This window comes from Modestobacter sp. SSW1-42, from assembly GCF_046635825.1.
GTDB lineage: Bacteria > Actinomycetota > Actinomycetes > Mycobacteriales > Geodermatophilaceae > Modestobacter.
This window is the reverse complement of record NZ_JBISCA010000005.1, coordinates 340711-398381: the sequence shown is the minus strand read 5'-3', so window position 1 is coordinate 398381 and position 57671 is coordinate 340711. Positions and strand designations below refer to the sequence as shown.

Annotated in this window: 51 protein-coding genes (2 of these 51 only partly in view); 24 read left to right on the top strand and 27 right to left on the bottom strand. The window is 75.6% G+C overall.

Annotation, left to right across the window (positions count from 1 at the left end; translation table 11 throughout):
* From ACGBYP_RS19085 to ACGBYP_RS19060, 6 genes are all read right to left on the bottom strand, one after another.
* Positions 1-485, bottom strand: the 5' portion of a protein-coding gene (locus ACGBYP_RS19085; protein WP_411586691.1) for a class II fructose-bisphosphate aldolase. Its footprint begins 376 nt before the window's first position; only the first 485 of its 861 coding nucleotides appear in the window; it begins with the start codon at positions 483-485; the stop codon falls past the left edge of the window.
* 83 nt (positions 486-568) lie between these two features.
* Complete coding sequence (locus tag ACGBYP_RS19080) at positions 569-1303, bottom strand: LuxR C-terminal-related transcriptional regulator (RefSeq protein WP_411586690.1); 735 nt, start codon at positions 1301-1303, stop codon at positions 569-571.
* Positions 1304-1509: 206 nt separating this feature from the next.
* Positions 1510-2397 (bottom strand): amino acid ABC transporter permease, encoded by an 888-nt coding sequence (locus ACGBYP_RS19075; RefSeq protein WP_411586688.1) that lies wholly within the window; start codon positions 2395-2397, stop codon positions 1510-1512.
* Complete coding sequence (locus tag ACGBYP_RS19070; protein WP_411586687.1) at positions 2394-3041, bottom strand: amino acid ABC transporter permease; 648 nt, start codon at positions 3039-3041, stop codon at positions 2394-2396. The genes ACGBYP_RS19075 and ACGBYP_RS19070 overlap by 4 nt, the downstream gene beginning before the upstream one ends.
* 70 nt (positions 3042-3111) lie before the next feature.
* On the bottom strand, positions 3112-4002 hold the full coding sequence (locus ACGBYP_RS19065; protein WP_411586685.1) for a glutamate ABC transporter substrate-binding protein: 891 nt from the start codon (positions 4000-4002) through the stop codon (positions 3112-3114).
* Between the two features lie 29 nt (positions 4003-4031).
* Complete coding sequence (locus ACGBYP_RS19060) at positions 4032-4751, bottom strand: amino acid ABC transporter ATP-binding protein (RefSeq protein ID WP_411586760.1); 720 nt, start codon at positions 4749-4751, stop codon at positions 4032-4034.
* A gap of 222 nt (positions 4752-4973) precedes the next feature.
* Between ACGBYP_RS19060 and miaB the strand changes: the two genes are divergently transcribed.
* Complete coding sequence (gene miaB / locus ACGBYP_RS19055; RefSeq protein WP_411586683.1) at positions 4974-6434, top strand: tRNA (N6-isopentenyl adenosine(37)-C2)-methylthiotransferase MiaB; 1461 nt, start codon at positions 4974-4976, stop codon at positions 6432-6434.
* A 36-nt stretch (positions 6435-6470) separates the two neighbouring features.
* On the opposite strand, the gene ACGBYP_RS19050 is transcribed toward miaB, so the two are convergent.
* Complete coding sequence (locus tag ACGBYP_RS19050) at positions 6471-7613, bottom strand: glutathione-independent formaldehyde dehydrogenase (RefSeq protein ID WP_411586681.1); 1143 nt, start codon at positions 7611-7613, stop codon at positions 6471-6473.
* Between the two features lie 272 nt (positions 7614-7885).
* Positions 7886-9508, bottom strand: a complete 1623-nt coding sequence (locus tag ACGBYP_RS19045; protein ID WP_411586680.1) for a DUF349 domain-containing protein — start codon at positions 9506-9508, stop codon at positions 7886-7888.
* A gap of 41 nt (positions 9509-9549) precedes the next feature.
* Between ACGBYP_RS19045 and ACGBYP_RS19040 the strand changes: the two genes are divergently transcribed.
* The 3 genes from ACGBYP_RS19040 to dapF are packed head-to-tail and all read left to right on the top strand — an operon-like array spanning position 9550 to position 12052.
* A complete protein-coding gene (locus ACGBYP_RS19040; RefSeq protein WP_411586679.1) occupies positions 9550-10239 on the top strand; it encodes a hypothetical protein in 690 nt (229 codons plus the stop codon).
* Positions 10236-11159, top strand: a complete 924-nt coding sequence (gene miaA / locus ACGBYP_RS19035; RefSeq protein WP_411586678.1) for a tRNA (adenosine(37)-N6)-dimethylallyltransferase MiaA — start codon at positions 10236-10238, stop codon at positions 11157-11159. The genes ACGBYP_RS19040 and miaA overlap by 4 nt, the downstream gene beginning before the upstream one ends.
* On the top strand, positions 11156-12052 hold the full coding sequence (gene dapF, locus ACGBYP_RS19030; RefSeq protein ID WP_411586676.1) for a diaminopimelate epimerase: 897 nt from the start codon (positions 11156-11158) through the stop codon (positions 12050-12052). The genes miaA and dapF overlap by 4 nt, the downstream gene beginning before the upstream one ends.
* A gap of 63 nt (positions 12053-12115) precedes the next feature.
* Here the strand turns inward: dapF and ACGBYP_RS19025 are convergent, their stop codons facing one another.
* Both ACGBYP_RS19025 and ACGBYP_RS19020 read right to left on the bottom strand, forming a co-directional pair.
* Positions 12116-12304 (bottom strand): hypothetical protein, encoded by a 189-nt coding sequence (locus ACGBYP_RS19025; protein WP_411586674.1) that lies wholly within the window; start codon positions 12302-12304, stop codon positions 12116-12118.
* Between the two features lie 36 nt (positions 12305-12340).
* Positions 12341-13615 carry an MFS transporter gene (locus ACGBYP_RS19020; RefSeq protein WP_411586672.1) on the bottom strand — a complete coding sequence of 425 codons (1275 nt, stop codon included), beginning with the start codon at positions 13613-13615 and terminating at the stop codon, positions 12341-12343.
* 68 nt (positions 13616-13683) lie between these two features.
* Between ACGBYP_RS19020 and ACGBYP_RS19015 the strand changes: the two genes are divergently transcribed.
* The 4 genes from ACGBYP_RS19015 (at position 13684) to ACGBYP_RS19000 (ending at position 17637) form a co-directional block, all read left to right on the top strand.
* Entirely contained in the window at positions 13684-14199 is a 516-nt protein-coding gene (locus ACGBYP_RS19015; protein WP_411586669.1) for an ArsR/SmtB family transcription factor, read from the top strand.
* A 69-nt stretch (positions 14200-14268) separates the two neighbouring features.
* Positions 14269-15759, top strand: coding sequence for a GTPase HflX (gene hflX / locus ACGBYP_RS19010; RefSeq protein ID WP_411586666.1), 1491 nt, complete (start codon positions 14269-14271; stop codon positions 15757-15759).
* A 110-nt stretch (positions 15760-15869) separates the two neighbouring features.
* Positions 15870-16598: a phosphatase PAP2 family protein gene (locus tag ACGBYP_RS19005; protein WP_411586664.1), complete on the top strand. Its 729-nt coding sequence runs from the start codon at positions 15870-15872 to the stop codon at positions 16596-16598.
* Positions 16570-17637 carry a hypothetical protein gene (locus tag ACGBYP_RS19000; protein ID WP_411586661.1) on the top strand — a complete coding sequence of 356 codons (1068 nt, stop codon included), beginning with the start codon at positions 16570-16572 and terminating at the stop codon, positions 17635-17637. The genes ACGBYP_RS19005 and ACGBYP_RS19000 overlap by 29 nt, the downstream gene beginning before the upstream one ends.
* Positions 17638-17718: 81 nt before the next feature.
* Here ACGBYP_RS19000 and lexA read toward each other — a convergent pair whose 3' ends face one another.
* The gene (gene lexA / locus ACGBYP_RS18995) at positions 17719-18525 is read right to left on the bottom strand and encodes a transcriptional repressor LexA (protein WP_411586659.1); all 807 of its coding nucleotides are present in this window, start codon (positions 18523-18525) and stop codon (positions 17719-17721) included.
* Positions 18526-18823: 298 nt separating this feature from the next.
* On the opposite strand from lexA, the gene ACGBYP_RS18990 reads away from it, so the two are divergent.
* The 3 genes from ACGBYP_RS18990 (at position 18824) to ACGBYP_RS18980 (ending at position 23270) form a co-directional block, all read left to right on the top strand.
* A complete protein-coding gene (locus ACGBYP_RS18990; RefSeq protein ID WP_411586657.1) occupies positions 18824-19420 on the top strand; it encodes a LysM peptidoglycan-binding domain-containing protein in 597 nt (198 codons plus the stop codon).
* A gap of 288 nt (positions 19421-19708) precedes the next feature.
* The gene (gene nrdR / locus ACGBYP_RS18985) at positions 19709-20209 is read left to right on the top strand and encodes a transcriptional regulator NrdR (RefSeq protein WP_411586655.1); all 501 of its coding nucleotides are present in this window, start codon (positions 19709-19711) and stop codon (positions 20207-20209) included.
* A 157-nt stretch (positions 20210-20366) separates the two neighbouring features.
* Positions 20367-23270 (top strand): vitamin B12-dependent ribonucleotide reductase, encoded by a 2904-nt coding sequence (locus ACGBYP_RS18980; RefSeq protein ID WP_411586653.1) that lies wholly within the window; start codon positions 20367-20369, stop codon positions 23268-23270.
* Between the two features lie 187 nt (positions 23271-23457).
* Here ACGBYP_RS18980 and ACGBYP_RS18975 read toward each other — a convergent pair whose 3' ends face one another.
* The 4 genes from ACGBYP_RS18975 to ACGBYP_RS18960 all read right to left on the bottom strand — a co-directional run bounded on the left by ACGBYP_RS18975 (position 23458) and on the right by ACGBYP_RS18960 (position 27397).
* Complete coding sequence (locus ACGBYP_RS18975; protein WP_411586652.1) at positions 23458-24297, bottom strand: metallophosphoesterase; 840 nt, start codon at positions 24295-24297, stop codon at positions 23458-23460.
* Positions 24298-24442: 145 nt separating this feature from the next.
* A complete protein-coding gene (locus ACGBYP_RS18970; RefSeq protein WP_411586651.1) occupies positions 24443-25072 on the bottom strand; it encodes a LutC/YkgG family protein in 630 nt (209 codons plus the stop codon).
* 73 nt (positions 25073-25145) lie between these two features.
* Positions 25146-26627 (bottom strand): LutB/LldF family L-lactate oxidation iron-sulfur protein, encoded by a 1482-nt coding sequence (locus ACGBYP_RS18965; protein WP_411586650.1) that lies wholly within the window; start codon positions 26625-26627, stop codon positions 25146-25148.
* Positions 26624-27397 (bottom strand): (Fe-S)-binding protein, encoded by a 774-nt coding sequence (locus tag ACGBYP_RS18960; protein ID WP_411586648.1) that lies wholly within the window; start codon positions 27395-27397, stop codon positions 26624-26626. The genes ACGBYP_RS18965 and ACGBYP_RS18960 overlap by 4 nt, the downstream gene beginning before the upstream one ends.
* Before the next feature lie 156 nt (positions 27398-27553).
* On the opposite strand from ACGBYP_RS18960, the gene ACGBYP_RS18955 reads away from it, so the two are divergent.
* Both ACGBYP_RS18955 and ACGBYP_RS18950 read left to right on the top strand, forming a co-directional pair.
* Positions 27554-28366, top strand: coding sequence for an SDR family oxidoreductase (locus ACGBYP_RS18955; RefSeq protein ID WP_411586647.1), 813 nt, complete (start codon positions 27554-27556; stop codon positions 28364-28366).
* Between the two features lie 188 nt (positions 28367-28554).
* Positions 28555-29289: a hypothetical protein gene (locus tag ACGBYP_RS18950; protein WP_411586644.1), complete on the top strand. Its 735-nt coding sequence runs from the start codon at positions 28555-28557 to the stop codon at positions 29287-29289.
* 70 nt (positions 29290-29359) lie between these two features.
* Here the strand turns inward: ACGBYP_RS18950 and ACGBYP_RS18945 are convergent, their stop codons facing one another.
* Positions 29360-30763 (bottom strand): NAD(P)/FAD-dependent oxidoreductase, encoded by a 1404-nt coding sequence (locus ACGBYP_RS18945; RefSeq protein ID WP_411586642.1) that lies wholly within the window; start codon positions 30761-30763, stop codon positions 29360-29362.
* Positions 30764-30916: 153 nt separating this feature from the next.
* On the opposite strand from ACGBYP_RS18945, the gene ACGBYP_RS18940 reads away from it, so the two are divergent.
* Positions 30917-31534: an alpha/beta fold hydrolase gene (locus ACGBYP_RS18940; RefSeq protein WP_411586640.1), complete on the top strand. Its 618-nt coding sequence runs from the start codon at positions 30917-30919 to the stop codon at positions 31532-31534.
* Here the strand turns inward: ACGBYP_RS18940 and ACGBYP_RS18935 are convergent.
* On the bottom strand, positions 31531-32079 hold the full coding sequence (locus tag ACGBYP_RS18935) for a hypothetical protein (RefSeq protein ID WP_411586638.1): 549 nt from the start codon (positions 32077-32079) through the stop codon (positions 31531-31533). The two genes, ACGBYP_RS18940 and ACGBYP_RS18935, sit on opposite strands and share 4 nt — an antisense overlap.
* 227 nt (positions 32080-32306) lie before the next feature.
* A complete protein-coding gene (locus ACGBYP_RS18930; protein ID WP_411586635.1) occupies positions 32307-34013 on the bottom strand; it encodes a DEAD/DEAH box helicase in 1707 nt (568 codons plus the stop codon).
* Positions 34014-34402: 389 nt separating this feature from the next.
* On the opposite strand from ACGBYP_RS18930, the gene ACGBYP_RS18925 reads away from it, so the two are divergent.
* The gene (locus ACGBYP_RS18925) at positions 34403-37351 is read left to right on the top strand and encodes a sacsin N-terminal ATP-binding-like domain-containing protein (RefSeq protein ID WP_411586633.1); all 2949 of its coding nucleotides are present in this window, start codon (positions 34403-34405) and stop codon (positions 37349-37351) included.
* 90 nt (positions 37352-37441) lie between these two features.
* Here ACGBYP_RS18925 and ACGBYP_RS18920 read toward each other — a convergent pair whose 3' ends face one another.
* Together ACGBYP_RS18920 and ACGBYP_RS18915 are read right to left on the bottom strand one after the other, a co-directional pair.
* Positions 37442-37810, bottom strand: a complete 369-nt coding sequence (locus tag ACGBYP_RS18920) for a hypothetical protein (protein ID WP_411586630.1) — start codon at positions 37808-37810, stop codon at positions 37442-37444.
* Positions 37811-38006: 196 nt separating this feature from the next.
* Positions 38007-38321 carry a hypothetical protein gene (locus ACGBYP_RS18915; protein ID WP_411586628.1) on the bottom strand — a complete coding sequence of 105 codons (315 nt, stop codon included), beginning with the start codon at positions 38319-38321 and terminating at the stop codon, positions 38007-38009.
* Positions 38322-38587: 266 nt separating this feature from the next.
* On the opposite strand from ACGBYP_RS18915, the gene ACGBYP_RS18910 reads away from it, so the two are divergent.
* Positions 38588-38935 (top strand): STAS domain-containing protein, encoded by a 348-nt coding sequence (locus ACGBYP_RS18910; RefSeq protein WP_411586627.1) that lies wholly within the window; start codon positions 38588-38590, stop codon positions 38933-38935.
* A gap of 65 nt (positions 38936-39000) precedes the next feature.
* A complete protein-coding gene (locus tag ACGBYP_RS18905) occupies positions 39001-39396 on the top strand; it encodes a GNAT family N-acetyltransferase (RefSeq protein ID WP_411586625.1) in 396 nt (131 codons plus the stop codon).
* 311 nt (positions 39397-39707) lie between these two features.
* On the opposite strand, the gene ACGBYP_RS18900 is transcribed toward ACGBYP_RS18905, so the two are convergent.
* From ACGBYP_RS18900 to ACGBYP_RS18890, 3 genes are all read right to left on the bottom strand, one after another.
* Positions 39708-40571, bottom strand: a complete 864-nt coding sequence (locus tag ACGBYP_RS18900) for a DUF1206 domain-containing protein (RefSeq protein WP_411586623.1) — start codon at positions 40569-40571, stop codon at positions 39708-39710.
* A 6-nt stretch (positions 40572-40577) separates the two neighbouring features.
* On the bottom strand, positions 40578-41408 hold the full coding sequence (locus ACGBYP_RS18895; protein ID WP_411586620.1) for a DUF1206 domain-containing protein: 831 nt from the start codon (positions 41406-41408) through the stop codon (positions 40578-40580).
* A gap of 125 nt (positions 41409-41533) precedes the next feature.
* On the bottom strand, positions 41534-42382 hold the full coding sequence (locus tag ACGBYP_RS18890) for a DUF1206 domain-containing protein (protein ID WP_411586617.1): 849 nt from the start codon (positions 42380-42382) through the stop codon (positions 41534-41536).
* Between the two features lie 95 nt (positions 42383-42477).
* Between ACGBYP_RS18890 and ACGBYP_RS18885 the strand changes: the two genes are divergently transcribed.
* The 6 genes from ACGBYP_RS18885 to ACGBYP_RS18860 all read left to right on the top strand — a co-directional run bounded on the left by ACGBYP_RS18885 (position 42478) and on the right by ACGBYP_RS18860 (position 50078).
* The gene (locus tag ACGBYP_RS18885) at positions 42478-43116 is read left to right on the top strand and encodes a hypothetical protein (protein ID WP_411586614.1); all 639 of its coding nucleotides are present in this window, start codon (positions 42478-42480) and stop codon (positions 43114-43116) included.
* Between the two features lie 323 nt (positions 43117-43439).
* On the top strand, positions 43440-44096 hold the full coding sequence (locus tag ACGBYP_RS18880; RefSeq protein ID WP_411586611.1) for a phosphodiesterase: 657 nt from the start codon (positions 43440-43442) through the stop codon (positions 44094-44096).
* A complete protein-coding gene (locus ACGBYP_RS18875; protein WP_411586609.1) occupies positions 44093-45634 on the top strand; it encodes an SIR2 family protein in 1542 nt (513 codons plus the stop codon). Before ACGBYP_RS18880 ends, ACGBYP_RS18875 begins: the two co-directional genes overlap by 4 nt.
* A 51-nt stretch (positions 45635-45685) precedes the next feature.
* Positions 45686-46933 carry a cytochrome P450 gene (locus ACGBYP_RS18870; RefSeq protein WP_411586607.1) on the top strand — a complete coding sequence of 416 codons (1248 nt, stop codon included), beginning with the start codon at positions 45686-45688 and terminating at the stop codon, positions 46931-46933.
* A 68-nt stretch (positions 46934-47001) separates the two neighbouring features.
* Positions 47002-47793, top strand: coding sequence for an alpha/beta fold hydrolase (locus ACGBYP_RS18865; RefSeq protein WP_411586604.1), 792 nt, complete (start codon positions 47002-47004; stop codon positions 47791-47793).
* Positions 47790-50078 carry a SpoIIE family protein phosphatase gene (locus tag ACGBYP_RS18860; protein WP_411586602.1) on the top strand — a complete coding sequence of 763 codons (2289 nt, stop codon included), beginning with the start codon at positions 47790-47792 and terminating at the stop codon, positions 50076-50078. Before ACGBYP_RS18865 ends, ACGBYP_RS18860 begins: the two co-directional genes overlap by 4 nt.
* A 117-nt stretch (positions 50079-50195) precedes the next feature.
* Here the strand turns inward: ACGBYP_RS18860 and ACGBYP_RS18855 are convergent, their stop codons facing one another.
* Both ACGBYP_RS18855 and ACGBYP_RS18850 read right to left on the bottom strand, forming a co-directional pair.
* Positions 50196-52520: a HelD family protein gene (locus tag ACGBYP_RS18855; RefSeq protein ID WP_411586600.1), complete on the bottom strand. Its 2325-nt coding sequence runs from the start codon at positions 52518-52520 to the stop codon at positions 50196-50198.
* A gap of 249 nt (positions 52521-52769) precedes the next feature.
* Positions 52770-53195, bottom strand: a complete 426-nt coding sequence (locus tag ACGBYP_RS18850; protein ID WP_411586597.1) for a DUF1810 domain-containing protein — start codon at positions 53193-53195, stop codon at positions 52770-52772.
* A 230-nt stretch (positions 53196-53425) separates the two neighbouring features.
* Here ACGBYP_RS18850 and ACGBYP_RS18845 point away from each other — a divergent pair, with 230 nt between their 5' ends.
* Entirely contained in the window at positions 53426-56074 is a 2649-nt protein-coding gene (locus tag ACGBYP_RS18845) for an ExeM/NucH family extracellular endonuclease (protein ID WP_411586594.1), read from the top strand.
* 365 nt (positions 56075-56439) lie between these two features.
* Here ACGBYP_RS18845 and ACGBYP_RS18840 read toward each other — a convergent pair whose 3' ends face one another.
* Both ACGBYP_RS18840 and ACGBYP_RS18835 read right to left on the bottom strand, forming a co-directional pair.
* On the bottom strand, positions 56440-57234 hold the full coding sequence (locus ACGBYP_RS18840; RefSeq protein ID WP_411586591.1) for a DUF6308 family protein: 795 nt from the start codon (positions 57232-57234) through the stop codon (positions 56440-56442).
* Between the two features lie 51 nt (positions 57235-57285).
* Positions 57286-57671, bottom strand: the final stretch of a protein-coding gene (locus ACGBYP_RS18835; RefSeq protein WP_411586588.1) for a glutathione S-transferase family protein. It continues 655 nt past the right edge of the window; the window shows 386 of its 1041 coding nt (coding positions 656-1041); its start codon lies beyond the right edge, outside the window; the stop codon is at positions 57286-57288.

Here is a 57671-nt window from a genome sequence, read left to right as displayed (position 1 = left end):
AAGTCGACGGCCACCTCCAGCGACTGCACGACCGGGGCGGCGTCGGAGCCGATGCCGTCCTCCACGCCCTGGATGCCCTCGATCTCGCCCTCGACGTGCGCGCCGCGGGCGTGTGCCTCGGCGACCACCTCGGTGGTCTGCCGCAGGTTCTCCGCGACGTCGAGCTCGTGGGCGTCGAAGAGCACCGAGTTCCACCCGCCGGCCAGGCAGTCGCTGATCACCGCGCGGTCCGGGCAGTGGTCCAGGTGCAGGGTCACCGGCACGTCGACGTCGCGGGTGAGGGTGGCCACGATGTCGTACAGCTGACGGCGGCCGTACGTGCGCACGGTCTTGACCGAGGTCTGCAGGATCACCGGCGACCGCTCCTGGACCGCCGCCGCGAGCACCGCCTCGGTGCTCAGGTCGTTGACCACGTTGAACGCCGGCACGCCGTACCGCTCGGCCAGCGCCCGGTCGAGCAGCTCCTTCATCGGGACGACGGGCACCGGGGCTCCTGTTCTCGGGGCGGTGACTGCTGCGCCGAGTGAAGCGTGTCCCAGGTCACAGGTCCATGGGGTGGATCACCCAGTCACCGGTCCGGCAGCCAGCCCCGCTCCAGGGCGGTCATCACCGCGGCGGTGCGGCTGTGGGCGTCCGTCTTCTGCAGCACCGCCGCCACGTGCTTCTCGACCGTCTTCGGTGACAGCACCAGGGCGGCGGCCACCTCCCGGTTGCTCATCCCGCGGGCGAGCAGGGCGAGCGTCTCCCGCTCCCGCCGGGTCAGCGGCGACCCCGCGCCGGGCGGCGCGGTGCGGCCGTCGCCGTCCGGGTGGGCCAGCAGGTGCGTCAGCGAGGGGTCGTCGACCCCGGCGCGCACGAGGGCGGGGACCGCGGACTGGGTCAGCAGCTCGAGCTCGTCGACCTCGGCGACGGTGAACCGGCGCGGGCGGCAGGCGAAGACGACGTTCGCGCCCACCACGTCACCGCGCCACCACAGGGGCACGGCCACGACGGCGCCGGCGTGCGCGGCGCCGCCGGCGGCGAGGTGGCCGGCGCGCACCTGCCCGTAGCTGGGCAGGACGACCGGACGGCGTCGCGCGACCACCTGCCCGGTGACGCCCTCGTCGAGGGAGAAGCTGCTGCCGAGCCGGCAGGACGTGCCGCGCTCGGCCCGTTTCGCGTACCGGGCCCGGGAGCGGTCGACCAGCGAGACGCTGCCCGCCGCCGCCTGGACCAGGTCGGCGCTGGTGGCGATCAGCCGGTGCAGCAGCGCCGTGACCGGGGCGCACTCCAGAGACGTCGTCGCGCGCGGGCCCACTGCCATGCGACTCCTCGTCGAGTCCGCGGCCGACCGTGGCTCCGAGCGGGTCCACCCGTCCGCCGCGCGCGGACCGGGGCGGTCGTGCGCGGCGCCGCCGCCCGACAGTACGAGCGCGGGCCGTGCAGCGCAGCACCTCCGCGCGCGGCACCTGCGGACGCGGCAGCCCCCGCCGTCCGGGGGACGACGGGGGCTGCCGGGTGCTGGTGGCGTCAGATCGCGGGGCCGCCGGTGGCGCCGTCCTCGAGCACGGCGGGTGCCGCGGCCGCGGCCGTCCTGGCGTTGCGCCGGGTGCGCCGCTCGACGTACTTCGCCAGCTGCGACAGCAGCACGTTGATGACGATGTAGATCAGCGCGGCGGCGACGTAGAGCTGGAACGTGTAGTCGTTGCCGAAGCGCGGGGTGAAGTACTCGACCAGGCTGCGGGCCTGCCGCAGCAGCTCGAAGTACCCGATGATGAAGCCCAGCGAGCTGTCCTTGAGCAGCACCACCAGCTGCGCGATGAGGATCGGCAGCATCCGGCGCACCGCCTGCGGCAGCAGGACCAGCGTCATCACCTGCGACTTGCGCATCCCGACGGCCAGGGCCGCGTCGCGCTGCCCGCGGTCGACCGACAGGATCCCCGCCCGGACGATCTCGGCGATGACCGCCATGTTGTAGAGCACCAGCCCGGCGGTGAGCGCCACGTAGGTGCTCAGCCGGATGCCGAAGCCCGGCAGGACGAAGTACAGCGCGAAGATCACCACGAGCAGCGGGATCGCCCGGAAGAACTCGATGACCGCCGAGACCGGCAGCCGCACCCAACGGTGGTCCGACAGCCGGGCCACGGCCAGCAGCAGCCCGAGCGCGGTGGCCACCACCGCCGCGACGGCGGCCGCCTGCAGCGTGCGCAGCAGCGCCTCGAACAACCGCTGCGGGACGTTGGTGCTGGGGTCGAACAGGATCGCCCAGCGCTGGCCCTCGAGCTGGCCGTTGCCGCCCAGCCGCACGAGCACGAAGGCGACGATCGCCAGCACGAGCACCGCGCCGACGACGGTGCCGATCCGGATGCGGGCCCGGGCCCGCGGGCCGGGGACGTCGAAGAGGACGGGCGTGGTCATCGGAGGATCGCCACCCGGCGCTCGATGCGGTGGATCCCGTAGGCCGACGGCACGGTGATCAGCATGTAGCCGACCACGACCGCCAGCAGGATCAGCAGGATGTCCCCGGCGTTGGCGTTGGCCAGCCGGGGGAGGGTCGCGGCCAGCTCCGTGGTGGCGAAGCCGGCGGCGATGGAGGTGTTCTTGACCATGGCGATCCAGACGTTGCCGAGCGGGGGCACCACGGTCCGGAAGGCCTGGGGGAGCACGATCTCGCGCAGCGACTGGCCGAACGTCAGGCCGATCGCGCGGGCGGCCTCCGCCTGGCCGGGTCCGACGGCGTTGATGCCCGAGCGCAGGGCCTCCGCGACGAAGGCCGCGGTGTACATGCCGACCGACAGCACGGCGCCGACGTAGAAGCTGACCACGAAGTCGATCTGCGGCAGCCCGAAGATGATGAAGAAGAAGACGACCGTCAGCGGGGTGTTGCGGAAGGTCTCGACGTAGAAGGTCGCCAGCCCGCGCAGCGGCGGGATCGGGCTGACCCGCATGGCCGCGAGCAGCGTGCCCAGGACCAGCGCGAGCAGGCCCGCCAGCAGGGACAGGCTCAGCGTCGTGAGGAAGGCGTCCCGCAGCAGCGGGAAGTTGTCGATGAAGAACTGCACTGCGCCTCCTCTCGAGGCCGTGGCGCGGCACCGCCGGGCGGGTCACCCCACCCGGCGGTGCTGCGGGAGGTCAGTAGCGGTCGACGGTCGGCGGCTCGGGCGCCTCGGTGCCGGAGATGGCACCGGCGGTGGCGTCCCACGCGGCGGCCCAGGAGCCGTCCTCGAACGACTCCTCGAGGGTGTCGTTGATGAAGTCGCGGAACTCGTCGTCGCCCTTGGCGATGCCGATGCCGTAGGGCTCCTCGGTGAAGGGGTTGCCCACGAGCTCGAAGCCGTCGGGGTTGCCCGCGACCAGGCCGGTGAGGATGACGTTGTCGGTGGTGACCGCGTCGACCTGGCCGTTGGTGAGGGCGTCGGCGCACTTGGAGTAGACGTCGAAGAGCGTCAGCTGGGCCTCGGGGTACTTGGTGCGGATGTTCTCCGCGGGCGTCGAGCCCTCGACCGAGCAGACGTTCTTGCCGGCGAGCGCCTCGGGGCCGTCGATGCCCTCGGGGTTGCCCTTGGCGACCATGATGTCCTGGCCGGCCTCGTAGTACGGGCCGGCGAAGTCGATCAGTTCCTTGCGCTTGTCGTTGATCGTGTAGGTCGCGACGACCATGTCGACGCGGTCCTCGGTGATGGCCGACTCGCGGTTGGCCGACACGGTCTCGACCCAGGTGATGCCGGAGGGCTCGATGCCCAGCTTGCCGGCGATCAGCGCGGCGACCGAGGCGTCGAAGCCCTCGGGCACGCCCTCGGGGTTGAGCAGACCGAAGCCGGGCTGGTCGAACTTGGTGCCGATCCGGATCGTCCCGGCCTCGGAGAGCTCGGCCATCGTCGTGCCGGCGGCGAACTCGGCGTCGGTCGCGACGGTGGGGGCGGCGCTGGCGGCCTGCTCGGCCTGGTTGCCGGCCTCGCTGGAGCAGCCGGTCAGCACGACGCCGGCGGCCGCGACGGCGGCTGCGACTCGGGTGATGCGCATGGAGGGTCCTCTCGTGGGGGTGCGGGTGGTCAGTGGTTCAGGATCTTGGAGAGGAAGTCCTTCGCCCGGTCCGAGGACGGCGCGGTGAAGAAGGTCTCCGGGACGGCGGACTCGACGATCCGGCCGGCGTCCATGAACACGACCCGGTTGGCCGCGCGGCGGGCGAAGCCCATCTCGTGGGTGACCACGACCATCGTCATGCCGTCCCGGGCCAGCGACGTCATCACGTCGAGGACCTCGTTGATCATCTCCGGGTCCAGCGCGGAGGTGGGCTCGTCGAAGAGCATCACCTTCGGGTCCATGGCCAGCGCGCGGGCGATCGCCACGCGCTGCTGCTGACCACCCGACAGCTGGGCGGGCACCTTGTCGGCCTGGTGCCCGACGCCGACCCGGTCCAGCAGCTCGCGGGCGCGCTTCTCGGCGTCGGCCTTCGACTGCTTGCGGACCTTGATCGGCCCGAGCGTCACGTTCTCCAGGATCGTCTTGTGCGCGAAGAGGTTGAAGCTCTGGAACACCATGCCGACGTCGGCGCGCAGCCGGGCGAGCTCCTTGCCCTCCTCGGGCAGGCGCTTGCCGTCGATGGTGATCTCACCGCTCTCGATCGACTCGAGGCGGTTGATCGTGCGGCACAGCGTCGACTTGCCCGACCCCGAGGGGCCGATGACGACGACCACCTCGCCACGGTCGATCGACAGGTCGATGTCCTGCAGGACGTGGAGTTCGCCGTACCACTTGTTGACGCCGGACAGGCGGACGAGAGGCTCTCCGGTCTGACGTTCGGTCACAGCGGGTGACCCTAAGCGGCTGGCAGGGGCCGGGACGATGCCAGGCCATCACGAAGCTGTAACGAACCTGCCGGTTCCCGGACAGTTCCCGGCCAGCCGAGTTCTCCGTCACGTTCCGTGCCCGGCTGCGGGCCCGGACGGGCCGCGCCCGCCGGTGCCCGCGCCGCACCTCCGTACGATGCGGTGGTGGACGGCAAGACCTACCTCGTGCGCACGTACGGCTGCCAGATGAACGTGCACGACTCCGAGCGCCTCTCCGGCCTGCTCGAGTCGGCCGGTTACACGGCGGCCCCCGAGGGCACCGACGCCGACGTCGTCGTGCTCAACACCTGCGCCGTCCGGGAGAACGCCGACAACCGGCTCTACGGCAACCTCGGCCACCTGCGCCCGGTCAAGGACGCCCACCCCGGCATGCAGATCGCCGTCGGCGGCTGCCTGGCGCAGAAGGACCGCGGGGAGATCGTCCGCCGCGCGCCCTGGGTCGACGTCGTGTTCGGCACGCACAACGTGGGGTCGCTGCCGGCGCTGCTGGAGCGCGCCCGGCACAACGAGGAGGCGCAGGTCGAGATCAAGGAGGCCCTGGAGGTCTTCCCCTCGACGCTGCCGGCCAAGCGGGACTCCGCGCACTCGGGCTGGGTGTCGATCAGCGTGGGGTGCAACAACACCTGCACGTTCTGCATCGTCCCGGCGCTGCGCGGCAAGGAGAAGGACCGCCGTCCCGGCGAGATCCTGGCCGAGGTGCAGGCGCTGGTCGACCAGGGCGTGCTCGAGGTGACCCTGCTGGGCCAGAACGTCAACGCCTACGGCGTCGAGTTCCGCGCGCGGGGCGCCTTCGCCGACCTGCTGCGGGCCACCGGCCGGATCGAGGGCCTGGAGCGGATCCGCTTCACCAGCCCGCACCCGCGCGAGTTCACCGACGACGTCATCGAGGCGATGGCCGAGACGCCGTCGGTGTGCCACCAGCTGCACATGCCGCTGCAGTCCGGCTCGGACGACGTGCTGCGCCGGATGCGCCGCGGCTACCGCCGCGACCGCTACCTGGGGATCATCGACCGGGTGCGGGCGGCGATGCCCGACGCGGCGATCACCACCGACATCATCGTGGGCTTCCCCGGCGAGACCGACGCCGACTTCGAGGACACCCTCGACGTCGTCCGGCAGGCCCGCTTCTCCAGCGCCTTCACCTTCCAGTACTCCAAGCGCCCCGGCACGCCGGCGGCAGAGATGGAGGGGCAGCTGCCCAAGGAGGTCGTGCAGGAGCGCTACCTGCGGCTGACCGCGCTGCAGGACGAGATCAGCTGGGCGGAGAACCAGGCGCTGGTCGGCCGGCGGGTCGAGCTGCTGGTCGCCGCGGGCGAGGGCAGCAAGGACGCCGCCCGCGGCCGGCTCTCCGGCCGGGCCCGGGACGGCCGGCTCGTGCACTTCACCACCGCAGACGGCGTCCGGCCCGGTGACGTGGTCGAGACGGTCGTGACCGCGGCCAAGCCGCACTTCCTCGTGGCCGACGGGGCACTGCTGTCCCACCGCCGCACCCGGGCCGGCGACGCCACCGAGGCCGGCACCCGTCCGACCACGCCGGGTGTCTCGCTCGGCATGCCCTCGATCGGCGTCCCGGCCCCGCTGCCCGCCGCGGTCGCCTGCAGCTGAGGGCCCGTCACCCCGAGGAGGTGACGGGCCCGTCGCTCACCGGCCGGGGTGCAGCAGGACCTTGGTCCAGCCGTCCTCCCGCTTGTCGAAGCTGTCGTAGCCCTCGACGGCCTGGTCCAGGCCCAGCTCGTGGGAGACGATCCAGCCCGGGGTGGCCCGGCCGGTGACGATCAGGTCGCGCAGCTGCCGGTTGTACCGCTTGACCGGTGCCTGGCCGGTGCCCATCGACTGGCCCTTGGTGAAGAACTGGCCGTACTGGAAGGGGATGCGCCCCTCCTTGGCCAGGTCGCTGGAGGCGCCCGGGTCCGAGGGCATGTAGACGCCGACGACGCCAATCCCGCCGCGCGCCTTCACGACCTGCACCAGGTTGTCCAGCACCAGCTCGGGGTGCTCCTCGCCGGTCGCGTCGTGGGCCTGGTAGCCCACGGCCTCCACGCCGCGGTCGACGCCGACGCCGGAGGTGGCGTCCATGATCTGCTCGACCGGGTCGCCGGCGCTGAAGTCGATCGGCGTGGCACCGACCTGCGCGGCCAGCGCGAGCCGGTCGGCGGCCTTGTCGACGACGAACACCTGCGAGGCGCCGCGCAGCATCGCGCTGTGGGCGGCCATCAGGCCGACGGGCCCGGCGCCGAAGACGGCGACGCGGTCACCGGGGACCTGGCCGGAGAGCTCCACGCCGTGCCAGCCCGTGGGGAAGACGTCCGACAGCATCGTGAAGTCGTTCTCGTGCTCGGTGCCCTCGGGGAGCTCCAGCAGGTTGAAGTCCGCCCACGGCACACGCAGGAACTGGGCCTGGCCACCGTCGTAGGGGCCCATGTTGGCGTAGCCGTAGGCCGCGCCGTCCATGCCCTCGGTGGGGTTGGCGCGCAGGCAGAACGACGACCAGCCCTCGAGGCAGTTGCGGCAGGTGCCGCAGCCGATGTTGAACGGCACCGACACGCGGTCGCCGACCTTGATCCGGCCGACGCCGGAGCCGACCTCCTCGACGACGCCCATGTTCTCGTGGCCGAGGACCTTGCCCTCCTCGACGTTCGTGCGGCCCTCGTACATGTGCAGGTCGGACCCGCAGATGTTGGTGGTGGTGATCCGGACGACGACGTCGGTGGGGGCCTGGATCGTCGGGTCCGGGACCTCCTCGACGGCGACGTCCTTCGGGCCTCGGTAGACGACTGCCTTCATTGGTGGGGCTCCTCGTGCTCGTCGGATGGGGACCGAACCGCGGCGGGGCGCGGGGTGGAGCCGGGCGGGACGCCCGGTGGCGCACCCGGCGGAACCGGTCCACCAGCTGCTACCCGACTGGTTGCACCCCACACCGACGTGGGCGATCGGATGCGCCCACCCGCATGTCCCGCCACGCGGTGTGGCCCGGCCATGACCGCCCGCTCACGCAGCAGGGCCCGTCACCGGGGACGGTGACGGGCCCTGCGGTGCTCCTGGCGGAGCAGGTGGTCCTAGCGCCGGGACGAGGCCTTCTCCGCCTCGGCGAGCCACTCGCGGCGGGTGGCCAGGTTGGCCTCGGCCTCGCTGATCCGCTTGGCGTTGCCGGAGGCCTGGGCCTTGGCGAGCTGGTCCTCGGCCTTGGTGACCGCGGCCCGCATCGACGTCAGCAGCGGGTTCTCCGGCTCGACCCGCGGCCGGCTGGACTCGGCGGCGCCGCGGACCTTCTCCTCGACCGCGCGCATCCGGTCCTCCAGCTGGCGCATGACGCCGCGGGGCACGTGGCCGATCGCGTCGTAGCGCTCCTGGATCTTGCGCAGCGCGTCCTGCGCGGGCCGGGGGTTCTTGCCCACCTCGATCTTCTCGGCCTCGGCGAGCAGCTCCTCCTTGGCCTTCTGGTTGGCCGTCTCGTCGCTGCTGCGCGCCTGGTCGTTGGCGGTGCGGGCGGCGAAGAAGACGTCCTGCGCCCCGCGGAACTTCTTCCACAGGTCGTCGTCGGTGTCCCGGCCGACCCGCGGCACGGCCTTCCAGCGGTCCATCAGCGCGCGCATCGCGGCGCTGGTGGGGCCCCACTCCGTGGACGTCGACAGCCGCTCGGCCTCGGCGATGAGCTCGCTCTTGGCCGCGCGCGCCTCGGCGCGCTGGGTGTCCAGCTGGGCGAAGTGCGCCCCGCGGCGGCGGCCGAAGGCGTCCCGCGCGGCGGCGAAGCGCTGCCAGAGCGCCTCGTCGGTCTTGCGGTCGATGCCCTTGATCGTCTTCCACTCCTCGACGATCGCCTTGAGGCGGTCGCCGGCGGCCTTCCACTGCGAGGAGTTCTCCGCGATGTCCTCGGCCTCGGCGGCCAGGGCCTCCTTGCGCTGCACCTGGACGGCGCGCTGGGCGGCCTTCTCGGCGCGGTTCGCCGCGACCGCGGTGTCGGCCATGCTGACCATGGCGCGGGCGCGGGCCGAGAGGCTGTCGAGGTCGCCGACGGCCTGGGCCAGCGGGATGGTGTCGGCCAGCTCCTGGGCCTTGGTGCGGATCTCGCCGGGGTTGCCGGTGTGCGCGGCGAGCCGCGCCTCGAGCAGGGTGACCTCGGTGGCCAGGTCGTCGAAGCGGCGGCCGTAGTGGGCCAGGCCCTCGGCGGGGGCGCCGGCCTGCCACGAGCCCACGGAGCGCTCGCCGCCGGCGGTCTTGACGTAGACGGTGCCGTCCTCGTCGACCCGGCCCCAGGCGGAGGGGTCGGAGGCGGGCATGGCCGGGACGACGCTCGGGACGTCGCTGGGGGCGCGGCCGCCACCGGCGGGGGCGGGGGCCGGGCTGGTGGGGGCGTCCTGGGGCTCGGCGGCGTCAGGGGTGGCGCCCAGCGGGCCCTCGTCGACCGGGGCGACCTCGGTGACCGCGACGTCCTCGGCCGCCGGGGCCGGGGCGTCGGTGTCCACCGGCGGCACGGCGTCGGCCTCGGAGGTCACCTCCGCGGGCGGGGCCTGCTCGGCGACCGGTCCCGGGTCGTCGGCGTCCGGGACGGCGGCGTCGGGGGTGGCACCCAGCGGCCCCTCGTCGACCGGGGCGACCTCGAGCACTGCCGTCTCGGGCTGCTCCTCGGGTGCGGTGGCGGGCTGCTGCGTCCGGTCTCCGGTGTTCTCCGTGCTCGACACGGTGAGGAGTCTCCCACGACTCGTCCGCGACACTCCCTGGCGTGAGTCCTCCTCCGGTCACGGTCGCCTTCTGCCCGCAGACGCCGCTCCTGCTCCCGGCCGTCTCCGGCGCACCGGACGCCGCGCTGACCGCGCTCCGTGCGGCGACCGGCGCGGCCGTGGCGACCCTGCTGGCCGCCCCGCCGGCCGTGGTGCTGGTCGTCGGTGACGGGCTCGACGGCGTGCGCCTCGGTCCCGGGGACGCCGGTGACCTGCGCGGACTGGGCGTCGACCGGGAGCTGCCCTTCGCCGGGCCGGCCGTCGCCGGCGGTCGGCGGGCGCCGCTGCCGCACCTGCTCGGGGCGTGGCTGCTGGACGCCGCCGGGCACACCGGGCCGCGGGTGGGCGTCGGGCCCGGTGACCTGGGCGCGGCGCTGGCCGGTGCGAGGGGCCCGGTGGGCGTGCTGGCGATGGGCGACGGCTCGGCCCGGCGCACCGAGAAGGCGCCCGGCGCCCTGGACCCGGCCGCCGCCGGCTTCGACGCCGCGGTGGCCGCTGCCCTGGCCGCCGGTGACCCGGCCGCCCTCGCGGCGCTGGACCCGGGGGAGGGGGAGCGGCTGCTGGCCGCCGGCGTGCCGGTGTGGCGGGCGGTCGGGACGGCGCTGGCCGGGCGCACCTGCCTCGCCGAGGTGACGTACGACGCCGCGCCCTACGGTGTCGGCTACCTGGTCGCCACCTGGTCGCCGCGGTGAGCGGGCTGCCTCCGGTGGTCGCGGTCGTCGGCCCGACCGCCACCGGCAAGACCGCGCTCGCCGTCGCGCTGGCCCACCGGCTGGGCGGGGAGGTGGTCAACGCCGACTCGATGCAGCTCTACCGCGGCATGGACATCGGCACCGCCAAGCCCACCGTCGCCGAGCGGGGCGGCGTGCCGCACCACCTGATGGACCTCTGGCACGTGCGGGAGCCGGCGTCGGTGGCCGAGTACCGGCTGCGGGCGCGGGCCGAGGTCGACCGGCTGCGCGCCGCCGGCGTCGTCCCGCTGCTGGTGGGCGGCTCGGGGCTGTACGTCCGTGCGGTCCTCGACGAGCTGGACTTCCCCGGCACCGACGCCGCCGTCCGGTCCCGGCTCGGCGAGGAGCTGGCCGCGCAGGGCGCTCCGGCGATGCACGACCGGCTGGCCGCGCTCGACCCGGCCGCGGCCACGGCGATCATGCCCACCGACGGACGTCGGGTGGTGCGGGCACTGGAGGTCATCGAGCTCACCGGCGCCCCCTTCTCCGCCCGCCTGCCGGAGCCGCGGGCGCACTACCCGGCGGTCACCGTCGGGCTGGACCGCGAGACCGCCGAGCTCGACGAGCGGCTGGCCCGCCGGGTCGACGCCATGTGGGCCGCCGGGTTCGTCGCCGAGGTCGAGCAGCTGGCCGCCGACGGCCTGCGCGAGGGGCCGACCGCGTCGCGGGCGCTGGGTTACGCGCAGGTGCTGCAGCAGTTCGACGGGCTGCTCAGCCCGGCCGAGGCGGTCGAGCGCACCGTGGTCACCACCCGCCGGTTCGTCCGCCGGCAGCGCTCCTGGTTCCGCCGCGACGCGACCACCACCTGGTTCGACGCCGCCCGCCCCGACCTGGTCGACGCGGTCGAGGCGCTGGTCGGCGCCCGTACGATCGAGCGGTGATCGACAGCGACCCGCGGGTGCTCCTGGGCCACGGCACGGAGAACGACTTCGTCGTCCTGCCCGACCCCGACGGGACGACGTGGCCCGAGGCGCGGCTGGACGCCGAGCTGGTCCGCCGGCTCTGCGACCGGCGCGCGGGCCTGGGCGGTGACGGCGTCCTGCGGGTCGTCCGCAGCGCGCACGTGCCCGACGCCCCCGCCGTCCTGGGCGCGGCGCTGGGCGAGTGCGAGTGGTTCATGGACCACCGCAACGCCGACGGCTCGCACGCCGAGATGTGCGGCAACGGCATCCGGCTCTACCTGCACGTGCTGCTCACCGAGGGCCTGCTCGACCGCGCGGCTGCCGAGGCCGGCGTGCTGGTGGGCACCCGGGGCGGCCCGCGCCGGGTCGGCGCCCGCGCGGACGGGAGCTACTGGGTCGACATGGGCCCGGCCGTGCCGCTGGGCCGGGGCGAGGCGCGGATCGGTGGGGCCGTCTTCCCGGGGCTGGGCGTCTCGATGGGCAACCCGCACCTGGCCTGCCTGACCGACGTCGAGGTCGACACCCTCGACCTGACGGTGTTGCCCGGCGTCGACCCGGGGATGTTCCCCGACGGCGTCAACGTCGAGCTGGTCAACGTGCTGGCCGCGGCGGACGCCCCCGGCGGCGCCTCGGCGCACGTCCGGCTGCGGGTCTACGAGCGCGGGGTGGGGGAGACCCGGTCCTGCGGCACCGGCGCCTGCGCCGCGGCGTGGGCGGCGCTCGACGCCGGCGGCCGGACCGCCGGGACGGTCGTGGTCGACGTCCCGGGCGGCCGGCTCACGGTCGGGTTCGACGGGACGACGACGGTGCTCTCCGGCCCCGCCGTCGTCGTCGCCACCGGCGTGCTCACCCGGGAGTGGCTCGCCGGCTGACCTGCTCAGGGCTGCGTCGTCCGGGCTCCGCGGCTCAGGGCTGCGTCGTCCGGGCTCCGCGGCTCAGGGCTGTGCTGCGCCGCCCTCGGCCGCGTCGTTGTCGCCGGGGGCGTCGCCGTCGTCGCCGCGCGGGGTGCCGCGGCCGGTGTCCTGGTCGGCGCCGCCCAGCGGGTTGCGCGGGACCGCGAGGCCGACCGGGTCGCGGCCCGGGTCGTCGAGTTCGCCGTCGGAGTTGGTGGCGGGGCTGGTCATCGTCGTCCTCCTCGGTGCGGGTGCGTCCCCCGCGACCTACCCGGCGCCACCGGAGCCAACCGGCGCGGCGGTGGCGTCGAGCGCGCGGGGCAGGTCGCGCATGCCCGGCAGCGGGCTGAGCAGCACCGGCAGGCAGGCCACGGCGCCACCGGCGGCGGCGACCCACAGCGCGGGCAGGACGCCGAGCCATTCGCCCAGCACGCCCCCGAGCAGCCCGCCGACCGGCATGGTGCCGAAGACGATGAACCGCACCGAGGCGTTCATCCGGCTCAGCAGCCGGGGCGGGCACAACCGCTGCCGGAAGCTGACCTGGGTGACGTTGTAGACCACGGTCGCCCAGCTGAGCACGAACCAGCCGGTGGTCAGCAGCACGACCGGGGCGCCCACCGCGGCCAGCGGCACGAACACGCCGGCCGCGGCGAAGACGACCGCCGAGAGCGGGATCGACCGGCCCTCGCCGACCCGGCGGGCGAACCGGGCCGCGGTGGCCGCGCCGAGCAGCCCGCCGACCGCCCCGAGGGAGAAGACCAGCCCCAGGGTCGCCTCGGACAGGCCCAGCGAGCGGATGACGTACAGCACGAGCAGGGCGGTGGTCATCGACCCGAACAGGTTGGCCGTGCCGGTGCAGGCCACGATCCGGCGCAGCAGCGGGTGCCGGACGACGAAGGACAGGCCCTCGGCGATCTCGGTGCGCAGCGGTCGCCGCGCCGCCCGGTCGGGCACCGCGTCGGGGGTGCGGATCCGGCCGATGAACAGCGCCGAGAGCAGGAACGAGGCCGCGTCCACCGCGATCAGCAGCGGGGCCCCGAGCACCCGCAGCAGCACGCCGGTGGCGCCCGGACCGGCGACCTGCGCCACCGCCCGGCTGGCCTCCAGCTTGCCGTTGCCGTCGACGAGCTGGTCGCCGTCGACCAGCGCGGGCAGGTAGCTCTGGTAGGCGACGTCGAAGAACACCGTGGCGGTACCGGTGACCGCGGCGACGACGAACAGCTGGCCCAGGGTCAGCAGGTCGGCCAGGTACGCCACCGGGAGCGTGGCCAGCACCAGGGCGCGGACCAGGTCGGCGGTGACCAGGACGCGCTTGCGCCGCCAGCGGTCGACCCAGGCGCCGGCGGGCAGCCCGATGAGCAGGAATGCGGCCGTCTCCAGCGCGGTGAGCACGCCCATCTGCAGCGGCGTCGCCTGCAGCAGGGTGACCGCGACGACCGGCAGGGCCAACAGCGTCACCTGGGTCCCGACCTGGCTGACCGTCTCGGCCGCCCACAGGTGCCGGAAGTCGCGGTGGCGCAGCAGGCTGCGGTCGGTGGTCACGGGCGCAGCCTGAGCATGGGATTGGGAAGTGTCAATCACTGCTCGGCGCGTCGCCCTAGGCTGGCCGCGTGAGCGGAGCTGCAGGAGAGGGGCGCCGGCGGGCCACCGACGCCGAGGCCCGGGCGCTCGCCTCCGCCGTCCGGCTGCGGATCCTGCGGCTGTGCCGCGACACCGCGCTCACGAACAAGGAGCTCGCCGCCCGGCTCGACCGCAACCCGGCCACCGTGCTGCACCACGTGCGCACCCTGCTGCAGACCGGGTTCCTGGCCGCCGAGCCCGAGCGCCGCGGGCCCCGCGGCGCTCGGGAGGTGCCCTACCGGGCGACCGGCAAGAGCTGGCAGATGGACGGCGCCGGCGGCCCGGGACCCCGGCGCGACCCCGCGCTGGGCGCCTTCCTCGAGGAGGTGGCCGAGGTGGGGGAGCGGCGGCTGGAGAGCACCCGGCTGGCGCTGCGGCTGACCGCGGCGGAGAAGGCGGAGCTCGAGGACCGGATGCAGGAGCTGCTCGACGAGTTCGTCGCCCGGCCCGCCGACCCGGACGGGCAGAAGTGGTCGCTCTACCTCGGGATGCACCCGGAGCTCTGAGGTGTTGTACCGGGCACGATGCAGACAACTCGCTCGCCCCGCACGCAGGGGCATGCCACGCTGGAGACGATGACGACAGCCCAGAACCGCGCGATCCTCGCTGACGCCGAGGCCCGGGCCGACAAGGCCGCCCGCTCGCGCGAGACCACACCCACCCCCGGCGAGTGGGACCTCCCCGGCGAGACCCCCGGGTCCTACGCCCTCGAGGAGCGCGGCGCGCTGCGCCGTGTCGCCGGCCTGTCCACCGAGCTCGCCGACGTCACCGAGGTCGAGTACCGGCAGCTGCGCCTGGAGCGCGTCGTGCTGGTCGGCGTCTGGACCGAGGGGACGGCGGTCGACGCCCAGCGCTCGCTGGCCGAGCTCGCCGCCCTGGCCGAGACCGCGGGCTCGGAGGTCCTCGAGGCGCTCGTGCAGCGCCGCGACAAGCCCGACGCGGCCACCTACGTCGGCTCGGGCAAGGCCAACGAGATCCGCGACATCGTCGCCGCGACCGGCGCCGACACCGTGATCTGCGACGGTGAGCTGACCCCCGGCCAGCTCAACCAGCTGGAGAAGGTGCTCAAGGTCAAGGTCGTCGACCGCACGGCCCTGATCCTCGACATCTTCGCCCAGCACGCGACCAGCCGGGAGGGCAAGGCCCAGGTCGAGCTCGCCCAGATGCAGTACATGCTCCCGCGCCTGCGCGGGTGGGGTGAGTCGCTGAGCCGCCAGGCCGGTGGTCGTGTCGCCGGCGGTGGCGGCATCGGCACCCGTGGCCCCGGTGAGACGAAGATCGAGACCGACCGGCGGCGCATCCGGTCGCGGGTCAGCAAGCTGCGCAAGGAGATCGCCGGCATGGCGACCGCCCGCACCACGCAGCGCAACTCCCGCGACCGCAACGCGACGCCGAGCGTGGCGATCGCCGGCTACACCAACGCCGGCAAGTCCAGCCTGCTCAACCAGCTCACCGACGCCGGTGTGCTCGTGCAGGACGCGCTGTTCGCCACCCTGGACCCCACGGTCCGGCGGGCGGAGACCCCCGACGGCCGGGAGTACACGCTCACCGACACGGTCGGCTTCGTCCGGCACCTGCCGCACCAGCTCGTCGACGCGTTCCGGTCGACGCTGGAGGAGGTGGCGGCCAGCGACCTGCTGCTGCACATCGTCGACGGGTCCGACCCCGACCCGCTGGGCCAGATCAACGCCGTTCACGTCGTGCTCAACGACATCGACGCGTCCTCGGTCCCCGAGCTGATCGTGGTCAACAAGGTCGACGCGATGAGCGAGGAGGACGTGCTCCTGCTCCGTCAGGCGCTGCCCGGCGCGGTGTGGGTCTCGGCCTGCACCGGCGAGGGCATCGAGGCGCTGCGCGACATCATCGCCGCGCGGCTGCCGCACCCCGCGGTCCACGTCGAGGTGCTGGTGCCCTACGACCGGGGCGACCTGGTCGCCCGGGTGCACCGCGACGGTGAGGTGCTCGAGGAGGTCCACGAGGCCGAGGGCACCCGGCTGGTGGCCCAGGTCGACGCCGGCCTGGCCGCCCTGCTGGAGCAGTACCCCGCGCCGGCCCTCGAGGCCTGAGCGAGGACCCTGCTGCCCGCCCCGGCAGCGGGACGACAGGGCCGTGCCGCACTGCGGCACGGCCCTGTCGCGTCTCCGGGGCCGGCCGTCGGGGCCGGTACGGTGACGCGGTGGCCAGGAGCGGAGCGTCGCGACCGCTGACCCGGCCCGGGGACGCCGCCGCGCCGGTCACCGGCACCGGCCGGCCGCCGTGGTGGCTGCTCGGCGCCGCCGCCGTCGTCCTGGTGGCGGTCACCGTCGACCTGCTCGCCGGGGGCGTCCTGGAGGCGCTGGACCTGCGGGTGTCCACCGTCGTCGACCGCTGGGACCTGCGCGACTCCGCCGCCTACTGGCCGGTCTGGGTGTTCACCCAGGCCGGGGGGCGCGGCACGGTGCTGGTCCTGCTGGCCGCCCTCGTCGCCTGGACCGCGGTCCGCCGGCGCACCTACGTCCCCGCGCTGCGCATCGTCGTGGCGCTGGTGCTGCTCACCGCCGTCGTCTACGCGTTCAAGTGGGGCACCGGGCGGACCGCCCCCGAGTACCCCGGCTCGTTCTTCCACCGGGGCGGCGGCAGCTACCCGTCCGGTCACGTGGCCAACGCGGCCCTGATGTGGGGGGTGGCCCGCTGGCAGGCCGTGGAGTTCGGGCTGCCGCCTTGGGTGCAACGGGCCTGCTGGCTGCTCGCCGTCGTCGGGCCGTTCGTCACCGGCGTCACGATGGTCGCGCTGAACTTCCACTGGGTCACCGACGTGGTGGCCGGGCTGGCCGTCGGCGTGCTGCTCTTGGGCGTGGTTCATGCGATCGACGCGCTGCCGGTGTCACGCTGGGCCCGTGCCAGAGCGGGCCGACAGCAGGGTTGACCGCGCCCGCCGCCGGACCCGGGTGGCCGGGGCGGCGCTGAGCGCACCCCTGGGCGCCCTGGCCGTGCTGCTGCCGGCGACCCCCGCCGCCGCCGACGACACCTACGGCGCGCCCACGACCCGGTGCGAGATCACCGACGAGCGGCTGCCGGAGATCTCCGGGCTGGTCGGGGTCGGGAACGCGATGCTCGCGATGAACGACGGCGGTGACCAGGCCGAGGTCTACGTGCTCGACGGCGCCTGCGCGGTCGGCGAGGTGCGCACCGCCGCGGTCGACCCCTACGACCCCGAGGACCTGGCGCTCGGCGCCGACGGCACCGTGTGGCTGGCCGACATCGGCGACAACGACCAGCAGCGGGAGACGGTCGCGCTGATCGGCCTGCGTCCCGACGGCAGCAGCACGCTCACCCGGCTCACCTACCCCGACGGCCCCCACGACGCCGAGGCGCTGCTGCTGGCCCCGGACGGGACGCCGTACCTGGTGACCAAGGAGGTGCTCGGCGCCAGCTCGGTCTACCGGCCGGCCGAGCCGCTGGCCGACGGGGTGACGCTGCCGATGACCCGCGTGCTCGGGATGGGCTTCACGCTCACCGGCACGCCCGGGGGACCGGTCGGGCGCGCCGGACAGCTGCTGGTCACCGGCGGCGCGGTCTCCGCCGACGGGCAGCGCATCGCGTTGCGCACCTACACCGACGCCTACGTGTGGCCGCTGGCCGACTCCGACGTCGCGGGGGCGCTGAGCGGGCCGCCGGTGCGGGTGGCGCTGCCGGACTCCCCGCAGGGCGAGGCGATCGCCTTCGCCGGCAACGACCGCGACCTGCTGGTGACCAGCGAGGACCTGCCGGCCGTCGTCACGCTGGTGCCGGTGGCCGCCGCCGCGGCCCCCGCCCCGGCCACGGACGCCGCTCCGGACGACGCCGCTGCCGCACCGCTGGACCTGGGGGGCGGCGTCAGCCCGGTCACCGCGGGGCTGATCGCGGCCGCCGTGGCCACGCTGCTGGTCTGGATCGGCGGCCGGCTCCGCCGTCGGCAGGGCTGAGCGAGGACCTCCTCGCCCCCCCCCGCCTCCTCTCAGGGGCCGCTTCGAGCCTGCGAGGAGTGGGGGAGAGGGCGTCCTCGCTCAGACCCGGCGCAGGACGGTGACGACGCGGCCGAGGACGGTGGCGTCGTCGCCCGGGATCGGCTCGTAGGCCGGGTTGTGCGGTATCAGCCAGACGTGCCCGTCGCGGCGCTTGTAGGTCTTGACGGTGGCCTCGCCGTCGATCATCGCGGCGACGATCTCGCCGTTCTCCGCGGTCGGCTGCTGCCGGACGACGACCCAGTCGCCGTCGCAGATGGCGGCCTCGACCATGGAGTCACCGGCGACCTTGAGCATGAAGAGCGTGCCGTCGCCGACCAGCTCGCGGGGCAGCGGGAACACGTCCTCCACGGCCTGCTCGGCCAGCACCGGGCCACCGGCGGCGATCCGGCCGACCAGCGGCACGTACGTGGGGGTGGGGGTGGTCTCGTCGGTGCCGGTCGCGGCGGTCGGCGTCTCGGCCGGGGACTCGGTCATCACGCTGGTCTCGCCCGGCATGCGGACGTCGAGGGCGCGGGGCCGGTTCGGGTCACGCCGCAGCCAGCCCTTGCGCTGCAGCACCGAGAGCTGGTGGGCCACCGAGGACGCCGACGACAGGCCCACGGCCTCGCCGATCTCGCGCACGGAGGGCGGGTAGCCGCGGCGGTCGATGGAGTCGCGGATGACCTCCAGCACGCGGCGCTGGCGCTGGGTCAGGCCGTCGCCGGCCTCCCCGCGCTCGGGGAACTCGCGGACGGCGGCGACCGCTCCGCTCCCCGCGGTGGTGGCGTCGGTGCCAGGGGCGTCGGTCGTCGTGCGGCTGCGCCGCGAGGACCTCGTGCCTCCTGCCGTGGGGCCGTCGGCCGCCATGTGTCCTCCTCGTCCGGCTGCCGGGGCAGCAGTTCCCGGTCGCTGCCCGGCACCGGAGGGCCGGGAGCAGTCCGGTCAGCGATCTCGGGTGCACGGTAGCGGGTCACACCGGTGTAGTTCAAACACCTGTTCGAAGGAGTCGCGCGTCCAGGGGTGGACTTGTCGGAGGGATGCGGTAGACATCGCACAGACGTTCGAATCGAACAGGCGTTCGAGGCGGCCGCTGCCTCGGGGGGACCGCCTGGGCGCACCGGGCGTCCGACGACGTCCCACCGCCAGACCTCCAGGAGTGCCCCCGATGGTCAGCCCACAGCTCGACACCCCCGTCCTCTCCGTGGTGCCCGTCCCCCCGGTCCCCGCCGCGCCCGTGCGACGGCCGGCCAGGCCCGTCGCCCGGGTGGCGCCGTCGTGCTCCGAGCCGCTCGCCGGCCGGGGGCCGCAGCCGGTCGCCCCGGTCACCGGGCGCCGCGACCCGGTGCGCCCCGGCGCCCGGCCGGCCCGGCTCGACGGCCTCGCCGCCGGCCGTCCCGTCCGGGGTGGCTGCGCGGTCGAGGCGCGCCCCGTCGTGCGGGTGCGCCGCCGGGGTGTCGACCGGCCGCCGCCGGCGCCGCTGCGGCTCACCGCCCGTGGCCGGCGGGTCGTCGCCGGGCTGTCGATGGCGATCGGGCTGTCGGTCGCCGCGGCCACCGTCGTCACCGTCGAGCTCGGGCGCGAGACCGGACTGCAGCTGGCCGGCTCGAGCACCGTCGTGGTGCGGTACGGCGACACGCTGTGGTCCATCGCGCGCGACGTCGCCCCCGACGAGGACCCCCGCGCCGTGGTCGACGCCATCGTCGAGCTGAACGGTCTGTACAGCGTCGACCTGATGCCCGGCGCGGAGCTCCAACTGCCCTGAGCCGCGCTCCGGCGACCCTGGGTCACACCGTCTCCCGGCGTGGCGTGGCGAAGTGCCTGGTGCGGGCGGTGCTGCTGCGACGAGGGGCGACGCGCCGGACCCCAGGGGTTGCACCTGTAGTGGTGCGGGGCTAACCTCACCCCAACATCTTGTGTGACAGAGGTGTAGTTCTTCTCCACAGGCGCTTCCCCAGGTCAGCCCCAGGACATCCACCGGATGTCCCCCGGGCGGTCCACAGGAGACGTCACCACGGTCGCCCCGGCGGCCCGCCGATCGAGGAGGTGCCCGGTGCGCTGTCCGTTCTGCCACAGCCCTGACAGCCGGGTCGTCGACTCGCGGGAGACCGACGAGGGCGCCACCACACGCCGCCGTCGGTCGTGCCCGGTCTGCGGCCGCCGGTTCACCACCGTGGAGGAGCCGGTGCTCGCCGTCGTCAAGCGCAGCGGCGTCAGCGAGCCCTTCGACCGCAACAAGGTCATCGCCGGCGTGCGCCGGGCGTGCCAGGGGCGCCCGGTCGACGAGGGGCAGCTCGCCGTCCTCGCCGCCAAGGTCGAGGACGCCGTACGGGCCACCGGTGCCGCCGAGGTCCCCAGCAACGAGGTCGGCCTGGCCATCCTCGGGCCACTGCGCTACCTCGACGAGGTCGCCTACCTCCGCTTCGCCAGCGTCTACCGCTCCTTCTCCTCCGCGGCCGACTTCGAGAAGGAGATCGCCGAGCTCAAGCGGCTCCGGCCCGAGGTCGCCGACAACGGTCCACCCGGCGACGACGCCGGGTCGCCGGCCGGCTGACGCCCCGCCCGCCTGCCGCGCACCGCCTGCCCGCTCCGCAGCTCACCGCCCGCCCACCCGGGCCCGCCCGCACCGCCGGGCACCTCCACCACCGGCTCCCGGCAACCGCCGACTCAGCAGCCATCCAGTTCAGCACGCCTCACCAGGGGAGCACGCTTTGACCGAGACAGCCGACCGCCTCTCTCCCAGCCGGAACCGCCGCACCGCAGGCAAGGCCCCCGTCCGGGGCAAGGGCCTGAAGGTCAAGCGGGTCTTCACCACCGCTGGGGTGCACCCCTACGACGAGGTCGTGTGGGAGCGCCGCGACGTCGTCATGACCAACTGGCGGGACGGCTCGATCAACTTCGAGCAGCGCGGGGTCGAGTTCCCCTCCGAGTGGAGCATCAACGCCACCAACATCGTCACCACGAAGTACTTCCGTGGTGCCGTGGGCAGCCCGCAGCGCGAGACCAGCCTGCGCCAGCTCATCGACCGCGTCGTGCTGACCTACGGCGCCGCCGGTCGCGAGCACGACTACTTCGCGTCCGAGGCCGACGCCGAGGTCTTCGAGCACGAGCTGACCTGGATGCTGCTGCACCAGGTGTTCAGCTTCAACAGCCCCGTGTGGTTCAACGTCGGCACCGCCTCGCCGCAGCAGGTCAGCGCCTGCTTCATCCTGGCCGTCGACGACACGATGGACTCGATCCTGAACTGGTACCGCGAGGAGGGCCTGATCTTCAAGGGCGGCTCCGGTGCCGGCCTGAACCTCTCCCGCATCCGCTCCTCCAAGGAGCTGCTGTCCTCCGGGGGCACGGCCTCCGGCCCCGTCTCCTTCATGCGCGGCGCCGACGCCTCCGCCGGCACCATCAAGTCCGGTGGCGCCACCCGCCGCGCGGCGAAGATGGTCGTGCTGGACATCGACCACCCGGACATCGAGGAGTTCATCGAGACCAAGGCGCGCGAGGAGGACAAGATCCGCGCGCTGCGGGACGCCGGGTACGACATGGACCTCGGCGGCAAGGACATCACCAGCGTCCAGTACCAGAACGCCAACAACTCCGTCCGCGTCAACGACGAGTTCATGCGCGCGGTCGAGAACGGCACCGAGTTCGGCCTGCGGGCCCGCTCCGACGGCTCGGTCATCGAGACCGTCGACGCCCGCGAGCTGTTCGGCAAGGTCACCAAGGCCGCCTGGGAGTGCGCCGACCCGGGCATCCAGTACGACGACACGATCAACGACTGGCACACCAACCCCGAGACGGGGCGGATCAACGCCTCGAACCCGTGCTCGGAGTACATGAGCCTGGACAACAGCTCGTGCAACCTGGCGTCGCTGAACCTCATGAAGTTCCTCAAGGACGACGGCACCTTCGACTCGAAGAACTTCGTGAAGGCCGTCGAGCTGATCATCACCGCGATGGACATCTCGATCTGCTTCGCCGACTTCCCGACCGACCCGATCGGTGAGACCACCCGCGCCTACCGCCAGCTGGGCATCGGCTACGCCAACCTCGGCGCGATGCTGATGGCCACCGGCCACGCCTACGACTCCCGTGGTGGCCAGTCGCTGGCCGCGGCGATCACCTCGCTGATGACCGGCACCGCCTACCGCCGCTCGGCCGAGCTGGCCGGCGTCGTCGGTGCCTACGACGGCTACGCCCGCAACGCCGAGGCCCACGCCCGGGTCATGCGCAAGCACGCCGCGGCCAACGACGCGATCCGCCCGGTCGGTGCCGACGACGCCGACGTGCTGAAGGTCGCCACCGCCCAGTGGCAGGAGGGTCTGGCCATCGGCGCGGAGAACGGCTGGCGCAACGCGCAGGCCTCCGTGCTGGCCCCCACCGGCACCATCGGCTTCATGATGGACTGCGACACGACCGGCATCGAGCCGGACTTCTCGCTGGTCAAGTTCAAGAAGCTGGTCGGCGGCGGCTCGATGCAGATCGTCAACCAGACGGTGCCGCGGGCGCTGAAGAGCCTGGGCTACCAGGACGAGCAGGTCGAGGCGATCGTCGAGTACATCGCCGAGCACGGCCACGTCGTCGACGCCCCGAGCCTGCGCCCGGAGCACTACGAGGTCTTCGACTGCGCGATGGGCGAGCGGTCCATCTCCCCGATGGGCCACGTCCGCATGATGGCCGCAGTGCAGCCGTTCATCTCCGGCGCGATCAGCAAGACGGTCAACATGCCCGAGTCGGCCACGGTCGAAGAGGTCGCCGACATCTACTTCCAGGGCTGGAAGATGGGCATCAAGGCGCTGGCCATCTACCGCGACAACTGCAAGGTCGGCCAGCCGCTGTCCGGCGGCAAGGGCAAGAACGACGGCACCAAGGACGAGGTCGCCGTCGCCGAGACCGCCCCGGCGGCCACCGCCCTGGCCCACCCGGTGCGCAAGCGCCTGCCCAAGAAGCGCACCAGCGTCACCACGTCCTTCAGCGTCGCCGGCGCCGAGGGCTACATGACCGCGGGCATGTACGAGGACGGCAGCCTCGGTGAGGTCTTCCTCAAGCTGGGCAAGCAGGGCTCGACCCTGGCCGGCGTGATGGACGCCTTCTCGATCGGGATCTCCCTGGCCCTGCAGCACGGGGTGCCGCTGGAGACCTACATCCAGAAGTTCACGAACATGCGCTTCGAGCCGGCCGGCATGACCGACGACCCGGACATCCGGATCGCCCAGTCGGTGATGGACTACATCTTCCGTCGCCTGGCGCTGGACCACCTGCCGGTGGAGACCCGGGCGGGCCTGGGGATCTTCTCCGCCGAGGAGCGGGCCGAGCAGGTGTCCGGTTCCTACGGCACCTCCGCCTCGACCGCCACGGTCACCGAGGACGACGTCGACCTGGAGGCCCTGCGTGGCTCCGCGCCGACCGAGACCGCGGCCCCGGCGAAGGCCGAGGCCCCGGTGGTCAAGGAGTCCCCGAAGCAGGCGATCAAGGAGGCCCACTCCTCGGCCGAGCTGCTCGAGCTGGTCACCGGCACCGCCACCGACGCGCCGCTGTGCATGACCTGCGGCACGAAGATGCGCCCCGCCGGCAGCTGCTACGTCTGCGAGGGCTGCGGCTCCACCAGCGGCTGCAGCTGACCTGCGTCGGTGCGGGGCTCCCGCTGAGCCCGCTCCCGGTTCCCTGACCTCGGACCGGGAGCGGACAGCGGGGCCCGCCACCCGCACGGACCGTCCTCCGGCCCGGCCCCCTGTTCCCTCAGGGTGCCGGGCCGGAGGTCTGTCCGGGGTCCGGCCGCTGACCTGCCCCGGCCCGCCGGGCCGGCCGTCAGGCGGTGACGGTCGCGTCGGGGAAGAGCAGCGGCGCCCAGTTCCGGTGTGCGGTCCGGCCGAAACCGGGGTCGATGCCGAGCAGCAGACCGTCGGCGGCGCTGATCGCGACGTGCCGGTCGGTCAGCTGCACCTGGATGCGGTCGCGCAGCTCGGGCGCCCGCAGCAGGGGCTCACCGCGCTGGACGGTGACCACGCTGGAGTGGCCGTGCACCTGGGTGAACGGCATCCGCACGCCCAGCACCTCGTCGGCCACCCAGGAGGCGGCCAGCTCGGCCCCCGCTTCGGCCCACATCGGCCCGGCCGACAGATCGGGTGCGCCGCCGCCGAGCATCGCGCCGGCCCGCCACAGGGTGGCCGGGTCCGCATCCCGCAGCCCGTTCAGTGACCTCGCGGCGGCGTCCGCGGTGCGCGGGCGGCCGAGCCGGCGGTGCAGCCCGGACGTCAGCCCGGCGTGGGTGACCAGCACCTGCTCGCCGTCGCCCAGGGTGACCGCGGCGGCGACCCGCATCCGGCCGGTGGCCCACCAGCGGCGCAGCGTCTCCGGCACCGCGGCCGGGAGCACCTCGGGCCAGTCGAACGCCGGGGTCTCCACGTACTGGCCCTCGTGGTTGCCGGCCAGCTGGTGCCACTGCCCGGGCTGGTCGGCCAGCAGCCGGTCGACCAGCGCCACCACGCCCGCCGAGTCCGGACCGCGGTGCACCAGGTCGCCGACCTGGACGACCTGCAGGTCGTCCGGCAAGTGGCAGGTGTCCGGCTCGGCGCCCAAGCGGACCAGCGCCTGGGTGAGCTGCGGCAGGTGCCCGCCGATGTCCCCGATGACCGCGACCCGTCCCACGATGCCCATCGTGCGCGAGGGCCCCGGCCGGGCCGACCCCGGGTCGTCCGACCGAGCGCCTGTCGGTCCTGGCGGACGCGCGGCTGACCGGCCGGTGTCGCGGCGGCGGCGGCCGGTGCCGCGGCGGCCGGTGTCGCGACGCCGGTCAGCCGGCCAGGACGACGAACAGCTGCCGCGGGCCGTGCACGCCCTCGACCCGCTGCAGCTCGATGTCGCTGGTCGCCGACGGGCCGCTGATCATCGTCAGCGGCCGGACCGGGTCGAGCGCGGCGATGCCTTCGGGCACCCCGGCCACCACCTGGTCGGCGGTCACCACGCAGACCAGGCAGTCGGGCAGCAGCGACAGCGCCCGGCGTCCGCAGGCGGGGGAGCCGTCGAGCACCAGCGTGCCGGTCTCGGCGATCGCCACGGCGACCGCGGTGACGGCGGCGGCCCGGTCGGCGAGCTGCACCGCGGGCCGGTCGTCGTCGACGTCACAGCCCGCCGGGCGCCAGGCGGCGTCCAGGCCCGGGGCGACGACCACGTCGGCGGCCGCCCAGCCCTCGCCCAGGCCCCGGTCCAGCGCGGCGCGCACGGTGGTGCCGACGTCGTCCGGTGCGCAGCGGAGGACCGTGGCCCGGTAGTCCTCGACCCGGTCGACCAGCAGGTCGAGCCGGGCGGCGTCCGCGGGGGAGTCCCCGGCCCGCCGGTAGTCGCGGACCACCTCGGGAACCGGCGCGCGGTCCTCGCCGAGCGCCGTCTGGATCCGGGCGAGCACCTCCTCGCGGGCGCTCACCGGGTGCTCCTGGATGAGCTCGTGCTCTGCTCACCGTGGTGAGCAGAGCACGAGCACCGGCGGGTGGAGGTGCTCACTGGCCGTGCTCCTCGGTCCACTGCTGCACGAACGTGCGGGTCGGCGGGGTGGGCAGGTCGCGGCTGCGGGTCCAGCCGGAGACCGGCGGCGGGAACGCGGTGGGCAGCGTCGGCTTCCCCCGCGCGATCAGCCGGCCCAGCCGGGCGCCGCGCTGGGCGAGGTGCCAGAGCCGCGGGTGCGACATGACCCTGGCCAGGCCGCGGAAGGCGACCGCCTCGGCCGTGGGCCGCTCCTGCGCCTCGACGTGCTCGGCGCGCAGGTGCACCAGGATCGAGGGGATGTCGATCGCCACCGGGCACACCTCGTAGCAGGCACCGCACAGCGAGGAGGCGTAGGGCAGCGAGGCGTTGTCCTCGACCCCGGTGAGCTGCGGCGACAGGATCGCCCCGATCGGGCCGGGGTAGACCGAGCCGTACGCGTGCCCGCCGGTGCGCTCGTAGACCGGGCAGACGTTCAGGCACGCCGAGCAGCGGATGCAGTGCAGCGCCTCGCGGCCCACCTCGTCGGCGAGCACCGCCGTCCGGCCGTTGTCCAGCAGCACCAGGTGGAACTCCTGCGGGCCGTCGCCGGGGGTCACCCCGGCCCAGGTGGAGGTGTAGGGGTTCATCCGCTCGCCGGTGGACGAGCGGGGGAGCAGCTGCAGGAACACCTCGAGGTCGGTCCAGGTGGGCACCACCTTCTCGATGCCCATCACCGTGATCAGCGTCTGCGGCAGGGTCAGGCACATCCGCCCGTTGCCCTCGCTCTCGACCACCGACAGCGTGCCGGTCTCGGCGACGCCGAAGTTGGCCCCGCTGACCGCGACCCGGGCGCGCAGGAACCGCTCGCGCAGGTGGGTGCGCGCGGCCATCGCCAGCTGCCGGGGGTCGTCGGTCAGCTCGGGATCGACGCCGGGGATGGTGCGGGCGAAGATCTCCTTGATCTCGGCGCGGTTCTTGTGGATCGCCGGCACCAGGATGTGGCTGGGGGAGTCCTCGCCCAGCTGCACGATCAGCTCGGCCAGGTCGGTCTCGAACACGTCGAGGCCCACGGCCTCCAGCGCCTCGTTCAGCCCGATCTCCTGGGTGGCCATCGACTTGACCTTGACCACCTCGGTGGTGCCGGTGGCCTGCACCAGCGCGGTGACGATCGCGTTGGCCTCGTTGGCGTCGCGGGCCCAGTGCACGGTGCCCCCGCGGGCGGTCACCTGGCGCTCGAGCTCGACCAGGTGCTCGTCCAGCCGGGCCATCGTCGCGGCCTTGACCGCCTTGCCGGCGGCGCGCAGCTGCTCCCAGTCCGGCACCTCGGCGACCACCCCGGCCCGCTTGCCGCGGATGGTCGCGGTGGCGTGGCCGAGGTTGGCCCGCAGCTGGCCGTTGCGCAGCTCGTGCCGGGCGGCGTCCGGGAAGGACTCGGTGCCGCGCAGGTGGCCCACGCCCCGGGGTGCGGTGGGCAGGCCGAGGAAGACCGGCGCCTTCGGCGGGACGGTGGCGGTCACGCCCGCACCGCCGGGGTGGTCCGCTGATCAGGGGTCACGGCGTCCTCCGTGGACGCCAGGATCTCGGCCAGGTGGACGGTGCGGGTGCCGGCGCGCAGCCGGGACAGCCCGCCACCGATGTGCATCAGGCAGGACGCGTCGCCGGCGGTGCACACCTCGGCGTGCGTCGACAGCACGTTGGCCATCTTGTCGGTGAGCATCGCGGTGGAGGTGTCGGCGTTCTTGACCGCGAAGGTGCCACCGAAGCCGCAGCACTGCTCGGCCCCGGGCAGCTCGACCAGCTCGAGACCGCGCACCGCGCGCAGCAGCTGCAACGGCCGGTCACCGACCTCCAGCAGCCGCAGCGAGTGGCAGGTCGGGTGGTAGGTGACCCGGTGCGGGTAGTAGGCCCCGACGTCGGTCACCCCCAGCACGTCGACCAGGAACTGCGACAGCTCGTAGGTGCGGCCGGCCAGCTCTTCGGCGGCCTGCGCGAGCGCCTCGTCGCCGGCCCGCCGGGCCACCGCGGCCTGCTGGTGGTGGATCGAGGCCACGCAGGAGCCGGACGGCGCGACGATCGCCTCGCTGCCGGCGAAGGCCCGCACGTGGTTGGCCACGATGCCCAGCGCCTCGCGCCGGTAGCCGGTGTTGACGTGCATCTGACCGCAGCAGGCCTGCGTGGGCGGGACGACGACGTCCTGCCCGAGCCGCTGCAGCAGCCGGCCGGTGGCCATCCCCACCGACGGCGTCAGGGTGTCCACCAGGCAGGTGGCGAAGAGCGAGACCTTCATGGCGCCTCCCCGGGCGGCGGAACGGCGACCGCCCGCCGGGGACGCTACCCGCGCCGGGTCCGGCCTCCGGTGGCCGTGCCGGGCGGGATCGCGTGTCCTGGCCGGCCGCTGACACCGCCTGCATCCCCGGCCGCCGCGACGGGTAGCGCTGCGGTCATGACCCAGAGCAGCCAGCAGCAGCGCGTCGCCGTCGTCACCGGATCGGAGTCCGGCATCGGCCGGGCCACCGCCGTCGCCCTCGCCGAGGCCGGCCACGACGTCGGCCTCACCTGGTACCGCGACCAGGCGGCGGGGGAGGCGACGGCGGAGGAGGTCCGGGCCACCGGCCGCCGCGCCGAGCTGCGCCACCTCGACCTCACCCGGCTGCCCGCCGCCGCCGACGTCGTCGACGACCTGGCCGAGGCGCTCGGCGGCATCGACGTGCTGGTCAACTGCGCCGGCACCGGTGACGCGACCCTGCTGGTCGACACCGCCTACGAGGACTGGCTGCAGGTGCTGGACACCGACCTCAACGGCGCGTTCCTGTGCCTGCAGCGCGCCGCCCGGCGGATGATCGCCGCCGGCCGGGGCGGGCGGATCGTCAACATCACCAGCGTGCACGAGACCCAGCCCCGGGTCGGCGCGGGCGCCTACTGCGCGGCCAAGGGCGGGCTGGGCCTGCTCACCAGGGTCGCCGCGATCGAGCTCGCCGATCACGGCATCACCGTCAACTCCGTCGCACCCGGGGAGATCGCCACCCCGATGACCGGTCAGGAGGACGAGGACCCGACGGCGCCGGACAAGCGGCGTCCCGGCATCCCGGTCGCCCGCCCCGGCGACGCCCGGGAGATCGCCGCGGTGGTCGCGTTCCTCGCCTCCCCGGCAGCCGCCTACGTCAACGGCGCCTCCTGGCCGGTGGACGGCGGGATGCTGCAGATGGGCCCGATGGCCGGCTCGAACATGACCACCGACGACTGGCGCACCCCCTGACCGACGACCGGCCCGACGACGACCTGGACGCCGCCGCCGAGGCGCTGTACGGCGTCCCGCCCGAGGAGTTCGTCGCCGCCCGCACCGCCGCCCGGGACCGCGCCCGGGCGGCGGGGGACAAGGCCCTGGCCACCGCGGTCGCGGCGCTACCCAAGCCCACGACCGCGGCCTGGGTCTGCAACCTGCTGGTGCGCCGTCAGCCGGAGGAGGTCGCCCAGCTCGCCGAGCTGGCCGAGCTGCTGCGCGCGGCCCAGGTGGGCCTCTCCGGTGACCAGCTGCGCGAGCTGGGCCGGCAGCGCAACCAGCTGGTTGCCGCGCTCGCCCGGCAGGCCCGCGGGCTGGCCCACGCCGAGGGGCACGACGTGAGCAGCGCGGTGGCCGAGCAGGTCGAGGCCACGCTGCGGGCCGCGGTCGCCGACCCGGACGCGGGAGCCGCGCTGCGGGCCGGCCGGCTGACCACCGCGCTGTCCTACAGCGGGTTGGGCCCGGTCGACCTCGGCGGTGCGGTGGCCACCCCGGTGCGTGCGGCGGCACCGGCGCGCCCGTCCCGGTCCACCGGCCGCCGGGACGCCGAGGAGGAGCGCCGCCGGGCGGCGGCCGAGCAGGCGCGACGAGAGCTCGACCAGGCCCGCCGGGACGCCGAGGAGGCCACCACGGTGGCGCGGGACGCCGCGGCGGCCGCGGCGACCGCCGAGGCCGAGGTCACGGCGGCGGGGGAGCGGCGGGACGAGCTGCAGCAGCGGGCCGAGGAGCTGGAGCGGGAACTGCGCCGGGTCCGGCGGGCGGCTGAGGAGTCCGCGGCCGCGGTGCCCCGGGCCGAGCACCGCCGGGACGCAGCCAGGCGGCGGGCCGAGACGGCCGCGGCCATCCGGGACCGGGCCGTGGCCCGGGTGCAGGAGCTGGCCGCGGCGTCGGACGACTGAGCCCCGCACGGCCGACGGCCCGGCCCCCGCGGGTGCGGGGACCGGGCCGTCGAGCGGGTGGTGCGGTGTGTCAGGCGGACTCGCGCCCGGTGACGTCGACCTTCTCGCCGTAGTGGTGCCGGCCGCCGGTCTTGGAGACCTCGAAGTCCGAGCCGAGCTCCTCCAGGGCCAGCCGGCCGTAGACCTGCTGCTGGGTGGCGATGCGCTGCGAGCGCCCGCGGCCCAGGAAGCTGACCGCCCAGTGGAAGACCGTGTTGAAGCGGTTCTTGAAGCCCACCTGGTACATGACGTGCACCGCCAGCCACAGCACCCAGGCCGGGAAGCCGCTGAACTGGAACTTCCAGGTGTCGGCCACCGCGTCGAAGCGCGAGATGGTGGCCATGCTGCCCTTGTCGAAGTACTTGAACTCCGGCGCGGTGGGCCGGCCGGCGACGCGGGCCTTGACGGCGGCGGCGGCGAACTTGCCGCCCTGGATGGCCACCTGCGCGACACCGGGGAGGCGGTTGAGCGACATCATGTCGCCGACCACGTGGATCTCCGGGTGGCCGGGGAGGGTCAGGTCGGGCTGGACGGAGATGCGCCCGGCCCGGTCGACCTCGGCACCGGTCTGCTCGCCGAGCAGCTTGCCCAGCGGGCTGGCCTGCACGCCGGCGGCCCAGATCTTGGTGGCGGCGTGGATGCGGCGCTCGTGGCCGTCCTTGTCCTTGAGGACGATGCCGTCGGCGTCGACGTTGGTGACCATCGCGCCGAGCTGGATCTCCACCCCGATCGACTTGAGCTTCTTGGCCGCGGCCTCGCCCAGCTTGTCGACGAACGGGGGCAGCACCTTCGGCGCCGCGTCGAGCAGGATCACCCGGGCGCTGGTCGGGTCGATGTGCCGGAAGTCCTTGCGCAGCGTGCGGCGGGCCAGCTCGGCGATCTGCCCGGCCATCTCCACACCCGTGGGGCCGGCGCCGACGACGACGAAGGTGAGCAGCCGGTCGATCTCCTCCGGCGCGGTGGCCAGCTCGGCCAGCTCGAAGGCGCCGAAGATGCGGCCCCGCAGCTCGAGGGCGTCGTCGATGCTCTTCATGCCCGGCGCGAACTCGGCGAACTGGTCGTTGCCGAAGTAGGACTGGCCGGCGCCGGCGGCGACGATCAGCTCGTCGTACTCGTGCACGCTGGTGCGGCCGAGCACGACCGAGGTGACCGTGCGGGCGGTGGTGTCGATGTCGGTGACCTCACCGAGCACCACGCGGGCGTTGTCCTGGTCGCGCAGGATCTCCCGGGTGGCGGGGGCGATCTCGCCCTCGGAGAGGATGCCGGTCGCCACCTGGTAGAGCAGCGGCTGGAAGAGGTGGTGGGTGGTCTTGGCCACGAGGGTGATGTCGACCGGGGCCTTCTTCAGCTGCTTGGCTGCGAAGAGGCCACCGAAGCCGGAGCCGACGATGACCACCCGGGGCCGCCGTCCGGTGGACTGGGTTGCGGTGGTCACGCTGCCTCCTGATGTCGTCATGATGACTGTCATCCTCCCACTACTGCGTTCGATCGCGCGGCCGCCCTCTGCGTCCGGGGCGGCGTCGTCCCTCACACAGTCGGCACTCAGGTGAGCAGCCTGGAGGCGAACGGTGTTCCCACACCCGTGTGGGTGCCTGGTCTCGGTCTGGACGAACGGTCCTCCGCCCGGGTCCGGCGGCGCACCGGCGGGCGTGTCGTGCTGCTGCCCGGGATGGGCCGGCGGGGTCCGGTCGGGTCGCTGCCGGAGCTGACCGCGCGGCTGCAGGCCGCGCTGGGTCCGGGGCCGGTGCTGCTGGTCGGTCACTCGCAGAGCTGCCAGGTGGTGGCCGCGGTCGCCGAGCGCGACCCGCGGGTGGCCGCCGTCCTGCTGCTGGGCCCGACCACCGACCCGCGGCTGCGGCGCCCCTGGGCGCTGGCCGGGCGGTGGGTGCGCACCGCCCTGGGTGAGCCGTGGTGGCAGGCGCCGCTGGTGCTGGCCCAGTGGCTGCGCACCGGGCCGCGGGCGATGACGGCCCTGTGGCGCCGGCTCTCACCCGACCGGGTCGACGAGCGGCTGCGCCGGGTGGGCGTGCCGGTGCTCGTCGTCCGCGGGTCGCGGGACGCGCTGTGCCCGCCGGAGTGGGCCGCCCACCTGGCGGACGCCGCACCGCGGGGGCGGCTGGTCGAGCTGCCGGGTGCGGGGCACATGACACCCCACACCCGGCCGGACCAGCTCGCCGCCCTCGTCCGCGCGATGCAGGCGGTCTAGGCGGCGACGTTCTCGCGGGCCTTGTGGGCCTTGCGGGCGTTCTTCGCGGCCTTGCGGGCGGCCTTCTTGCGGGCCTTGGCCTTCGCCTCGCGGGGCGTGCTGCCGCCGATGGTGATCTGGGCGTCGCGGCCGGACAGGCCCTGGGTGATCAGGCCGACGCCGATGCCGAGCATCCACACGTCCTTGGCGATGGTCAGCCCCTCCTGGGTGGGGGCGACGCTCTTGCCCGGCTTGGTCATGCCCGGGGTGCGCAGGTAGAGCCCGAGCAGGCCGGCGGACAGGCCGGTGAGGGCCGCGCCGGCGACGGCGGCGGGGACGAACGGGGTGAGCAGCGCGGCGCCGATGACGATCTCGGACGTCGACAGCGCCTTCGCGAACGTCTTCGGCGGCACCTTGCCCAGGAACGGGTAGGTGCCGGCGGCGAAGCCGTGCAGGCCGGCGGCGGTGCCCTCGTCCGCGCCGCGCTTGCCGAGGCCGGAGTTCAGGATGAAGGCGCCCGTGGCGAGCCGGGGCGCGATCTCGCTGGGGGTGATGGGCAGACGCATGAGGACCTCACTGGCGACGGGGACGATGGAACTCTCAACATCATCGTCGCCCCGCCGTCGCCGCCGCGAGCGGGGACGGCCGTCCGGGATCAGCTCACCTGGTCGTGCGTGCTCCTGGCTCACGGCAGACGGTGAGCCAGGAGCACGCGCGGTGAGCCAGGAGGGGGACGGGCCGGTGGTGGCCGTCCGCAGGGGACGACCACCACCGGCCCGCGGTGGTGCTGAGGTCAGCGGCCGGTGCGGCCGCGTCCCCGGCCGGCACCCGAGGGCGCCTGGCCGGCCCGCGCGGCGAGCTCGGCCCGGGTGCGGGCCGGGCCGGCGGAGCGGGTCTGGCCGCTGCGCCCACCGGCCGACGAGCCGGACGACGACGCGCCGGACGCGCCGCCCCCGCCACCGCTGCGACGACGGCGGCCGCCGTTGGCGCCGCCACCGCTGCCCTGCGGCTGCGGCTCGGCCACCGGGGCCGGCTCGACGTAGGGCGCGGCCGGGCCGGTCAGCGCGGTGATCTCCCGGGCGCCGGGCTTGATCGCCGAGACCTCGGGGGTGATGCCGGCCTGGCGGGCCAGCGTGCGGACCTCGCCGGCCTGGTCGGGCGTGGCGATGGTGACCACGATGCCGCCGGCGCCGGCCCGGGCGGTGCGGCCCGAGCGGTGCAGGTAGGCCTTGTGCTCGGCCGGCGGGTCGACGTGGACGACGATCGCCACGTCGTCGACGTGGATGCCGCGGGCGGCGATGTCGGTGGCGCACAGCACCCGGGTCTCGCCGTTGCTGAACGCCTCGAGGTTGCGCTCGCGGGCGTTCTGGCTGAGGTTGCCGTGCAGGTCGACGGCCGGGACGCCGGCGGCGGTGAGCTGCTTGGCCAGCTTCTTGGCCTGGTGCTTGGTGCGGGTGAACATGACCGTGCGGCCCAGGCCCGAGGCCAGCTCCTGCACGATCTGCCCCTTGTCGGCGGCGTCGACCCGGAACACGTGGTGGGTCATCGTCGACACCGGGGCGACGGCCGGGTCGACCGAGTGCGTGGTGGGCCGGTCGAGGTAGCGCTTGACCAGGACGTCGACGCCGTTGTCCAGGGTGGCGGAGAACAGCAGCCGCTGGCCGACCTCCGGGGTGCGGTCGAGCAGGCGCTTGACGCCGGGCAGGAAGCCCAGGTCGGCCATGTGGTCGGCCTCGTCGAGGATGGTGATCTCGACGGCGCCGAGGTCGGCGTGACCCTGCTGGATGAGGTCCTCGAGCCGGCCGGGGCAGGCGATGAGCACGTCGACACCGGCGGCCAGGGCCTGCACCTGCGGGTTCTGCCCGACACCACCGAAGACGACGGTCGAGCGCATGCCCAGCGCGCGGGCCAGCGGGTCGACGACGGCGTTGACCTGGTTGGCCAGCTCGCGGGTTGGCACCAGGATCAGCGCACGCGGCCGCTTGGCCTGGCGCTTGCTGGTGGAGGCCGCGAGCCGGGCGACCAGCGGGATGGAGAAGGCCAGGGTCTTGCCCGAGCCGGTGCGGCCGCGGCCGAGCACGTCGCGGCCGGCGAGCGTGTCGGGCAGCGTCGCGACCTGGATCGGGAACGGCGCGGTGATGCCGCTGGCGGTCAGCACCTCGACCAGCGGGGCCGGGACGCCCAGGTCGGCGAAGGTGGCGTCGGTGGGCAGCACGGTGGCGTCGGCGCCCACGGGCACGACCGGGGCGACGGGCACGCGCTCGTCGGTGCGGGGCGCGGACTGCTGGCCCTCCGGGCGGGGGCCGGTGCCGCGGCCGCGGCCACCGCGGCGGCGGCGGGCGGCGTCACCCTCGGCGGCGGGCCCGGCCGGCGCGGCCGGGCGGGCCGGTGCGGCGGTGGGGCGGGAGCCGGCGTCGGCCGCGGGGGCGGTCGCCGGGGAGGTGGCGCGACGGCGGGGGCGGTCGGCGCCCTGGGCAGGGGGGAACGGGCTGGTGGTCATCTGGTGGTCCTCAACACTCCGGTGGCTCCCGTTCATCCACCGGGCGGGGCCGCCACAGGGGGCCACGTCGCTCCGGGTCGGACGTCGGGTCGCCGGCGCGCCTCGGTGGCGCAGCCTCGCGCCGACGTCGAGTCCACCTGCTCTCGGATGAGCGGGGGGCGGCGCCGGTGCCCTCACTCTGCCAGACGTGATCACCTCCCGGGCCGAACCGGGAAAGGAACTGGTCACACGGGGGTGGGCGCCCCGTCGCCGGCCGTGGCGCGCGCACCCGGCCTCCGCCCCGGCGCCCGGACTGTCGTGGCCGTCCGGACCCACCCCGTGCCCTGCCTCCCGCCGCTGCCCGGGGTGACAGCGCGCTGGGCCGACCGCGGGTCGGGCATGCTGCGCGCGTGCCGGACCCGACCGAACTGCGCCGCCGGGTGCTCGCCGCCTGGACCGACTCCCCGGCCCGCTTCCGGGAGGACGCCAACGCCGAGGAGGACCTCGTCCGCGGCGGCTACCGCGACCGGCTGCTCGTCGAGCTCGCCCAGAACGCCGCCGACGCCGCCGCCCGCGCCGGCGGGCCCGAGCACCTGCGCCTGGAGCTCGCCGGCGAGGAGCTGCGGGCGGCCAACACCGGCGCCCCGCTCGACGACGACGGCGTGCAGGCGCTGGCCTCCCTGCGGGCCTCGGCCAAGCGGGACGCCGCCGACAGCGTGGGCCGCTTCGGCGTCGGGTTCGCGGCGGTGCTCGCGGTCAGCGACGCACCGGCCGTGCTGTCCACCGGCCGGTCGGTGCGGTTCTCCGCCGCGGCGACCCGCGCTGCCGTCGCCGCCGTCCCCGCGCTGGCCGACGAACTGGCCCGCCGCGACGGCGCGGTCCCGGTCCTGCGGCTGCCGTTCGACGCCGAGGGTGCACCGCCGGCCGGCTTCGCCACCGAGGTCGTGCTGCCGCTGCGGCCGGGCGGCGCGGACGCCGTGCGGGCCGCGCTGCAGGCGCTGGACGCCGAGCTGCTGCTGGCGCTGTCCGCGCTGGGCCGGGTCGACGTCGTCGTGGACGGGGCCGTCCGCACGCTCACCTGCGCCCGGGACGGCGCCCGGGTCCGGCTCGGCGACGGCGCCCGGACGACGACCTGGCAGCTGGTGCAGCGCACCGGCGAGCTGTCCGAGGCGCTGCTCGCCGACCGCCCGGTGGAGGAGCGCGGTCGCCGCAGGTCCACGGTCACCTGGGCGGTGCCGCTGGACAACGACGGCGTCCCCGCGCCGCTGCCCGGCCGGCAGGTGCTGCACGCGCCGACGCCCAGCGACGAGCCGCTGTCGCTGCCCGCGCGGCTGATCGCCCCCTTCCCGCTGGGCCCCGACCGGCGGCACGTCACCCCCGGCCCGGTCACCGACGCGCTGGTCGCGGTGGCCGCCGAGGGCTACGCCGAGCTGCTGGCCGGCCTGCCCGCCGACCCGGCGCTGCTGCGGCTGGTGCCCGGCGTGGGCCTGGCCGCCGCCGCGCTGGACGCCGCGCTGTGCCGGGCGGTGCTCGACCGGCTCACCGCCACCGCCTGGCTGCCGGCCGCCGACCCGGAGGAGCAGCGGCTGCGGCCCGACCGCGCCGTCGCCCTCGACGACGCCTCCGACGAGCGGGTGGCCGCGCTGGTCGGCGTCCTCCCCGGGCTGCTGCCGGCCGGCTGGTCGCGGCGCGCCGACGCCCGGGCGCGCGCGGCGCTCGGCGTGCGCCGGGCGGGGCTGGCCGAGGTGGTCGAGGCCGTCCGCGGCGTGCGGCGGCCGGGGGAGTGGTGGGCCGGCCTGTACGCGGCCCTCGACGGCGCCGACCGCGACGAGCTGGCCGCGCTGCCGGTGCCGCTCGCCGACGGCCGCACCGCGCAGACCCCGGCCGGCGTGCTGCTCGCCGACGCGTCGCTGCCGGCCGACCGGCTCGCCCCGCTGGGCCTGCGGATCGCCGACCCCGCGGCGGCTGCCGGCCCGGCCCGGCGGGTGCTGGAGCGGCTCGGGGCCCGCCCGGCGACGGCGGCCGCGGTGCTCGCCGACCCCGACGTCCGGGCCGCGGTGGAGGTCTCGCTGGACCGGGCCGACGACGGCGAGGACGTCGAGCCGCTGGCGCGTGCCGTGCTCGCCCTGGTCGCCGCGGCGGGCACCGCCCCGGGGGAGCTGCCGTGGCTGGGCGAGCTCGCGCTGCCCGACGACGACGGCGGCTGGGCGCCCGCGGCGGAGCTGGTGCTGCCGGGCTCGCCGCTGGCCGACGTCCTGGTCCCCGGCGCGCTGGGCGTCCTGGACCCCGACCTCGCCGCCGGGCAGGACGCCGGCGTGCTGCGGGCGGTCGGCGTGCTGGACACCTTCGCCGTCGTGACCACCGCGGACCCCGACGAGCTCGACGTCGACCGGGCCGAGGAGTGGCTCGACGCCGTCCTGGACCGGCTGCCCGCCGACGCGCCGCCCCCGGACTGGCCCGCGCTCACCGCCGTCCGCGACCTGGAGCTGGTGCGCGACTGGGACCGGGCGCTGCCGCTGCTGGCCGCCCTGCCCGCCGCCGCCCGCGCCGACGTCGACCTCGGCGGCACCGTCGTCCCCGGCTACCTGCGCTGGTGGCTGCGCACCTCACCAGTGCTGGACGGCGTCCGGCCCGACCGGCTGCGGGCAGCCGACGGCGTGGAGTTGCAGGGACTGTACGAAGCGGTGCCCGAGCTGCCGCCCGCCGTGCTGGAGCTGCTGCGGCCCGCCGCGACCGTGGCCGACCTGCTGGCCGACGTCGACGACGCGGTCGAGCTGCTCGACCGGCTGGGCGACCCGGCGCGCACCGTCGGCCCGGCCGTGCTGCGCACCGTCTACGCCCGGCTCGCCACCGCGCTGGACGGCGTGGACGTCGAGCCGCCGGCGCGGGTGCGGGTCGCCCCGGACCGGGTCGGTGACGAGGCCGTGGTGCTGGACGCGCCGTGGTTGCAGTTCCTGGTCGACGCGCCGCTCGTGCCCGCCGGCGGTGCGCCGGAGGCGGTCGCGGACCTGCTCGACCTGCCGCTGGCCAGCGAGGTCGAGCAGACCCGGGTGACCAGCCGGGCTGCACGCACCGTGCCCTGGGCGGAGGTGCCCGGCGCCGGGCTGGCCGCCGCCCGGCTCGGGCTGGCCGAGCTGCCCGGGTCGGTCGCGGTGCACCCCGTGCTCACGGTCAGCGGCGGCCGCAGCGTCGCGTGGTGGCCCGGAGCCGACGTCGACGCGGTCGACGGCACCCCGGCGGCGCTGGGCCGCGCCCTGGCCTGGCGGGCCGGGGCGTGGCCGCTGCGGCAGGCGCTGGCCGAGGCGTTCGCCCATCCCCGGCGCGCCGCCGAGCTCGCCGCCGAGGACTCCGTCGGCTGAGCCGCGATCATCGGCGAGTGGCTGCCGGACACGCCGGCCCGCCTCACCACTCGCCGATGATCGACCGGCCCTCGCCCCCGTGCTGGGGCATCAGAACCAGCGGGGGGCCGCCTGGGCGCCGGGGGCGTGGCCGTGCCGGCTGTCGGCCCGCGGGCCGTGGCCCTCGCTGCGGCCGCCCGAGCGCGGCGCCGGCTGGGCGGCCTGCCACGTCTCGTACAGCGACAGCCAGTGCGCCGCGGTCAGCGCCGACGGGCGGGCGGTGGGCGAGAGGCCCGCGGCGTGCAGCCAGCGCACACCGCCGGTGCCGGGGAGCTGGCTGCGCAGTGCGGCGCCGAGGGCGGGCTGCCGGCCGGCGAGCACGCCGTGGACGAGCCGGTCGAAGCCGGTCCGGGCGTCCTCGGGCAGCTGGGCGCGGGCCTCGGCGGCGGGGCCGTCGACGGCAGGGGTGGGTCGTGACACGGGGTACCTCCAGGACGGGGTGGCGGCGGCCGGGCGGCGCGCCGGGACGAGCGGGGTGGTCGGCCGGTCGGTGCCGGCGGACGGCGCAGCTGCCCGGCAGCCGCGGTCAGCTCATCGGGGATGTGTCCGTGTCAGGAGCCCATGCCGGGGACGGTACGGACGGCGGCGCGCCGTCGTCCACCGGTTTCCCGAGCGGTCAGGACGGGGTGTCGGCCTGCCGCGTCTGCTCGCCGCGCCTGGCGGCCTGCCGCGCCTGGTGGGCGGCGAAGCGGGCGGCGTCCTTCTCGCGGGAGGGGGCGGTGCGCTCCCACTTGGCCTGGCGCCGCCGGGACCGGGCGAGCTCGCGGGCCTCGAAGTCGGGGTGCTGGTCCCAGCTGCTGGCCAGCTGGACGACGACCACGGCCGCGGCGCCGAAGATCAGCACGACGGCGCCCAGGATCGGGTCGACCGTGAAGGCGAGCACGCTCAGGACCACCCACGCGACCCCGGCGACGACGGTCCACTTCGACATGGGCACCAGTATCCGCCCCGTGGCTGTGCGGCCGGGTGCGGTGATCGTCACGGCTGTACCCGGGCGTGGGTGCCTGCGAACACGCCGACCCGGAGGGCTGTTCCGCTCGGCGTGGCGCGGTCCGCCACGCCGGGGGCCCCTTGTGCGCGACCGATCGGGTGCCTAGCGTTGGCGTCGCGGTTCAACCACCAGCCGCGACCGAGTGCTCGTCTGCTCGGCGCACACGGTCGGCCCCTGCTGCCGACCCTGGCCTGCCGGAGGTATGCATGACCGCACTCCCCATCGACCTCGACCCCACCCGCATCGACGTCCGTGCCGCTTCGTCGGCCGACGGCGCCGAGATCACGGTCAGCGGCGAGATCGACTCCACCACCGCCCCCGGGCTGCGCACGTGCCTGCTCGAGGTGCTCGACCGGCCCGGGACCACGACCGTCGACGTCGACCTCACCGGCGTGACGTTCCTCGACTCGGCCGGGCTGTCGGCCCTGGCCACCGCGCACCGCGCCGCCGAGGCCGGCGGCCGCACGCTGCGGATGCGCGTCGGCGGCACCCGCGCCGTCGTCCGCCCGCTGCAGATCACCGGCCTCTGGGACGTCTTCACCGTCATCGACTGACGGAGGACCTCCTGCCCCCACCACCCGCACGCCCCGCGGCGGGACCCTGCAGGAGGCCGGACGACGTGGTCGAGTACTGCTGGCGCGGCCGGTTCACCAACGCCGACGTCAACGCGCTGCACGCCGAGGGCTTCGGCCACCGCGTCCTCGACGACGACTGGGTCGCCCAGGTCGAGCGGTACAGCCTGGGCTGGGTGACCGCCGTCGACGACGGTGAGCTGGTCGGCTTCGTCAACGTCGCCTGGGACGGGGGCGTGCACGCCTTCCTGCTCGACACCCTGGTCCGCGCCGACCGGCGGCGGCGGGGGATCGGTGCAGCCCTGGTGCGTGCCGCGGTCGACGGCGCCCAGGGCACCGGCTGCGAGTGGCTGCACGTCGACTTCGACGAGCACCTGCGCGGCTTCTACCTGGAGCGGTGCGGCTTCGTGCCCACCGGCGCCGGCTTGATCGCGCTCGCCTGACCGCGCTCGCCTGACCGCGCTCGGCCGACCGGTCAGGGTGCCGCAGCCCGGGTCGAGCCGGGCGACCGGACCTCAGGCCGGGCCACGGCGCGGCTCCACCTCCGGTGGCGCGGGTCGACCCGCACCACCGCCCAGCCGTGACCGCCCAGCCGTGACCGCCCAGCCGTGACCGCCCAGCCGTGACCGCCCGGCCGTGACCGCCCGGCCGTGACCGCCCGGCCGTGACCGCCCGGCCGTGACCGCCCGGCCGTGACCGCCCAGCCGTGACCGCCCAGCCGTGACCGCCCGGCCGTGACCGCCCGGCCGTCGGGTCAGCTGGCCGGGTCGCGGTCGGGGTAGCGGGCCCGGGCGAGTGCGTAGACCCCGAACGCGGCGAACCCCACGGCCACCGCGGTGAGCAGCCACTGCCCGGTCGGGACGGCGCCGATGGCGTTCATCGCGCCGTCGAGCCCGGTCGCCGTCGACACGTCGGAGGTGGCCGCCGCGTACACCAGCAGCCCACCGGAGACGGCGAAGGCGATCCCCTTGGCCACGTAGCCCACCGAGCCGATGTGCTGGATGAACGGCTCGACCCGGTCCGGGGCGGCGTCGAGGTCGACGTCCCGCATGAAGCCGCCGGTGAACCCGCGCACCAGCGTGTACAGCCCGACCGCCACCACCCCGACGCCCACCGCGACGACCAGCGCTGCGCCGCCGGGGATGCGCAGCGCGTCGTCGGTCAGCTTCCGGAACCGGGCGGCGGCGTCGTACTCCGCGCCGACGGCGAAGAACAGCCCGGTCACCCCGAGCACCGCGTAGACGACGGCCTTGGCGCCGCACTTGGCGCACACGACCGCCACCCGCCGCCGGTGCCCCGGGCGGAGCAGCCCGGTCCACCAGCGCAGCACCTCGGCGGCCTGCCAGAACGACAGCGCGAGCATGCCCAGGCCGATCACCCACAGCAGCACCCGCCCGCCGGGGGAGCCGGCCACGGTCTGCAGCGCCCCGGTCTGGTCGGCGTCCTCGGTGCTGGGCTGCACGAACCAGGCGATCCGGAAGGCCAGCCAGCCGATGAGCACGTGCAGCACGCCGTAGGCGACCAGCCCGACCCGGGCCAGGTGGGTGAGCACCGGGTGGTCGGTGACCTCGCGGGCGCGGGCCACCGCGTCGTGCACCCGCTGCAGGACGGCGCTCACGAGGGCTCAGGTGCGCTCGGGGAAACGAGCCCGGAAGAAGCAGAAGACGCCGAACGCGGCGATGCCGAGGGCGACCACGGTGAGCAGCACCTTGCCGAAGGGGGCGTCGAGCAGGGTGCGCATGGCGCCGTCGAGCCCGCTGGCCTTGGCCGGGTCGAACGTGATCGCGGCCCAGCCGAGCAGGCCGCCCACCAGGGCCAGGGCCACGCCCTTGGCCGGGTACCCGACCTGGCCGAGCCGCTCGATGACCCGGCGCTGACCGGCGCTGGCCTGCGTGGTGTCGATCTCCTTCATGAAGTGCCCGGTGAGGCCCTTGCGCACGTGGTAGACGCCGACGCCGATGACCACGAGGGCGGCGACGCCGACGAGGAACCGGCCACCGGGCCAGCTGAACACCCCGGCGACCGTCGACTGCTGCTGGCCCGAGCTGGACTGCCCGCCGCCGGTGGCGAACCGCAGCGCGGTGACGGCGAGGAAGACGTAGACGACCGCCTTCGCGACCGCCTTGACCACCTTGCCGGCGGCCTTCTTCCGCGCGTCGCCCTGCGCCTGCAGCCCGGCCCGGTGCCGCAGCACCTCGGCCAGCTGCCAGACCGCCAGCGCGGCCAGCCCGACGACCAGCACCCACAGCAGCGCCTTGCCCAGGGGCTTCTCCGCCAGCGTCGCCATCGCCCCGGACTGGTCGGCCGACCCGCCGCCCCCGCCCCAGGCCAGCTGCAGCGCCAGCCAGGCGATGAGCAGGTGCACGACGCCGTAGGCGATCAGGCCCACCCGGGCCAGCCGCTCGAGCGCCTGGCTGTCGCCGGCCCGCTCCGCCGTGTTCCCCGAGGTGCCCATGACCGTCTCCTCCCGTCGCCGCGCGTTCGACGACCGCCGTCCCGCCACGGACGCCGGTGCTCGACGAGCACCCGCGGTGGCGCCGGACAGCCTCGCACGGAGGAGGGGCCGCCGCTGGACGACGATCAGCTGACCGGGTGCCGGGCCCGGGTGAAGCAGTACACGCTGAACGCCGCGAAGCCCGCCGCGATCGCGGTCAGCAGCCACGGGCCGCCCTGCGTCGACACGATGGCCTGCAGCGCTCCGTCCAGGCCGGTCGCCTGCTCGGGGTCGGAGGTCACCGCCGCCCAGCCGAGCACCACGCCCACGGCGGCGAACGAGACGCCCTTGGCGACGAACGCCGCCTGGCACACCCGCCGGGTCGCCCGGCCCAGCCCGGGCGGGAAGCCGTCGAGGTCGAGCTCGTCGAGGAACCCGGCCCGCCAGCCCTTCTGCACCTGGTGGACGCCGACGGCGACCAGGACCACGCCCGCGCCCACGACCAGCCACTCGCCGCCGGGCAGGGCCAGCACGCCGCGGGCCGACCGCTGCTCGTCGTCCCGCTGCTGGCCGCCGGTGAGCGCGGCGCGACCGGCCAGCCAGGTGAGCCAGCCGTAGACCAGCGCGCTGCCCAGGGTGCGCAGCAGCTGGAGCACCGCGGCCCGCCGCTCGGGGCCGGGGTCGGGGACGGCGCGCCGGTGCCGCAGCACCTCGACCGCCTGCCAGACCGTGAGCGCGGCGAACCCGACGGCCAGCAGCACCAGCAGCGAGCGGCCGGCGGTCGACCCGGCCAGCACGGCGAGGGCGCCGGTGGGGTCGGCGGTGCTCTCCTGCGCGCTGCTGCGCGGGCCACCGCTCCGCCAGGCGAGCTGGAGCACGAGCCCGGCGACCAGCAGGTGCACCACGCCGTACCCGGCCAGCCCGACGCCGGCCAGCCGACGGAGCGTGCTGCTGTGCGCCGCGTCGTGCACCGCGTCGGTCGTGCCCACTGCCACCCCGTCCCGGACCTGGTCCCGGTCCGCGCACAGGGTTCCACGCGCGCCCACGGAGCGCCCGCCGCCCACGGCGCGGGATGGGGGAGACTGGGGTGGTGACGAACGCCGTGACCGCCGGCCGGCTGGCCGGGACCTCCCCGTCGACCCCCGCCCAGGCCCGTCCCGCGTGGCTGCGCCCGGCCGCGCTGGGCGTCGCGCTGCTGGCCCTCGCCGCACTGGCGGCCGGCTGGTCCGGAGCCGGTCCGCGGCTGCTGCTCGGCCTGCTCGGCGTGGCCGCCCTGGTCCGCGGGGCCACCCTGCTGCGGGCGGCCCGCACCGGCGACGTCGACCGCACCGTGGCCGTCGCCGGCGCCGGGGCCGTCTGGCTCGGGCTGCTCGCCGGGGCGGTCGCGCTGCTGTCGGCCACCGCCACCGGCTGGGTCTTCGTCGCCGCCGCGGTGCTCGCGCTGCCCGCGCTCGCCGCGCTGTCCGCCGTCCGCCCCGCGGTCGCCGCCGCCGGTGCCGGGGTCGTCGCCGTGGCCGCCGTGCTGATCGCCGTCCTGGGCGGGGTCGACGCCCTGCTGGACACCGGCCGCGTCCTGGCCGTGGTCGTCGTCGCGCTGGCCGGCGTCGGCTACCTGGTCGCCGCCGTGCGCGCGGCCCGCGAGGCCGCCGCCCCGGCGCCCGCGGCCGGCTGCGGTGGCTGCGCGTGCAGCGCCGGTGGCGGCGGGTGCGGCGCAGCCGCCCTGCGCTGACCCGGCGACGGCCATCGGCCGTCCAGTCGTTCCCCGCACGACACGTGCCCGTCACGGGCGCTGCCTAGCCTCGAGACCGCGGCGGGCAGCCAGGTGTCCCTGGTCCGCCGGCACGTCGACGCCGGCACACCCCCGGCGGGCTGGGGAGGACCACCATGAGCGACACCATCGAGCGCACCACCTGGACCTGCGACAACTGCAGGCACCCCAACGAGGCGTCCCGACGGCGCTGCACCGAGTGCGGCACCACCCGCGACTGACCTCCGCGGCCCGACACACCGGGCGAGGGGTTACGCCGGCGCCGCGCTGGTGACCGGCAGGGCATGGCAGACCTCCTCGACGTCGCCGGGCGGGTGGCCGCCGTCCCGCTCGCCCTGCTCGCCCGGGCCCGCGGCGGCCGGCCGATGCACCCGCGCGGTGTGGTGCTCGCCGCGCGGCTGACCCGCACCGGCCTGCCGCGTCCCACCGGCGTCCCCTGGCTCGACGAGGCCGGCACCGACGACGTCCTGGTGCGGTTGTCCCGCGGCGCAGGGCTGCCGCCGCGGCTGCCCGACCTGCTCGGCTTCGCGCTCCGCGCCCCCGGCGAGCGGCCGGTGGACCTGCTGCTGTCCTCCTCCGGACGGCGTCCCTGGTCCCGCCGGGTGCCGGTGCTGCGCCGCGACCCGGCCACCACCTACGGGTCGATCATGGGCTACCGGAGCCCGGCCGGGCCGGTGCTGCTGGCCGCGGCGCCGGTGGCCGCCGGCGTCTTCGACCTCGGCGCGCGGGTCGGCCGCGGACCGGAGCAGCCCTTCGGCCGGGTCGAGCTCGGCGCGCAGACCGAGCCGCCGGACCCGCCGCTGCACTTCGACGCCGTGCTCCACCCGCCGCCCGGGCTGGTCGCCGACGGCCCGATGGCCCGGTTCCGGCGGCCGGCCTACACGGCGGCCCGGGCGGCGCTCGGCGAGCCGCTGGACGCCGTCCGGCCCCCGGCGCGGTGAGCGGGCACGTCTTCGTCGTCGGCGCCGACCTGATCCGGCTGTCCTGCGACGACGTCCTGGTGCCCACCGACCGCGGGATGCGCGTGGACGCCAGCTGGCTGCCGCTGCTGCCCGCCGGTGCGCTGGCCGCCTCCGACGACGACGGCGCCACCGTCGCCGGCTCCTGGGCGCCCGGCGCCCGGGTGCGCGAGGTGCCCGGCTGCGGCGAGCGGCGCGCTTGGCTGGTCGACACCGTCGAGCACGAGGACGACGGCGGCCGCGGGCTGAGCTGGCTGCTGGAGGGGGCGCACGAGGCGCTGGCCGCGGTGGCCCGGCGCCCGGTCGAGCGGCCCGCGCACGGCCGCGCCCGCCGGCTGGTCGGCCTGCCCGCGCTGGGCACCGGCTGGGGCGGTGCCGCGGGCCGGCGCGGGGCGCTGCTGCAGCAGCTGCTGCCGGTGCTGCGGCAGGCCGCGGCCGAGCACGGCTACGACGTCGCACTGGTGCTGCGCCGGCCCAGCGACCTGGCCGCCGCGCAGCGGGTGCGCCGCGCCGAGGGCGGGGGCTGGGCGCTGCCGGCGTCGCTGCGGCAGGTCGCCGAGGAGCTCGGTGCCCGCGCGCGGGCCGGCGAGCTGGCCGTCTTCCTGGGCGCGGGGGTGAGCGCGGCCGCCGGCCGGCCCACCTGGGAGGCGCTGCTCGACGAGCTCGCCGAGCGAGCCGGCCTGGGGGCCGACCTCACCGCCGGGCTGGCCGGGCTGCCGCCGCAGGACGCCGCCGCGCTGCTGGCCCGTGAGCTGGGCCGCGACGAGCTCGCCGCCTACGTGCAGCAGCGGTTCGGCCCCGGCCCCTACGCGCTGGCGCACGCCCTGGTCGCCGGGCTGCCGGTGCGCGAGTTCGTCACCACCAACTACGACCCGCTGGTCGAGCTGGCCGCCGCCGACGTCGGCCGGCCGCTGCGGGTGCTGCCCTTCACCGAGGCCGCACCCGGCGAGCCGTGGCTGCTCAAGCTGCACGGTGACGCCGCGCACCCCGACAGCATCGTGCTCACCCGCGAGCAGTACCTGGAGTTCGGCGACCACCGGACGGCGCTGGCCGGGGTGCTGCAGACGCTGCTGCTGACCCGGCACGTGCTCTTCGTGGGCACCTCGATGCTCGACGACGACCTGGTCCGGATCGCCCACCAGGTGCGCAGCGTGCTGGCCGACCCCGCGGCCGAGGCCCGGCGGCGCAACGGCACCGTGCTGGCCCTGCAGGAGGACCCGGTGCGCGCCCGGCTGTGGGAACGCGACGTCGACACCGTCGCGATGGGGGACGCCGGCGTCCCCGGACCCGAGGCGGCCCGCCGGCTCGAGGTGCTGCTGGACCTGCTGGGCTGCCTGTCCAGCCCACCCACCGGCTACCTGCTCGACCCCGCCTACCGCGGCCTGCTCGACGCCGAGGAGCGGGCGCTGGCGGCCGCGCTGGGCGACGTCGCCACCGCGCTGGCCGGCAGCTCCGGGCAGAGCTGGGCCGGGCACGAGGTGCGCCGGGTGCTGCGGGACCTGGGCCAGCAGGACCGCTGACCCCCGCGGGCAGCGCGTTTTGCCGGGGACCGGCTGGGCACCGGGGCTCCCATGACCCGCAGGCCCCGGCTGGACCAGTCGCTCCCCATGCTCGCCAAGGGCTACGCGTGGCTGCCCGACCGGCGTCGCGCGGCCGGCCGGGACACCGTGCGCACCCGGGTGATGTTGCGCCCGGCGCTGGGCGTCGAGGGCCCGGCCGGGGCGCGGTTCGTCTACGACGAGGACCACGTGCGCCGCAGCGGCGCGCTGCCCGAGCCGGTGGTCAGCACGCTGTTCGGGCACGGCGCCGTGCACACCCTCGACGGCGAGGCGCACCGGGTGCGCAAGGCCATGTTCGTGCACCTGCTGATGGGGGAGGGCGTCGCCGCGCTGGTCGACCGGGTCGCCGGCGCCTGGGACGACGCCACGCACCGCTGGGCCCGGCAGGAGACGGTGGTGCTCTTCGACGAGGCCGCCCGGGTGCTCACCCGCGGGGTGTGCGACTGGGCCGCCGTCCCGCTGACCGACGACGAGCTGCCGGCGCTGGTCCGTGACCTCACCACGCTGGTCGACGGCTTCGCCACCGGCGCCCCGCGGCACTGGCGGGCCCGCCGGGTCCGGCAGCGCCGGGAGGCGTGGCTGGCCGGGATCGTCGAGGACGTCCGCTCCGGCGCCCGGGCGGTGCCGGCGGGCTCGGTGCTGGCCACGGTCGCTTCGCACCGCGACTCCGACGGTGAGCTGCTCGAGCCCCGGGTCGCCGCGGTCGAGGTGCTCAACGTCATCCGGCCGACCGTGGCCGTCTGCTGGTTCGTGGCCTTCAGCGCGCACGCCCTGCACCGCTGGCCGCAGCACCGCGCGCGGCTGCGCGCCGGCGACGCCGCCTTCGCCGAGGCGTTCGCCCACGAGGTGCGCCGCTTCTACCCGTTCGCGCCGTTCATCGGCGGCCGCTCCCCGCGCGAGGTCGAGTGGGACGGCGAGACGGTGCCGGCCGGGTCGATGGTGCTGCTGGACCTGTGGGGCACCGACCACGACCCGCAGCTGTTCCCCGAGCCCTACGCCTTCCGCCCCGAGCGGTTCCTCGCCGGCGACGAGGTGCGCGAGATCGGTGCCTGGGAGCTCGTGCCGCAGGGCGCCGGCGACCCGCGCACCGGCCACCGCTGCCCGGGGGAGGACATCACCGTCGCGCTGCTGTCGGCCCTCGCCGTCCGGCTCGCCCGGCTGGAGTACGAGGTGCCCCCGCAGGACCTGGCCATCTCGCTGTCCCGGATCCCGGCCCGGCCCGCCAGCGGCGTGGTGCTGTCCGGCGTCCGGACCGGCTGAGCCGGTTCCGGTACCGAAGGGCGCGGCGAGGCTGTGCCGGGGCCGGGCGGATGGGTACGGTGACGCCTGTGAGCGTCCGCACGCGGAACGACGTCCGTGTGAGCGGCGCGCCCGGCGGCCGGCCGATGGTCTTCGCGCACGGCTACGGCTGCGACCAGCACATGTGGCGGTACGTCGCCCCGGGCTTCGAGGTCGACCACCGGGTGGTCACCTTCGACCACGTGGGCTTCGGCAACTCCGACCTGAGCGCGTACGACCCGGTGCGCCACGCGTCGCTGCGGGGTTACGCCGCCGACGTCGTCGAGGTGCTCGCCGAGCTGGAGCTGACCGACGCGGTCTTCGTGGGGCACTCGGTGAGCGCGATGATCGGCGTGCTGGCCCACCAGCAGGCGCGGCAGCACATCGGCGCCATGGTGATGGTCGGCCCCAGCGCCCGGTACGTCGACGACGGCGACTACGTCGGCGGCTTCTCCCGCACCGAGATCCGCGAGCTGCTGGAGAGCCTGGACGCCAACCACCTGGGCTGGTCGGCGACGGTGGCCCCGCAGGTCATGGGCAACCCCGACCGCCCGGAGCTGGCCGCCGAGCTGACCGCCGCCTTCTGCCGCACCGACCCCGACGTCGCCCGGCAGTTCGCGCGCATCTCCTTCCTGTCCGACAACCGCGCCGACCTCGCCTCCGTCGACGTCCCGACCCTGGTGCTGCAGTGCGCCGAGGACGTCATCGCGCCGGTCTCCGCGGGCCGGTACGTGCACGAGCACGTCGCCGGGTCGACCTTCACCCAGCTGCGGGCCACCGGGCACTGCCCGCACCTCAGCTCCCCGGAGGAGACCTCCGCCGCCATCCGGGCCTGGTTGTGACCGATTCCCGGGCGACCGCGCGCCCCACCGCCGGCGACCGCCGGCTGGGCGACGGCGTCCGGGAGGCGCTCGACGAGCTGCTCGACGACGACCCCACCAACCTCTACGAGAACGCCCCCTGCGGGTACGTGTCGATGCTGGCCGACGGCACGATCGTCAAGGTCAACCAGACGCTGTGCAGCTGGCTGGGCCGGCCCCGGGATCAGGTGCTGCGCACCCGGCTGCGCGACCTGCTCAGCATCGGCGGCCAGGTCTTCCACGACGCCCACCTCGAACCGCTGCTGCGGATGCACGGCACGGCGCGCGAGGTCGCGCTCGACGTCGTCCGGGCCGACGGCTCGCTGCTGCCCTGCCTGGTCAACGCGGTGGAGGTGCGCGACCCGCACGACCGGCCGCTGATCGTCCGCGCCACGCTGTTCGAGGCCAGCGCCCGGCGCCGCTACGAGCTCGACCTGCTGGCCGCGCAACGGGCGGCCGAGGTGTCGCAGGTGCGGTCGCGCACCCTGCAGCAGTTCGTCTCCGAGCTGGCCGCCGCGGTCACCACCGAGGACGCCGCGGCCGTCGTCGTGCACCGCAGCCGGCGGGCGGTCGAGGCCACCGGCGCCGCGCTGTGGCTCGTGGCCCCGGACGCCCGCCGTCCCGACACCGGGGAGCCGGTGACGGTGCTGAGCGCCGCGGAGAACGTGCCGGCCGCGCTGCTGTCCGCGCTCGACGCCACCTCGCCCGGCCGTGTCGGGCTGGTGCTCAGCTCCGGCGTGCGCACCGTGCCGGTGACCGAGGCGCTGCACGCTGCGTGGCCGGACCTGGCGGCGGCCGCGGACGCGGCCCGGGTCACCGACCTCGTCGTCGTCCCGGTGACCGCCGACGGCTCGCACCTGGGCGCGCTGCTGCTCACCCTCGGCGAGGAGGAGGACGGCGACCTGATCAGCCTGGTCGAGCCGGTCGCGCACCGGTCGCTGCCCACCGCCGACGTCGAGCTGCTGTGCACCCTGGGCCGGCAGGCCGGGCAGGCGCTGGAGCGGGCCCGGCTGCACGAGGAGACCGCCCGCCAGGCGGAGCGGTCGGGCTTCCTGCTCGACGCGGCCCGGATGCTGGCCCGCGCGGCCGGGGTGGGGGAGACCGTCGAGCGCCTGGCGGAGATGGTGGTGCCACGGCTGGCCGACCTGTGCGTGCTGGACCTGGTCGGCGAGCACGGCCTGGCCCGGGTCGTGGCCCGGCACGGCGACCCGCAGCGCCAGCCCTTCGTCGACGCGCTGCGCGCCTGGGCGCCGCCGCACCGTGACCTGCCCGCCCCGGCCCGGACGGCGCTGGCCGAGGGCCGCACCCGCTGGTTCACCGCCATCGACGAGGCGGAGCTGGCCGCGATGGCGCGCAGCCCCGAGGAGGTCGCCGCCGCCCGCGCCCTGGAGCTGATCAGCCTGGTCGCCGTCCCGCTGGTCGCCGAGGGCCGGTCGCTGGGCGTGATGACGCTGGCGGTCGACCGGCGCCGGCGCCCGTTCACCGCCGCCGACGTCGAGCTGGCCGAGCAGCTGGGTCTGCAGGTCGCGCTGATGATGGCCAAGGCCCAGCGCTTCGAGCTCGAGGCCCGCACCTCGCACACCCTGCAGGCGACGCTGCTGCCGCCGGCCCCACCCGCGGTGCCCGGCATCACGGTGGCCGTGCGGTACCTGGCGGCGACCTCCGGGGTGGAGATCGGCGGCGACTTCTACGACGTCGCCCCGCTGCCCGGCGCGCACGTGGCGATCGCGGTCGGCGACGTGGTCGGGCACGACATCACCGCCGCGGCCACGATGGGCCAGCTGCGCAGCGTCTACCGGGCGCTGCTGGTCGAGGCCCCGCCGCCGGCCGCCGTCATCGACCGGCTGCAGGCGAGCTGGCCGCTGCTGGGCCTGCAGCGGATGGCCACCGCCCTGTTCGCCACCCTGGACCTGGCCACCGGGGTGCTGCGGGTGGCCTCGGCCGGGCACCCGCCGCCGCTGCTCATCGCCGACGGCCGGGCGGGCTTCCTGCCGGTGGTGCCCAGCCGGATGCTCGGCGCGCCGCCGGCGCCGGCGGTGCAGTGGAGCGGCGTCGTCCCGCCCGGGGGCACGCTGGTGCTGTTCACCGACGGCCTGGTCGAGAGCCGGGCCAGCGACATCGACGCCGGCCTGGAGCGGCTGCGCGCGGCGGCCGGCCGGGCGGCGGCCAGCGACCCCGACGAGCTGTGCGACCGGCTGCTCGCCGACCTCGCCGGCACCCACCGCGCCGACGACATCGCCCTCCTCGCCCTCACCCGCGACGGCTGAGAGCCGGCGCGCGGCGAGTGTGCGCCCAGCTCCGCCGTCGTGCGGTGATGGCGGCCTCGACGCCCGGGAGGCAGCCATCGGCGCACGATGACGGGTGGACGCCGCCCGGCCGCCGCCTCAGGCCGGGACGAGGGTGGAGAGCTCCTCGGGCAGCTCGCCGGGGTGGACCACGGCCAGCCGCTGGGTGGAGCGGGTGAGCGCCACGTAGAGGTCGCTGTACCCGCGCACCCCCTCGCTGAGCACCGCGCACGGGTCGACCAGCACCACCGAGTCGAACTCCAGGCCCTTGGCCTCAGCGGGCACCAGCACCACCGGCGCCCGCCGGGAGTCGGCGTCGGCGCCGGCCTGCGCGTCGGGCAGCTGCGCCCGGACGGCGTCCAGGGTGGCGGCCAGCCGGCTCGGCGGCACGATGACCGCGACCGTCCCGCCCAGCCCGGCGAGCTCGGCGGCGACCTCGGCCACCCGGCCGGGCAGCTCGGCCTCGGCGGCCTTCTCCTCGGTGGGCGGGACGCCGGTGCTGCGCACGGACCGCGGGGCGGAGGTCTGCGCGCCGCCGGCCGCCAGGACGGCGGCGGCGACGTCCATGATCTCCGTGGGCGTCCGGTAGTTCACGGTCAGCTCGGCCAGCCGCCAGTGCGCGTCGCCGACCGAGGGCCGCAGCGCCTCGCCCCAGGCCTGCGCGCCGGCCAGGCTGCCGGTCTGGGCCAGGTCGCCGACGACGGTCATCGACCGGGTGGGGCAGCGGCGCACCAGCAGCCGCCAGGTCATCGCCGACAGCTCCTGCGCCTCGTCGACGACCACGTGCCCGAAGGTCCAGGTGCGGTCGGCGGCGGCGCGCTCGGCGGTCGTGCGGTAGTCGACCTCGGCGTTGCGGGCGGCCAGCGACGCGGCGTCCAGCAGGTCGCCGGCGGTGAGCTCCTCGCCCTCCTCGTCGTCCTCGAGGTCGGTGGAGCGGGAGCCGTGCAGCATGTCGAGGGTGTCCTGCGCCTCGGCCCGCTCCCGGCGCAGCCGGCGGGCCTCGGCGGCCCGCTCGGCGCTGTCGTCGTAGCCGAGCAGCTCGTCGGCCTCCTCCAGCAGCGGCACGTCGGCCGGGGTCCAGGGGGAGCCGGCCGGGCGCAGCAGCAGCGCCCGGTCTTCCTCAGTCCAGTTCTTCGTCGCCCGCTTCAGCCGGTCGGCCGAGGAGAGCAGGTCGCCGACCAGCTCCTCGGGGGTGAGCTTCGGCCACAGCTCGTCGACCAGCCGGCGGACGGCGGGGTCGGAGGCGATCTCGGCGCGCAGCGCGTCGACGTCCCGGCGGTCGAGCAGGGTGTCCCCGCCCCGCACGTCGGCGCCGATCCGGCCCACGTACCGCTCGGTGACCAGGTCGGCCACGGCGCGGGCGAAGGCCGGGCGGCCCAGGTTGTGCTGCCGGGAGGCCCGGCGCCCGGCGGTGCGGGCCCGGGTCAGGTCGGCCGGGCGCAGCGAGATGCGCACCCCGTCGATCACCAGCTCCCGGACGCCGCGGCCCAGCGTCTGCCGGTCGCGGACGGCGGCGGTGAGGACGTCGACCATCTGCAGCCGGCCCTTGACCTCCGCGGTCTGCGGCGACTCGGTGCCGCGGGCGTCCAGGCCCGGGCGCAGCTGTCCCAGGCCCGCGAGCAGCACCCCGGTCTCGCCGAGGGACGGCAGCACGTCGGCGATGTAGGACAGGAACGTGGGCGTGGGGCCGACGACGAGCAGGCCGCTGCGGCCCAGCCGCTCGCGGTGCGTGTAGAGCAGGTAGGCCGCGCGGTGCAGCGCCACCGCCGTCTTGCCGGTGCCCGGGCCGCCCTGGACGACGAGCACCCCGCGGGCGTCGCTGCGGATGATCGCGTCCTGCTCGGCCTGGATGGTGGCGACGATGTCGGTCATCCGGCCGGTGCGCTCGGCGGTCAGCGCGGCCATCAGCGCCGCCTCGCCGGTGAGCGCCGGGCCGTCGCCGGCGGTGGCGGCGTCGATGCTGAGCACCTCGTCGTTCACCGCGACGACCGTGCGCCCGCGGGTGCGCACGTGCCGGCGGCGCACGACGCCCTCGGGGCGGAACGGGGTGGCCGTGTAGAACGGCCGGGACGCCGGCGCGCGCCAGTCGACGAGCGCGGGGTCGCCGGCCGGGTCGTCGGCGGGCAGGCCGACGCGGCCGATGTAGAGCGGCGCGGGCTGCTCCTCGCGGTCGAGCCGGCCGATCACCAGCCCGTGCTCGGCGGCGTCCAGGGCGGTGATCCGCTGGGTCTGGAAGCTGGCCGCGGCCTCCCGCTCGCCGAGAGCCTGGGGGTTGATCGCGGGCATCGCCAGCGCCTGCTTGAACCGGTGGACGGCGTGCTCGCGGTTGGCGTCCAGCCGGCGGTACAGGTCGGTGACGGCGGCCTGCTCGGCGGCGAGCTCCGGGTCCGAGGCGGGGTCGGTGCCGGAGGAGGGGCTCGACAAGTCCTGCAACTCCTACGCGTGAGGGTCCGGCGAGCCGTGATCGGCGACCGCCCATCCTGCCACCGGCCGGTCCTCGCCCGGCGTCCGGTCGCCGGGGACAGCGCGCCCGGACGACGGGGCGCGGGTCGAGCCGGTCCACCGGACGTCGAGCCGCGCCGTGGCCCGGCCCCACACCCGGTGGCGCGGCTGGACCCGGGCCGGCGGCGGTGGCTGCCCGTCCGGTTGCCACTCGACCCGGCCGGGCGCCGGTCAGAGCCGGGACGTCGTCGCGTCGTCCTCGGCGCCGGCGCAGTACTGGTCGAGCACGGCGCGGAACACCGGCTCCCCGGGCGCGGCGTGCGCGAACAGCGTCATCGACGAGCGCAGCTTCTGCGCGTCGATGCCGCCGAGCACGGCGACCGGGTCGGTGGTGTCCAGCGCGGTCAGCGCGCGGGCGCACTCCAGCAGGCGGGGGCCGAGCACCGGGTGCGCCAGGTACGCCCGCGCCTCGGCGAGGTCGCGGACCGCGTAGCGCTGCGCCGTCTCGCTGCGGCCCAGCCCGGCGAGCTGGGGGAACACGAACCACATCCAGTGGCTGCGCTTGTGCCCGGCGCGCAGTTCGGCGAGGGCGGTGTCGTAGGTCCCGCCGGCGTCCTGGGCGTGCACGAAGCGGGTCAGGTCGGGGGCGTCGGTCACCTCTCCCGCGTGCCCAGGACCGGTGGCCGGCAACCGGTCGACGGTCCTCGGCGCACCGGGACCGGTCGACCCGTTGCGCGACGGCGTGACCGAACCGAGACTGGTCGCAACACTCCGTGTTCGACCTGCGACGTCATGTGGTGGTCACCTGGGACGGGTCTCCCGTTCACAGGTGCTGCCTACGTTCGGCCCGCTCCACCCCGCCCCTGCCCCCTTCGTGAGGACACCTCGTGCTCCTGCCCCCTGGCAGCCCCCGCACCACCGTCCGGCGGATCACCTTCGCCGCCGCGGCCGCGGCCGTCACCGTCGTGACCGTGCCGGCCGTGGCCTCCGCCGCGCCGCCCACGACCCCGTTCCTGTCCGAGTTCCACTACGACAACGGCGGCACCGACGCCGGCGAGTTCGTCGAGGTCCAGATCCCGGCCGGCACCAGCTCGGCCGGCCTGTCCGTCGTCCTCTACAACGGCGGCAACGGCGCGGTGTACGACACCGACGCCCTCCCGGTGGTCACCGCCCCCGCGGACGCCCCGGCCGTCGCCGTCGTCGACTACCCGGCCAACGGGGTCCAGAACGGTGCCCCGGACGCGATCGCGCTGGTCCGCGGCACCGAGGTGCTGGAGTTCCTCTCCTACGAGGGCACCATGACCGCCACCGGTGGTCCGGCCGCCGGCCTGACCAGCACCGACGTCGGCGTCAGCGAGGCCGGCACCGAGGACGCCGGCCAGTCGCTGTCGCGCACGGCGACCGACGACGGGCTGTCCGCCTGGTCCGGCCCCGCCGCCGCCACCCGCGGCACGGTGAACACCGCCGCGCCGGGCCCGGTCGAGCCCCCGCCGGCGTCCGGGGACGTCTGCGACGTCCCGGTGACGAACGAGATCGGCGACGTCCAGGGCACCGGCGCCGCCACCCCGCTGGCCGGCTCCACGGTCACCGTCGAGGGCGTCGTCGTCGGCGACGTCCCGGGGCTCTCCGGCTTCTACCTGCAGGACGCCGGAGACGGCGACCCCGCCACCTCGGACGGCGTCTTCGTCTTCTCCGCGGTCGCGGTCGACCTCGGCGACACCGTCGCCGTGACCGGTGTGCCCGAGGAGTACTTCGGTCAGACCCAGATCCGCGCCGAGGCGAACGTCGGCGTCTGCGCCGACGGCACCGTCGCCGACCTGCCCGCGGCCGCGCCGCTGGACCTGCCCGCCGACGACGCCGCCCGCGAGCGGCTCGAGGGCATGCGCGTCGCACCCGCCGACGAGCTCACCGTGAGCGAGGTCTTCGACCTCACCACCTACGGCGAGCTGACCCTGTCCGCGGGCGGCCTGCTGGTGCAGCCGACCGAGCTGGCCCGCCCCGGTGCGGGTGCCGACGCCATCGCCGCCGAGAACGCCCGGCGCAGCATCACCCTCGACGACGCCCAGAGCAGCCGGGTCACGGTGACCACGGCTCCCTACCTGACCCCGACCACCCCGGTGCGGGTCGGTGACGAGCTGTCCTTCACCGAGCCGCTGGTGCTGGGCTGGGGCTTCGACGCCTGGCGCCTGCAGCCGGCCGACGGGACCGCGGACGGCGTCTTCGCGCCCCAGGACACGCGCCCGGCCACCCCGGACGCGGTCGGCGGCGACGTCCAGGTGGGCGCGTTCAACGTGCTCAACTACTTCCTCACCATCGGCGGCGTCGGCCGCGGGGCCACCAGCCCGGCCGAGCTGGAGGAGCAGGCCGGCAAGATCGTGCCCGCGATCAACGCCCTCGACGGCGACGTGGTCACCCTGATGGAGATCGAGGACACCGACTCCACCGGGCTCACCCCGGGCAACGCCGACACCGCGGTGGCCGACCTGGTGCGCCGGCTGAACGCCGACGCCGGCGCGGAGAAGTGGGCCTTCGTGCCGTTCCCGCAGGAGCTGTACGCGGTCGACCGCGACGTCATCCGCAACGCGATCATCTACCAGCCCGCCGTCGTGACGCCGGTCGGTGCGTCGGTCGGCCTGGTCGACGAGACCGTGTGGTCGAACGCCCGCGAGCCCATCGCGCAGACGTTCACGAAGGACGGCGACGCGTTCACCGTGGTCGCCAACCACTTCAAGTCCAAGGGCGGCACGGGCACCGGCGACAACGCCGACACCGGCCAGGGGTCGTTCAACGGCGACCGCGTGCGGCAGGCGGCGTCGCTGGCGGCCTTCACCGACCGGCTGCGCACCGAGACCGGCGACGCCGACGTCGTGCTGCTGGGCGACTTCAACGCCTACACCCAGGAGGACCCGATCGAGGCCCTGCGCGCCGCGGGCCTCGTCGACCTGGGCGAGCGGTTCGACGCCGGCCGCTACAGCTACGTGTTCGACGCGCTGTCCGGCTCGCTGGACCACGCGCTGGCCACCGCCGAGCTGACGGCGAAGGTCACCGACGTCACGCACTGGAACATCAACTCGGTCGAGTCGTTCGCCTACCAGTACACCGGCGACCCGGAGCTGTACGCGGCCGACCCGTACCGCTCCAGCGACCACGACCCGCTGCTGCTCGGCATCGACCTGGCGGAGGTCGTGACCCCGACCCCGACGCCGGAGCCCACGCTGTGCCAGGGCCTCGTCCCGACCATCGTGGGCACCGAGGGCGACGACGTCCTGCGGGGCACCAACGGCCGTGACGTGGTCATGGGCCTGGGCGGCAACGACACCATCACCGGCGGCAACGGCGACGACGTCCTCTGCGGCGGTGCCGGCAACGACACGATCACCGGTGGCAACGGCGACGACGTGCTGCTCGGCGGTGCCGGCGACGACACCCTGCGCGGCGAGAACGGCAGCGACACCCTGATCGGCGGCGCCGGCACCGACGTCCTCGACCAGGGCCGGGGCAAGGGCCGCGAGGAGCAGGCAGGCGCCGACTCCTGACCTGACCGCACCGCTGACGGCGGCGTCCCGCACCCGCGGGGCGCCGCCGTCCGTGCGTCCCGGGCAGGACGGGCGGCCGCGCCTCCCACGACCGGCCCGAGCCGACCGGGATCGTGGTGCGCGCCGCGGCGCGGGTTCCTCGACCACCTGACGGCAGGCGGTGGCTGCTCGGCGGCCGGGGTGCGGAGGGCCGCCCGCCCCCGAGAGTGGCGGCCCTCCGCGGTCCGTCGGCCCCGCGGGGCCGTGCACAGCGCCGCGTGCAGGTGGGTGTCCGGGCAAGAGCCTGCGGGTCCGCTGAGCGGTCCGCATCCCGAGCCGGCTCCCCGCGCCCGTCCTGGGCGCCGGGTCGACCGGCCCGAGCCCCGCTAAAGGCCGGTCACGCCGGCGCTCGACCACTCCTCGGTCTGCTGCCCGAGGGCGACGGCGGTGGGCAGCCGCAGCGTGCCGGCCAGCCAGACGAGCAGGTCGTGCAGCCGCAGCCGGGTGAGCGGGGCGGCCGGCAGCAGCGCGGCGACGGCGCGCTCCAGCGCGGCGAAGGCCGCGGCGTTGGCCCGCAGCTCCCGGTGCACGACCGCGGCCACCCCGCTGTCGCCCTCGCGCAGGTGCGGCACGGTCTGCAGCCACGTCGCCCGGGTCAGCAGCGGCACCAGCTCCGGACGGCGGTGGTGCAGCGCGGCCAGCACGTAGCGGGGCTGCGGCTCGGGCAGCTCGCCCAGGGCCCGCAACGAGGCGCCCACGGTGCCCGGCTCGCCCAGCACCGACAGCTCGTCGTCGGGAAGCTCCCAGAACGCCCGCCCGTCCGCGCGGGCGGCCAGCGCGTCGGCCGCCGGCTGCGCCTCGTCGAGGGCGCGGCGCACCGCCGTCCAGCCCTCGGGGTCCAGCCGGCCGTGCAGCCCCTCGGCGACCAGCACGTCGTCGTCGCCGAGCGGGCCGGGAGCTGCCGGCCGGGCGTCGAAGCGGTCGTAGCCGAAGGCCGGCACCTGCACCCACCGGCCGTCGCGCTCGTTGGGGGAGCGGTACCGCAGCGGGCGTCGTCCGCGGGCGTACCCGAGCACCGCCGCCAGCGCCGTCGGCCCGGTCAGCGGGTCGGGCCCGGCGCTGGGCAGCTCGAGGACCTGCCGGACGCCGTTCAGCGGCAGCGTGCTCACCCGCACGGTCATGCCCGCCAGCATGCGCCCGACACCCCCGTGGTGGGGGTGCCGGGCGGCTGGTCAGCGGTGGCCGATGCCGCCGGGGCCGTGCTCGGCGGGGACCTCCTCGCCGGCCGCGACCGGCCCGGGCGGGGTGCCGTCGCCGAACGGGCTGCCGCCCAGCTCCTCGCGGCCGTGCGGGGTCAGCCAGTTCGACGTGTCCGGCCCCAGCGGGATCACCTGCGTCGGGTTGATGTCGGCGTGCACCACGTAGTAGTGCTCCTTGATCTGCGGGAAGTCGGTGGTGTCACCGAACCCCGGGGTCTGGAACAGGTCGCGGGCGTAGCCCCACAGCGCCGGCATCTCGGTCAGCTTCTGCCGGTTGGCCTTGAAGTGGCCGTGGTAGACCGCGTCGAAGCGGGCCAGCGTGGTGAACAGCCGGACGTCGGCCTCGGTGATGGTCTCGC

Coding starts and splice junctions, on each gene's coding strand:
- ACGBYP_RS19080 (WP_411586690.1), bottom strand. CDS start 1,303: ATGGCAGTGGGCCCGCGCGCGACGACGTCTCTGGAGTGCGCCCCGGTC.
- ACGBYP_RS19075 (WP_411586688.1), bottom strand. CDS start 2,397: ATGACCACGCCCGTCCTCTTCGACGTCCCCGGCCCGCGGGCCCGGGCC.
- ACGBYP_RS19065 (WP_411586685.1), bottom strand. CDS start 4,002: ATGCGCATCACCCGAGTCGCAGCCGCCGTCGCGGCCGCCGGCGTCGTG.
- ACGBYP_RS19050 (WP_411586681.1), bottom strand. CDS start 7,613: ATGAAGGCAGTCGTCTACCGAGGCCCGAAGGACGTCGCCGTCGAGGAG.
- ACGBYP_RS19025 (WP_411586674.1), bottom strand. CDS start 12,304: ATGACCAGCCCCGCCACCAACTCCGACGGCGAACTCGACGACCCGGGC.
- hflX (WP_411586666.1), top strand. CDS start 14,269: ATGACGACAGCCCAGAACCGCGCGATCCTCGCTGACGCCGAGGCCCGG.
- lexA (WP_411586659.1), bottom strand. CDS start 18,525: ATGGCGGCCGACGGCCCCACGGCAGGAGGCACGAGGTCCTCGCGGCGC.
- ACGBYP_RS18990 (WP_411586657.1), top strand. CDS start 18,824: ATGGTCAGCCCACAGCTCGACACCCCCGTCCTCTCCGTGGTGCCCGTC.
- ACGBYP_RS18960 (WP_411586648.1), bottom strand. CDS start 27,397: ATGAAGGTCTCGCTCTTCGCCACCTGCCTGGTGGACACCCTGACGCCG.
- ACGBYP_RS18955 (WP_411586647.1), top strand. CDS start 27,554: ATGACCCAGAGCAGCCAGCAGCAGCGCGTCGCCGTCGTCACCGGATCG.
- ACGBYP_RS18935 (WP_411586638.1), bottom strand. CDS start 32,079: ATGCGTCTGCCCATCACCCCCAGCGAGATCGCGCCCCGGCTCGCCACG.
- ACGBYP_RS18930 (WP_411586635.1), bottom strand. CDS start 34,013: ATGACCACCAGCCCGTTCCCCCCTGCCCAGGGCGCCGACCGCCCCCGC.
- ACGBYP_RS18915 (WP_411586628.1), bottom strand. CDS start 38,321: ATGTCGAAGTGGACCGTCGTCGCCGGGGTCGCGTGGGTGGTCCTGAGC.
- ACGBYP_RS18910 (WP_411586627.1), top strand. CDS start 38,588: ATGACCGCACTCCCCATCGACCTCGACCCCACCCGCATCGACGTCCGT.
- ACGBYP_RS18895 (WP_411586620.1), bottom strand. CDS start 41,408: ATGGGCACCTCGGGGAACACGGCGGAGCGGGCCGGCGACAGCCAGGCG.
- ACGBYP_RS18880 (WP_411586611.1), top strand. CDS start 43,440: ATGGCAGACCTCCTCGACGTCGCCGGGCGGGTGGCCGCCGTCCCGCTC.
- ACGBYP_RS18870 (WP_411586607.1), top strand. CDS start 45,686: ATGACCCGCAGGCCCCGGCTGGACCAGTCGCTCCCCATGCTCGCCAAG.
- ACGBYP_RS18840 (WP_411586591.1), bottom strand. CDS start 57,234: ATGACCGTGCGGGTGAGCACGCTGCCGCTGAACGGCGTCCGGCAGGTC.